Origin of the sequence: Acinetobacter sp. NS-4, assembly GCF_037402435.1 — a bacterium.
GTDB lineage: Bacteria > Pseudomonadota > Gammaproteobacteria > Pseudomonadales > Moraxellaceae > Acinetobacter.
The window spans coordinates 1-57,671 of sequence record NZ_JBBEUE010000016.1 but is presented as its reverse complement, the minus strand read 5'-3'; the positions used below and the strand labels follow the sequence as shown (position 1 = coordinate 57,671).

Annotated in this window: 51 protein-coding genes and 4 pseudogenes (1 of these 55 running past the window's edge); 31 read left to right on the top strand and 24 right to left on the bottom strand. The window is 42.0% G+C overall.

Going from position 1 to position 57,671, the window contains the following annotated elements:
* The 3 genes from WAE57_RS12415 to asd all read right to left on the bottom strand — a co-directional run.
* A protein-coding gene (locus WAE57_RS12415) for a hypothetical protein (protein ID WP_337710838.1) crosses the window boundary here: on the bottom strand, window positions 1-415 show its 5' end (the start). Its footprint begins 896 nt before the window's first position; only the first 415 of its 1,311 coding nucleotides appear in the window; it begins with the start codon at window positions 413-415; the stop codon falls past the left edge of the window.
* 70 nt (window positions 416-485) lie between these two features.
* A complete protein-coding gene (locus WAE57_RS12410; RefSeq protein WP_337710837.1) occupies window positions 486-1,916 on the bottom strand; it encodes a hypothetical protein in 1,431 nt (476 codons plus the stop codon).
* Between the two features lie 146 nt (window positions 1,917-2,062).
* Window positions 2,063-3,181, bottom strand: coding sequence for an aspartate-semialdehyde dehydrogenase (gene asd, locus WAE57_RS12405; RefSeq protein WP_337710836.1), 1,119 nt, complete (start codon window positions 3,179-3,181; stop codon window positions 2,063-2,065).
* Between the two features lie 189 nt (window positions 3,182-3,370).
* On the opposite strand from asd, the gene WAE57_RS12400 reads away from it, so the two are divergent.
* Entirely contained in the window at window positions 3,371-4,501 is a 1,131-nt protein-coding gene (locus WAE57_RS12400; RefSeq protein ID WP_337710835.1) for an endonuclease/exonuclease/phosphatase family protein, read from the top strand.
* Window positions 4,502-4,796: 295 nt separating this feature from the next.
* The gene (locus tag WAE57_RS12395; RefSeq protein WP_337710834.1) at window positions 4,797-5,114 is read left to right on the top strand and encodes a hypothetical protein; all 318 of its coding nucleotides are present in this window, start codon (window positions 4,797-4,799) and stop codon (window positions 5,112-5,114) included.
* A 125-nt stretch (window positions 5,115-5,239) separates the two neighbouring features.
* Here the strand turns inward: WAE57_RS12395 and WAE57_RS12390 are convergent, their stop codons facing one another.
* From WAE57_RS12390 to WAE57_RS12380, 3 genes are all read right to left on the bottom strand, one after another.
* Window positions 5,240-6,340 carry a glycosyltransferase family 4 protein gene (locus WAE57_RS12390; RefSeq protein WP_337710833.1) on the bottom strand — a complete coding sequence of 367 codons (1,101 nt, stop codon included), beginning with the start codon at window positions 6,338-6,340 and terminating at the stop codon, window positions 5,240-5,242.
* 217 nt (window positions 6,341-6,557) lie between these two features.
* Window positions 6,558-7,493 carry an LpxL/LpxP family Kdo(2)-lipid IV(A) lauroyl/palmitoleoyl acyltransferase gene (gene lpxL, locus WAE57_RS12385; RefSeq protein WP_337710832.1) on the bottom strand — a complete coding sequence of 312 codons (936 nt, stop codon included), beginning with the start codon at window positions 7,491-7,493 and terminating at the stop codon, window positions 6,558-6,560.
* 106 nt (window positions 7,494-7,599) lie between these two features.
* Entirely contained in the window at window positions 7,600-9,507 is a 1,908-nt protein-coding gene (locus WAE57_RS12380; RefSeq protein WP_337710831.1) for an ATP-binding cassette domain-containing protein, read from the bottom strand.
* Between the two features lie 33 nt (window positions 9,508-9,540).
* Here WAE57_RS12380 and WAE57_RS12375 point away from each other — a divergent pair, with 33 nt between their 5' ends.
* From WAE57_RS12375 to WAE57_RS12320, 12 genes and pseudogenes are all read left to right on the top strand, one after another.
* Window positions 9,541-9,786, top strand: coding sequence for a SlyX family protein (locus WAE57_RS12375; RefSeq protein ID WP_086173994.1), 246 nt, complete (start codon window positions 9,541-9,543; stop codon window positions 9,784-9,786).
* Between the two features lie 222 nt (window positions 9,787-10,008).
* A complete protein-coding gene (locus WAE57_RS12370; RefSeq protein ID WP_337710830.1) occupies window positions 10,009-11,007 on the top strand; it encodes a hypothetical protein in 999 nt (332 codons plus the stop codon).
* Between the two features lie 70 nt (window positions 11,008-11,077).
* Window positions 11,078-11,527 carry an ammonium transporter gene (locus WAE57_RS12365; RefSeq protein WP_086173992.1) on the top strand — a complete coding sequence of 150 codons (450 nt, stop codon included), beginning with the start codon at window positions 11,078-11,080 and terminating at the stop codon, window positions 11,525-11,527.
* A gap of 37 nt (window positions 11,528-11,564) precedes the next feature.
* Window positions 11,565-14,204: a type I DNA topoisomerase gene (gene topA, locus WAE57_RS12360; protein WP_337710829.1), complete on the top strand. Its 2,640-nt coding sequence runs from the start codon at window positions 11,565-11,567 to the stop codon at window positions 14,202-14,204.
* Window positions 14,205-14,508: 304 nt separating this feature from the next.
* Window positions 14,509-15,267, top strand: coding sequence for a hypothetical protein (locus tag WAE57_RS12355; protein WP_337710828.1), 759 nt, complete (start codon window positions 14,509-14,511; stop codon window positions 15,265-15,267).
* Window positions 15,268-15,399: 132 nt separating this feature from the next.
* Complete coding sequence (locus tag WAE57_RS12350) at window positions 15,400-15,972, top strand: HdeD family acid-resistance protein (RefSeq protein ID WP_337710827.1); 573 nt, start codon at window positions 15,400-15,402, stop codon at window positions 15,970-15,972.
* Between the two features lie 92 nt (window positions 15,973-16,064).
* Window positions 16,065-17,240 (top strand): glycerate kinase, encoded by a 1,176-nt coding sequence (locus tag WAE57_RS12345; RefSeq protein ID WP_337710826.1) that lies wholly within the window; start codon window positions 16,065-16,067, stop codon window positions 17,238-17,240.
* Window positions 17,241-17,456: 216 nt separating this feature from the next.
* On the top strand, window positions 17,457-19,448 hold the full coding sequence (locus tag WAE57_RS12340; RefSeq protein WP_337710825.1) for an ATP-dependent helicase: 1,992 nt from the start codon (window positions 17,457-17,459) through the stop codon (window positions 19,446-19,448).
* A 79-nt stretch (window positions 19,449-19,527) separates the two neighbouring features.
* The gene (locus tag WAE57_RS12335; RefSeq protein ID WP_166169179.1) at window positions 19,528-19,782 is read left to right on the top strand and encodes an RNA-binding protein; all 255 of its coding nucleotides are present in this window, start codon (window positions 19,528-19,530) and stop codon (window positions 19,780-19,782) included.
* 39 nt (window positions 19,783-19,821) lie between these two features.
* A pseudogene (locus WAE57_RS12330) lies at window positions 19,822-20,183 on the top strand (ASCH domain-containing protein).
* A gap of 73 nt (window positions 20,184-20,256) precedes the next feature.
* Window positions 20,257-20,760, top strand: coding sequence for a DUF6586 family protein (locus WAE57_RS12325; RefSeq protein ID WP_086195331.1), 504 nt, complete (start codon window positions 20,257-20,259; stop codon window positions 20,758-20,760).
* 107 nt (window positions 20,761-20,867) lie between these two features.
* Window positions 20,868-21,146: a hypothetical protein gene (locus tag WAE57_RS12320; RefSeq protein ID WP_237787827.1), complete on the top strand. Its 279-nt coding sequence runs from the start codon at window positions 20,868-20,870 to the stop codon at window positions 21,144-21,146.
* A 66-nt stretch (window positions 21,147-21,212) separates the two neighbouring features.
* On the opposite strand, the gene WAE57_RS12315 is transcribed toward WAE57_RS12320, so the two are convergent.
* The 4 genes from WAE57_RS12315 to WAE57_RS12300 form a co-directional block, all read right to left on the bottom strand.
* A complete protein-coding gene (locus tag WAE57_RS12315) occupies window positions 21,213-22,931 on the bottom strand; it encodes a cation:proton antiporter (protein ID WP_337710824.1) in 1,719 nt (572 codons plus the stop codon).
* 149 nt (window positions 22,932-23,080) lie between these two features.
* Window positions 23,081-23,236 carry a 50S ribosomal protein L33 gene (gene rpmG / locus WAE57_RS12310; RefSeq protein ID WP_001205031.1) on the bottom strand — a complete coding sequence of 52 codons (156 nt, stop codon included), beginning with the start codon at window positions 23,234-23,236 and terminating at the stop codon, window positions 23,081-23,083.
* Window positions 23,237-23,248: 12 nt separating this feature from the next.
* Window positions 23,249-23,485, bottom strand: a complete 237-nt coding sequence (rpmB, locus tag WAE57_RS12305; RefSeq protein ID WP_000048256.1) for a 50S ribosomal protein L28 — start codon at window positions 23,483-23,485, stop codon at window positions 23,249-23,251.
* A gap of 162 nt (window positions 23,486-23,647) precedes the next feature.
* A complete protein-coding gene (locus tag WAE57_RS12300; protein ID WP_237787829.1) occupies window positions 23,648-25,096 on the bottom strand; it encodes a coniferyl aldehyde dehydrogenase in 1,449 nt (482 codons plus the stop codon).
* A gap of 116 nt (window positions 25,097-25,212) precedes the next feature.
* Between WAE57_RS12300 and WAE57_RS12295 the strand changes: the two genes are divergently transcribed.
* The 5 genes from WAE57_RS12295 (at window position 25,213) to WAE57_RS12275 (ending at window position 28,910) form a co-directional block, all read left to right on the top strand.
* Window positions 25,213-25,914: a TetR/AcrR family transcriptional regulator gene (locus WAE57_RS12295; protein WP_237787830.1), complete on the top strand. Its 702-nt coding sequence runs from the start codon at window positions 25,213-25,215 to the stop codon at window positions 25,912-25,914.
* Between the two features lie 78 nt (window positions 25,915-25,992).
* Window positions 25,993-26,859, top strand: coding sequence for a formyltetrahydrofolate deformylase (gene purU, locus WAE57_RS12290; RefSeq protein ID WP_337710823.1), 867 nt, complete (start codon window positions 25,993-25,995; stop codon window positions 26,857-26,859).
* Window positions 26,860-27,070: 211 nt separating this feature from the next.
* Window positions 27,071-27,865 carry a TonB family protein gene (locus WAE57_RS12285; RefSeq protein ID WP_337710822.1) on the top strand — a complete coding sequence of 265 codons (795 nt, stop codon included), beginning with the start codon at window positions 27,071-27,073 and terminating at the stop codon, window positions 27,863-27,865.
* 20 nt (window positions 27,866-27,885) lie between these two features.
* Entirely contained in the window at window positions 27,886-28,506 is a 621-nt protein-coding gene (locus WAE57_RS12280; protein ID WP_237787833.1) for a MotA/TolQ/ExbB proton channel family protein, read from the top strand.
* Window positions 28,506-28,910, top strand: a complete 405-nt coding sequence (locus WAE57_RS12275; protein ID WP_086173977.1) for a biopolymer transporter ExbD — start codon at window positions 28,506-28,508, stop codon at window positions 28,908-28,910. The genes WAE57_RS12280 and WAE57_RS12275 overlap by 1 nt, the downstream gene beginning before the upstream one ends.
* A gap of 72 nt (window positions 28,911-28,982) precedes the next feature.
* Here WAE57_RS12275 and msrA read toward each other — a convergent pair whose 3' ends face one another.
* From msrA to thyA, 5 genes and pseudogenes are all read right to left on the bottom strand, one after another.
* Complete coding sequence (gene msrA / locus WAE57_RS12270) at window positions 28,983-29,507, bottom strand: peptide-methionine (S)-S-oxide reductase MsrA (RefSeq protein ID WP_337710821.1); 525 nt, start codon at window positions 29,505-29,507, stop codon at window positions 28,983-28,985.
* A gap of 115 nt (window positions 29,508-29,622) precedes the next feature.
* On the bottom strand, window positions 29,623-30,084 hold the full coding sequence (locus tag WAE57_RS12265; protein ID WP_237787834.1) for an META domain-containing protein: 462 nt from the start codon (window positions 30,082-30,084) through the stop codon (window positions 29,623-29,625).
* 108 nt (window positions 30,085-30,192) lie between these two features.
* Window positions 30,193-31,248 (bottom strand): DUF4105 domain-containing protein, encoded by a 1,056-nt coding sequence (locus tag WAE57_RS12260; protein WP_337710820.1) that lies wholly within the window; start codon window positions 31,246-31,248, stop codon window positions 30,193-30,195.
* Between the two features lie 28 nt (window positions 31,249-31,276).
* Complete coding sequence (locus WAE57_RS12255) at window positions 31,277-31,789, bottom strand: dihydrofolate reductase (protein ID WP_337710819.1); 513 nt, start codon at window positions 31,787-31,789, stop codon at window positions 31,277-31,279.
* Window positions 31,790-32,001: 212 nt separating this feature from the next.
* Window positions 32,002-32,286: pseudogene (gene thyA / locus WAE57_RS12250) on the bottom strand (thymidylate synthase); the annotation flags it as partial.
* A 591-nt stretch (window positions 32,287-32,877) separates the two neighbouring features.
* On the opposite strand from thyA, the gene WAE57_RS12245 reads away from it, so the two are divergent.
* From WAE57_RS12245 to WAE57_RS12225, 5 genes are all read left to right on the top strand, one after another.
* Window positions 32,878-33,675, top strand: coding sequence for a ChbG/HpnK family deacetylase (locus WAE57_RS12245; RefSeq protein WP_337710818.1), 798 nt, complete (start codon window positions 32,878-32,880; stop codon window positions 33,673-33,675).
* Entirely contained in the window at window positions 33,668-34,636 is a 969-nt protein-coding gene (locus WAE57_RS12240; RefSeq protein WP_337710817.1) for a glycosyltransferase family 2 protein, read from the top strand. Before WAE57_RS12245 ends, WAE57_RS12240 begins: the two co-directional genes overlap by 8 nt.
* A gap of 11 nt (window positions 34,637-34,647) precedes the next feature.
* On the top strand, window positions 34,648-35,034 hold the full coding sequence (locus WAE57_RS12235; RefSeq protein ID WP_337710816.1) for a GtrA family protein: 387 nt from the start codon (window positions 34,648-34,650) through the stop codon (window positions 35,032-35,034).
* Window positions 35,035-35,045: 11 nt separating this feature from the next.
* On the top strand, window positions 35,046-36,701 hold the full coding sequence (locus WAE57_RS12230; RefSeq protein WP_337710815.1) for a glycosyltransferase family 39 protein: 1,656 nt from the start codon (window positions 35,046-35,048) through the stop codon (window positions 36,699-36,701).
* Between the two features lie 297 nt (window positions 36,702-36,998).
* Window positions 36,999-37,511, top strand: coding sequence for a cytochrome b/b6 domain-containing protein (locus tag WAE57_RS12225; protein ID WP_237787841.1), 513 nt, complete (start codon window positions 36,999-37,001; stop codon window positions 37,509-37,511).
* 156 nt (window positions 37,512-37,667) lie between these two features.
* Here WAE57_RS12225 and WAE57_RS12220 read toward each other — a convergent pair.
* A pseudogene (locus tag WAE57_RS12220) lies at window positions 37,668-38,336 on the bottom strand (VIT family protein).
* A gap of 506 nt (window positions 38,337-38,842) precedes the next feature.
* On the opposite strand from WAE57_RS12220, the gene WAE57_RS12215 reads away from it, so the two are divergent.
* The gene (locus WAE57_RS12215; RefSeq protein WP_337710814.1) at window positions 38,843-39,694 is read left to right on the top strand and encodes a thymidylate synthase; all 852 of its coding nucleotides are present in this window, start codon (window positions 38,843-38,845) and stop codon (window positions 39,692-39,694) included.
* A gap of 789 nt (window positions 39,695-40,483) precedes the next feature.
* A complete protein-coding gene (locus WAE57_RS12210) occupies window positions 40,484-41,005 on the top strand; it encodes a CHAP domain-containing protein (protein WP_086173965.1) in 522 nt (173 codons plus the stop codon).
* Window positions 41,006-41,105: 100 nt separating this feature from the next.
* Here WAE57_RS12210 and WAE57_RS12205 read toward each other — a convergent pair whose 3' ends face one another.
* The 3 genes from WAE57_RS12205 to WAE57_RS12195 are packed head-to-tail and all read right to left on the bottom strand — an operon-like array spanning window position 41,106 to window position 45,849.
* Window positions 41,106-42,509, bottom strand: coding sequence for an efflux transporter outer membrane subunit (locus WAE57_RS12205; protein WP_337710813.1), 1,404 nt, complete (start codon window positions 42,507-42,509; stop codon window positions 41,106-41,108).
* 11 nt (window positions 42,510-42,520) lie between these two features.
* Window positions 42,521-44,503, bottom strand: a complete 1,983-nt coding sequence (locus WAE57_RS12200) for a MacB family efflux pump subunit (RefSeq protein ID WP_337710812.1) — start codon at window positions 44,501-44,503, stop codon at window positions 42,521-42,523.
* Between the two features lie 2 nt (window positions 44,504-44,505).
* Window positions 44,506-45,849, bottom strand: a complete 1,344-nt coding sequence (locus WAE57_RS12195; RefSeq protein ID WP_337710811.1) for a MacA family efflux pump subunit — start codon at window positions 45,847-45,849, stop codon at window positions 44,506-44,508.
* 580 nt (window positions 45,850-46,429) lie between these two features.
* Here WAE57_RS12195 and WAE57_RS12190 point away from each other — a divergent pair.
* Window positions 46,430-46,879 (top strand): bacteriohemerythrin, encoded by a 450-nt coding sequence (locus WAE57_RS12190; protein WP_086173961.1) that lies wholly within the window; start codon window positions 46,430-46,432, stop codon window positions 46,877-46,879.
* On the opposite strand, the gene holA is transcribed toward WAE57_RS12190, so the two are convergent.
* The 5 genes and pseudogenes from holA to WAE57_RS12165 all read right to left on the bottom strand — a co-directional run bounded on the left by holA (window position 46,876) and on the right by WAE57_RS12165 (window position 52,267).
* Window positions 46,876-47,871, bottom strand: a complete 996-nt coding sequence (gene holA, locus WAE57_RS12185; RefSeq protein ID WP_337710810.1) for a DNA polymerase III subunit delta — start codon at window positions 47,869-47,871, stop codon at window positions 46,876-46,878. The genes WAE57_RS12190 and holA overlap by 4 nt on opposite strands.
* A gap of 17 nt (window positions 47,872-47,888) precedes the next feature.
* Window positions 47,889-48,425, bottom strand: coding sequence for an LPS assembly lipoprotein LptE (gene lptE, locus WAE57_RS12180; RefSeq protein WP_237787848.1), 537 nt, complete (start codon window positions 48,423-48,425; stop codon window positions 47,889-47,891).
* Between the two features lie 218 nt (window positions 48,426-48,643).
* Window positions 48,644-51,265, bottom strand: a complete 2,622-nt coding sequence (gene leuS, locus WAE57_RS12175) for a leucine--tRNA ligase (protein WP_337710809.1) — start codon at window positions 51,263-51,265, stop codon at window positions 48,644-48,646.
* A 398-nt stretch (window positions 51,266-51,663) separates the two neighbouring features.
* Window positions 51,664-51,852 (bottom strand): annotated as a pseudogene (locus WAE57_RS12170) (DUF4124 domain-containing protein); the annotation flags it as partial.
* A 52-nt stretch (window positions 51,853-51,904) separates the two neighbouring features.
* Window positions 51,905-52,267, bottom strand: coding sequence for a DUF4124 domain-containing protein (locus WAE57_RS12165; protein WP_237787850.1), 363 nt, complete (start codon window positions 52,265-52,267; stop codon window positions 51,905-51,907).
* A 788-nt stretch (window positions 52,268-53,055) separates the two neighbouring features.
* Between WAE57_RS12165 and WAE57_RS12160 the strand changes: the two genes are divergently transcribed.
* The 4 genes from WAE57_RS12160 to WAE57_RS12145 all read left to right on the top strand — a co-directional run bounded on the left by WAE57_RS12160 (window position 53,056) and on the right by WAE57_RS12145 (window position 57,585).
* Window positions 53,056-54,783: an acetolactate synthase 3 large subunit gene (locus WAE57_RS12160; protein WP_337710808.1), complete on the top strand. Its 1,728-nt coding sequence runs from the start codon at window positions 53,056-53,058 to the stop codon at window positions 54,781-54,783.
* Entirely contained in the window at window positions 54,780-55,271 is a 492-nt protein-coding gene (gene ilvN / locus WAE57_RS12155) for an acetolactate synthase small subunit (RefSeq protein WP_086173954.1), read from the top strand. The genes WAE57_RS12160 and ilvN overlap by 4 nt, the downstream gene beginning before the upstream one ends.
* A gap of 109 nt (window positions 55,272-55,380) precedes the next feature.
* Window positions 55,381-56,397 (top strand): ketol-acid reductoisomerase, encoded by a 1,017-nt coding sequence (ilvC, locus tag WAE57_RS12150; RefSeq protein WP_086173953.1) that lies wholly within the window; start codon window positions 55,381-55,383, stop codon window positions 56,395-56,397.
* Between the two features lie 360 nt (window positions 56,398-56,757).
* Window positions 56,758-57,585, top strand: coding sequence for a hypothetical protein (locus WAE57_RS12145; protein WP_337710807.1), 828 nt, complete (start codon window positions 56,758-56,760; stop codon window positions 57,583-57,585).
* The last annotated feature ends 86 nt before the right edge of the window (window positions 57,586-57,671 follow it).

Genomic DNA, 57,671 nt, shown 5'->3' with positions numbered 1-57,671 from the left:
CAAGTGCTTGTTCTAGAAAATCATCCAGTTCTAATGAACGCAGGTGATTAATCAGCTGGCTAATTGCAAATTCGTCTTTCTGCAAGATGTGAATATCAAGCAACAGTAAATACAACTCATGCTGTGAATTGTCTTTGTTTAAAGCCTGGTTAATTTGTGCTTCAGCAGAGAAAAAATTGTTTTCTCGAATTAGCCCTTCAATTTTATTGCGTACATCAGCAGCTAAAGGAGTGGTTTTTTTCTTGGTAACAACCGAGTTTTCCACAATTTGAGTTTTTTGCGGTGACTTTTTGGTTGAAGTGACTTTCTTAGTTTTCGCTTTTGACGCTTCTTCTGCCTGTTTATTTGAGTCACGTTTTTTTAATACAAATGCGATCACTAATAACAATATAAACGGAATCACATAAAGCAGCATGTTGTTACCCCTTGCAGGATTGAGTCGTTATCAATGGAACCCATCCTAAAAAATCAAATTGTATAACACCTTAGTGTGTTGGCTTTTTCTCTGCTTGCTGTGCTTTCAATTGTTGTTGCAATTGAGCAAGACGAGTATTTAATAATTGAATTCTGTGATCCTTTTGACGCAGTGCCAAATCTAATTGTGTTACGTTTCTCTGTAATTTAACGGTTTTTTCACGCGATGTCATAACTTTTAATGACAACTCGTTTGAAGTTTGATTTTTTTCCGTGTTCCTTTTGGCAGAACCGCTGGCTGAATCTTGTTCTTTCTCTGCAACCAGGCTCATTTCTGCCTGATTCAAGCGATATTTGGTCTTTGCCGACTGCTTAGAAGGGTGGGATGGTGCTTTGGCTAAATGGGTAACTTTGGCTTTTTGCTCTTCTTTAGCATTGCCTGCGGTATTTAAATTCAAAGCCGCTCCACGGCGTAAACGGTTTACATCGCCTTGAATAAAGGCATGTTCGTTATTGGTTTTGATTTGTTTCATCACTTCGCCAATCGGACGATTTTGCTCAGTCGCCACGCGTGCTGCAATCGCCCAGAGCGATTCATTGGATTGCACTACATGCTTTGTGGTTTGTGCGGTAACAGCAGGATGAGGGGATGGAGTTGCTGCTGGTTTGGCTTTTACAGCAGCTTGCTGAGCCGGTTTTTCTGCACTTGTATTTGCCGCAAGCTGTTTAGAGCGGGATTCGGCATATTGTTTCGCTAATGGATCTGCAGAAAATGGGCTGTTACTGGTACTTTTGATCGGATTTTTTGTGCTGGCAGATTCGGGAGTTGCCGTTTTTTGTGCAGCTGCTGCAGCTTGATTGGGCTGTACTACAGTTTGAGCTGCAGGCATGGCCATAGATGAAACGACTGTCGGTACAGCTATGCCAGTATTTAAGCTTGGCGGAGCTGACTTTTGAAGCTTTAATGGTGCGTCAAAAGATGAAGCAGTGCTGGTTTGGGCTTGAGCAACCTGATATTGCCTGCTTTCAGGTAGCTGTAAAGCAATATCTTTTTCACTGACAATAGTGATTGGGGTTAAAGGTTTTTCATTGCCGGTAATTCGTGTCTGAGTATTTGCCGAGCTACGTTGCAGTGGTGTTTTAATATGCTGTAAACGTGTCGCGTTGCCTTCCTGAATTTTAATAATAATATTGAGTTCGGCTTCAGTTAAAGGGCGTGAAGAGGTAATGGTAATGACGCCATTCCCCGAGCTATCGCGACGGGTAAAGAAATTGAGATGGCCGGGAGGTTGATAGGCAACCCCTAAAGTTGCAATATCTTCTGCATTTGCCAGGCTGGCTTGTATTTGTGCCTGAGGAGCAGCATTACGAAAATTCATTTCGGCATACAGTAATTCACCTGGCGCAGATTGAATTTGAATAGGATCAATAGTAATCGCATGAATATTCTGCGAAGCAATAATGGCTAAAATGGCTATCTTTAATTTGTTATATACGGTCATCTTAATCTTTAGCTCGATTTTTTTATGGCATTGCGACGGTTATAGATTAACTAGCTGTTGAAGAATTGTAAAACAATAACATAAAGGATACATAAAAAAAGCCAATCAATTGAGACCGGCTTTTCTTTTTTTCTTGCATCTAGCAATTAAGCATTTTTGTAATCAATCAAAATACGTAACATACGGCGTAAAGGTTCCGCAGCACCCCATAGCAACTGGTCACCAACAGTGAACGCGCCAAGGTACTCTTTACCCATATTCAGTTTACGCAAACGGCCCACTGGAACAGACAGAGTACCTGTGACAGCCACAGGTGTCAGATCGGTCATCGATGCTTCGCGGGTGTTTGGAACGACTTTTGCCCAATCGTTTGCATTACGGATAATGTCTTCGATTTCATCAAGCGGTACATCTTTTTTCAATTTCAAGGTAATCGCTTGAGAATGGCAACGCATTGCACCAATACGAACACAGTGACCATCAATAGGTACAATCTGTTGATTGCCTAAAATCTTGTTGGTTTCAACCTGGCCTTTCCATTCTTCTTTCGACTGACCGCTTTCAAGCTGCTTGTCGATATATGGAATTAAAGAACCAGCTAAAGGCACACCGAAGTTTGCCGCAGGGAAACCTTCACCACGTTGTAGCGCTGCAATTTTAGAGTCGATGTCTAAAATCGGCGATTTGGGATCGTCTAACAAATCTTTAGTGTTGTTATACAAGTAGCCCATACCGTTGATCAGTTCACGCATGTTTTGCGCGCCCGCACCAGAAGCTGCCTGATACGTCATTGAAGTTGCCCATTCCACCAAGTTGTTTTGGAACAGACCGCCTAAGCCCATCAGCATCAATGAAACTGTGCAGTTACCACCAACGAAAGTTTTAGTACCATTCACCAAACCATCTTTGATGACATTCATGTTCACCGGGTCAAGCACGATAATGGCTTCATCAACCATACGCAAGGTAGATGCCGCATCAATCCAGTAACCATTCCAGCCTTCAGCTTTCAGTTTCGGGAAAACGTCAGTGGTGTAATCACCACCTTGACAGGTAATAATGACATCCATTTGCTTCAGACTGTTAATGTCTGTCGCATCCATAAGTGCTGGGGCGGTCTTACCGCCAAACGCAGGCGCTTCACCACCTGCATTACTGGTAGAAAAATAGAATGGCTCAAAATGAGCAAAATCATTCTCTTCAACCATACGTTGCATAAGGACGGAACCCACCATCCCGCGCCAACCGACCAGACCTACTTTCATGCCACTTCGCCTCGGTGCGTTAAAAAAAATCAAAAGGGATTCGAGTTTATCAAAAAGGGACGTGACTGCAAGTACTACATAATCAAAACATCAATATTATTGAGAGAAATCTCTTGTTTATGTTACATACAAAATTGATAAATTTTTTCAACTGCAGATCGAATTACCAAGATAAACAGAGTAAAGCTGATGATTTGGGTGGAAATAATTGCAGTTTTAGTGATATGGCTGACATTCTGGTCACTGATTCCACGGGATGAGTGGTGGATTCGAGGTGCTGATTTTCCACGGCTACAAATTCTGGTTTTAGGACTGATTGCCTTTGTTCTGCTGCTGGTCTGGGACCAACCCTGGAATTTAACACGGGAAATTATTTTTATCAGTTTGATTGCGGCACTGGCGTACCAGCTCAAAATGGTGCTGCCTTATACCTTTTTTTGGAAAAAGCAGGTCAAGCATGTTCGCAAACATCAGCTGAATCCTGACAAGCAAATCTCCCTGATCATTTCCAATGTACTGACGCCGAATAACCAATACCAGTTGCTGATTGAACAGATTCAAAAGCATCAGCCAGATTTGCTGTTAACTCTAGAATCAGATCGTGTCTGGCAAAAAGCACTTTCCGCGATTGAAAAAGATTATCCCTATCGGGTGCCTGTACCGTTAGATAATTTATACGGCATGCATCTGTATAGCCGTTTAGAGCTGAAAGATACCGAGGTCAAGTTCATTTTAAGTAATGAGATTCCCTCCATTCATACCACAGTCATTTTACGTTCAGGTCAACCGGTACAGCTTTATTGTCTGCATCCCAAACCACCAAGCCCCACTGAAGCGAAAGATTCAACGCTACGGGATGCGGAACTATTAATTGTGGGTGACCAGATCCAGGATCTGGATCAAAGCTGTATTGTGATGGGAGACTTGAATGATGTGGCTTGGTCGCGAACGACCAGACTGTTTCAGCGCATTAGTGGCTTGCTCGATCCACGGGTGGGGCGTCACTTTGTCAATACCTTCCATGCTGATTATCCCTTATTGCGTTGGTCACTGGATCATATTTTTCACAGTACCGATTTTGCCTTGGTTCACATGAAAAGGTTGCCTCATATCGGTTCAGACCATTTTCCGGTTTATGTAGTTTTACAAACTGGACGTGTGTTTGAACAGGTGCAAGAAGAACTGGAGCAAACGGATGCCGATGAACAGCAGGCACAAGAAACAATAAAAGAAGGTATTGAAAAAGCTGAAAAAGAAGAAAAACCAGTCACCGATGAAATTGCCCAGAGCTATAAAAATGCAATCAAGCAGGCAGATTAAATAATAGAAAAGTGTACGAAATGGCTTACATCGATTTAGGTCAATTGCGAATGTTTCTTTTTTATAAACTACCTTAATCTGGACTCATCAGCCAAGGAGCCGGGAAAGGAACATCCCATTATGGAAGATGAAACACATGGCTGATAGAAAGTCATCATGGATATGATGCAGCAATGGATAGCAATAACAGAATAAAAATAACATTTGAAAGCACAACCTCATGTACCCGAGTTTTGCAGGATGCAGAACTCGGGTCTATGCTTTTATATAACCTCTTGAAAATAAAATTTCAGTCATGTATTTATCAACATTTCAAGAACTTAAAATTTATGTCGTAAATTTTACTGAACTATCACGTGATGCTTTATATATTTATGCTGGGCTGGTGCTATTCTTTATCGTGGCGTTTTTCCACCATCGTCAGTTGAAGTCGAAGTGGGCGATTTTGACTGTGCTTATTGTTGCAATTGCTGCAGAGCTGTTGGATGCCCGTGATGATTTAATCAATTATGGGCTGTGGCGCATTGGTTCCAGTGTGCACGATATCATCAATACCATTTTCTGGCCGCTGCTCATTTGGCTCATGGCACGATTTCGGGTGTGGAAGGTTTAACACGTTATGGCTTTCGAAATATCAATGCCTGCCATTCTCATATATCCAATTTTTACGAAAATTTGCGTTTAATTTCGGTATTGCTAATAGCTTGTCTCCATTGAAAAATGACTCATTAATGAAGTCTATTTCAAAATTTGCTTATATAAGTGAAGCGTCTGATCACACATTTCTTTCAAGCTAAATATCGTCACTGGCTTAACCTCTTGAGGTTCATCCATATGATGCTTCACTGTATTGAAAAGCGCAGCTTGGTCATCTACCTCAATTAAGCCTTGTGGATAAAGCTTCGATAAAATCTCTGCCACACCGCCTCGGTTCCAGCCAATCACGGGCGTACCGACAGACAATGCTTCTAAAGCAGTGCGACCGAATGTTTCCGCCTGATTGGAAAGCGATAAAACCACATCACTAAACGCCAGCCACTCACGAATATCTGAACGGTGACCGACAAAAGTAATTTTTTCAGTAAGACCTTTGGCTTGAATGTTTTCCTGCATTTCTTTGAGGTAGGCCGCTTTTTTCGGGTCAGCGCCACCCACTACTACTGCATGTAAATTGGGATAGTGTTGCTGTAATTTTTCAACCAATCCAATCAGGGTTTCATGACCTTTTAAGCGGGTAATCCGTCCTGGAAGACAGACTAAAAACTTGTTTTCCAGTTCAGGAAAATCTTTAAAGGTTTGATTCATCCATTGCGCAGAAGGCTGATAACCATGCGGAAAAGCGGCAGGGTCTATGCCACGGTAAATCCGGACAATATCCTGTGTTGGGCAATTTTTGTAATTGTCAGTGATGTATTTCACCACGCTGTCAGATACGGCAATCACTTTTTCAGCTTGGGTCATGATCGCGCTATAACGGTTAATGGAATAGAAGCCATGCACGGTACTGATTAAATGTGGACGACGCGCAGCAGGAATGCCTTTTAAAGCAAAATGGGTCAGCCATGCAGGCACGCGGGAACGTACATGTACAATGTCGGGTTGGTGCTGTTCAATCAGCTGACGTAGCGGACGAATTTGCCATAAGCTAGAGAGGGCTTTTTTATGAATGGCTAGCGTCAAATGTGTTGAACCTTCCGCTTCAAGCTGGGCCACCAGCCGGCCACCATTCGACACCACCAAAGATTCATGACCTTCTGCAACCAAGGCACGGGCGATTTCTAAAGTACCGCGTTCTACGCCACCGCTATTCAGTTCAGGAAGAAGTTGCATCACTTTCATGGTTTTTTGCCTTTAGGGTTGTCGCAAAGCGGAGTTTTACCGTTTATTTATCCAATATTAGGAGTTTATTCTTTACTTTTGTTTCGGCAAAAGTAACAAAACCATCTGTTGGACTGACGATACATCCATGATATCGCAGTCCAACGGGCGACATCCTTGTCGCCTTTACACGATAGTAGATTCTGTGCGAGGTTTCCTAGTTATCTTAATTATCTTATTAATAGATTTTCTCAAAGCCTTCAGGGCGGGTTTTAAAGCGACGGTGGAACCACATATATTGGGTTGGGGCAATACGTAGCTGATTTTCAATAATCCGATTGACGCGTGTAGCATCATCCACTTCATCTTCGCTCGGCAGATTTTCTACGGGAGCTTCAATCAATACTTTATATCGGGGATTGGCAATATCACCATCACGATAGAAATACAGCGGAATTGCGGCAGCTTTAGTCATTTTAATCAAACGACGATGTGCGGTCATCGTTGCAGCAGGCACACCAAAAAAGGGTGCCATCACGCCTTGTTTTAGGCCATAGTCCTGGTCGGGACTGTACCAAATGGCACGGCCATTTTTTAAATGACGAATTAAACCACGCATATCATCATGATCAATCTGGTGGGTATAAATGGTGGCACGGCAGCGGTAAATCAGCATATCCAGCAGTGGATTATTCTGCGGACGATAGACCACATCCGGTTCGAAATACTGGGCGCAAAGGTAGCCACCAGCATCCAGCAAAGTAGAGTGAGTGCCTAGCAATAAAACCCCTTTGCCTTCGGCTTGTGCTTTTTGGAGATGTTCCAGACCTTCAATACTGACACGCCCCTTAAACCACTGTGGACAGTACCAAGCATTTAAAGTTTCAAAAATACCAATCATCTGGTCGACAAAAACCTGTCGGGCATTGTCCTGAACCTGTTCAGCTGACCATTCTGGAAAACAGAGTTCTAAATTTCGAATCGCAGTTTTACGGCGTGATTTCAGCTGATTGAAGGCAATATTACCAATAAAGGTTGCTAAGCGGTGCTGAATGGCCCACGGTAAAATCGCCAAAATCATCAGGAACACAATTCCAATCCAGATACCCCAATATTGAGGTAGCAGGAAAGACCATTGGAATTTTCCGGGTTGGTAATCTGGCGTTTTACTCATAGTGACCATTTTGAACAAAAGTTTTTTGCAAGTGTAACATGAAGTTATTTTTTAAATAAAAAAGCACCCATAAGGTTAATTACAGGTGCCCGTAGGATCAATCAGATCAATTGCCGTTAACAAGATTTTCTAATTCTTCCCAACGTTCTAATTTTTCCAGTAACAGCTCATCAATTTCAGTTAAGCGATTGGAAAGTTTCATGGCTTTGTCCGCATCATTTACAAACAAAGATCCATCTGCAAGTTGAGCATTAATTTCAGCTTGCTCTTTTTCCAGCGCTTCCATTTCAGCCGGCAGCTGCTCTAAAGCACGCTGATCTTTATAGCTGAGTTTCACTTTTTTCGGTGCTGCTGCGGCAGCCGCTGCTTCAGCTTTGGCCAAGGCTTTTTTCACATCACTTTTTTGATCAACAGCAGTTTGATCGGGACGTTGTTCCAGATAATCCTGATAACCACCGATGTATTCATCGATATTGCCTTTACCATCAAACACCCAAGTCGATGTGACCACATTGTCCATAAATGCACGGTCATGTGAGATTAAAAGTAATGTGCCGGTATAGCCACCGAGCATTTCTTCTAGTAGCTCAAGCGTCACCATATCCAGGTCGTTAGTTGGCTCATCCATCACGATTAAATTTGATGGTTTAAGTAAGAGTTTTGCCAATAGAATACGGTTACGTTCACCACCAGACAAGGCTTTTACTGGAGTACGCGCACGTTCAGGCGAGAACAGGAAATCTTGTAGATAGCTGTAGATATGACGACGGCCACCGTTGACATCGACAAAGTCCGAACCTTCAGACACGTTATCTTTAACCGATTTCTCTAAATCAAGTGCATTACGCAGTTGGTCGAAATAGGCAATTTCCAGCTGGGTTCCGGTTTTGACCGAACCACCGTGTTCAATTTCACCTAAAATAGCTTTGATTAGCGTGGTTTTACCGACCCCGTTATCACCAACCAGGCCAATACGGTCGCCACGAAGTACTAAAGCAGAGAAATCTTTGATGATTGGAGCATTGTCACCGAAGGTCACACTTAAGTGTTCGATATCGAACACCAATTTACCCGAACGGTTGGCATCTTGCGTTGCCATGCTGACTTTGCCTTGTTGCGAGCGACGTGCTTTTGATTCTTCACGCAATGCTTTTAATGCACGTACACGGCCTTCGTTACGGGTACGACGGGCTTTAATCCCTTGGCGAATCCAGACTTCTTCTTCCGCTAAACGTTTGTCGAATAAAGCATTCTGCTTTTCTTCCGCTTCCATTTGCTGAGCTTTAAGGTCAAGGTAACGTGAATAGTTGCCTTCAAAACTGCGCAATTGACCACGGTCCAACTCGACAATACGGGTAGCAATGCTGTCGACAAATGAACGGTCATGCGAAATAAATAATAAGGTTAAATTATTTTGATCGAGCAGGAATTTTTCCAGCCATTCAATGCTTTCAACGTCCAGATGGTTGGTCGGTTCGTCGAGTAGTAAAACATCGGGTTGCATCAGCAATGCACGAGCAAGCAGTACACGACGTTTACGACCACCAGATAAATCGGCTAAATCGGCATCCGGATCTAGACCCATTTTACTTAAAATGGAATTCACTTTATTTTCTAAAGCCCAGCCATCCAGCTGATCCATTTTATGTTGCAAGTGACCCATACGGTCGCAAGCTTCCATATCACCGAGTACACAGGCATTACTGGCTTCATGATATGCTTTTAATACTTCTGCGGCTTCACCTGCACCATCGGCGACAATGTCAGCGACTTTACCGGAATCCATCGGTACATCCTGAGCCAGCATGGAGATGGTGATACCATTTTGTAAAGAAACTTCACCACGGTCGGGTAGCAAGCTTCCCTCAATGAGTTTAAGTAAAGTAGACTTACCCTCACCGTTGCGGCCGATTAAACAGACTCGTTCACCGCGTTCCAAAGTGAAGTTCGCGCCGTCGAGCAGGGAAGGTCCACCAAACGCAAGTTGGACATCCCTTAAAGTAATATAGGCCATACTGTTTCCTGAAATCCCCAATGAGGACTTAAAATGACTAAACAAAAAAATCTTAATGATCAGGCGTCATTTTCCGCACCCATAGAAGATTTGCAAGTCCGAATTACATTTTTAGATGATTTAGTTGAACAATTAAATGAACAAGTGACGCGTCAACATATTGAAATTGAAGATTTAAAGAAACAAATGCGGTTATTGTATCAACGTGTGGAATCGGCAGATTTATCGGAAGGCATTGCTGCCTTTGACCCGATGACCAACCGGCCACCGCATTATTGAGCTCAATCAATCTGTGCATTAAAGCCCTGGTATATACCCGGGCTTTTTGTTTAAAGAAGGATTGAACTTTTTCTACTCTTTGACATTAGCCTTTAAAAGCAAGGCACTCAGGCTGAGTGAGGGTGTTGAATAAAAATTCAAAAGCACAAAAATATTTGACCTTTGCCATAGTTACCGTTCTAATGCACCGCATCTGCCTAGCTGAACTGTCTATTCGAAGATATGAATCATAAAGTCGTTCTTCTTGATCTTGAAAATAATATGCCGACTGCACAACTGTTGCGTAATATCATTCAACATTCTGCGGTGGTTTATCTATTTAATTGCCAAGGAAAATTTGAATATTCTCTTGAAGATTTAACTGAATTTTCAGGCTGGGTCAGCAGTGGGCAAGTGGTTATTCTGGAAACTGCGGAAGTAGAACATAAAGAGTTTGAATATGCGGTTGTGGTCGGGCAGCTGATGGCGCTGTTAGAAGAGGATACTTCTATTGAACTGATCTCGGCTATGCCAAGTAGTGAAATGCTGCTGGAAATGATGCAGTCTTCAAATCTGGATTGTAGCCTGATTCACATTCAGCCAGAAGAATCCTCGCAAAATGCAAAATATAAAATCCCCAGTACTGAAACCATCAGGCAAAAACCTGATTTGCTCTTGATTAAAAAATACTGTGATACTTTAGGGAAAATGAAGGGTAAACCGAATACGCTTGAGAAACTGAAAAACTCAATCAGCAACATTTTGCAGGTGGAGGATAATCAGGCACAGCAACTGACTGGTTTATTGATTAATCTCAAAATTGTGAAACGTTACGACGAGCAGATCAGCTTCCGTAAAAAACTGCTTAAACAATGGATGCAACTGGATTTAGATCAGGAGGCCTCTGTAGAAAAAGCACCCAACCTTTCCTCCATTTTGACGGATTTATCTGCTGAATCTTCCCAGCAGGACGAGTCAGCGCCGGCAAATAGTCTTTATCAGGCACAAAAAGAGTTATTTAAAAACTTTTCTAAAATTGATCCTGTTCAGGTGATTGTGGCGCAAAAATTACGCGAATTAAAATCCGATAAACCCAAAGACATTTATGCCTTGCGTGATTTACTGGAGCAGATGCTCCCTAAATCGGATGTGCGATTGTTACTTAAAGAATTGATTGAGAAGGGATATATTTACTGCAATGGCAGTGAAGTACTGTATAGTCATGAGATGTTCTTGAATTAATTTCATCGCTGTAACTTGCGTTTTATATTCAGCTTATGCAACTCTAATAAAGGAATAAAAAGGTTGTACTATGGAAAATACCGGAATTTGGATTACAGTCTTCATCGTACTTTTTGTGCTGGGCTCAATTTTTGGACTTCGTGTCAGTCCAAGAGAGAAAGCTTTAGGCTTGATGCGTGAAAGAGCGCGCAAGATGGCTTTGCATCCACGATTAGTTGCGGCTCCCGATTGGACTAAAATTCCAATGGCAACTGAGAACCGTGCCAGTATGGTTGCCTATTACAGTGTTTTAATTCCTGATGCCAGACTGCCACTGATGCGTGCACGTGTAGAAGATCAAAAGCTGAAACTTGTGCAGGGTGATGAGAAGTTTAACGATTTGCCCATTGCATTAAAGGGCATTTATGCTATTGATATGCAGGCAAACTGTGTAGGACTCTATTGGGATGAAGAATCAGACCTTCGAGCAACACAGTTAGAAGACATCAAAACATATTTACAGTCTCTGGCTGAATTTTAATTTATAGACCTCTTTAAAACAGGAATGATGGTTAACTATGGCGAACGCTCCTCGGTCAACATCCAAAAGCACCACAGCAAAATCACCGAGTGCTGCGAAAAAACGTGCCTTAGTGATTGTGGAATCGCCTGCAAAAGCGAAAACAATCAATAAATATCTAGGTTCTGATTACATCGTAAAATCATCGGTGGGTCATGTGCGTGACTTGCCGACAGGTGGATCTAAAAGTACAGAAAAAAAGCCTGTATCACGTGCCAAACTCAGCGATGAGCAAAAGGCTGAAAAAGCACAAACGGCTTTGGTTAATCGTATGGGGGTTGACCCTGAACACGATTGGAAAGCTCACTATGAAGTGCTTCCTGGCAAAGAACATGTGGTTGCTGAACTGAAAAAACTGGCATCGCAGGTCGATGAAGTCTATCTCGCAACGGATATGGACCGTGAAGGGGAAGCCATTGCCTGGCATTTAAAAGAAGTCATTGGTGGCGATGATTCACGTTACCAGCGTGTGGTGTTTAACGAAATTACCAAAAATGCCATTCAGGAAGCATTTAAACATCCCTCACGTCTAGATATCGACAAGGTTAATGCCCAACAAGCACGCCGTTTCCTCGACCGTGTTGTGGGTTTCATGATTTCGCCATTGCTATGGGAAAAGATTGCCCGTGGTTTGTCGGCAGGTCGAGTGCAATCGGTTGCAGTAAAATTGGTGGTAGAACGTGAACGTGAGATTCGCGCTTTTATTCCTGAAGAATATTGGCAGGTTTTTGCAGATACCAAATCTAAAAAAGATGACATTCGTTTAGAAGCAGTCAAACAAGGTGGCAAAACCTTAAAACTGCAAAATAAGGCACAAACGGATGCTTTATTAAAAGTCTTGAATGATGCCGAATATAAAGTATCGACGCGTGAAGACAAACCGACCAAGGTTAATCCAAGTGCACCTTATATCACATCAACCTTGCAACAGGCTGCAAGTACCCGTTTAGGTTTTTCTGTAAAGAAAACCATGACGATGGCACAGCGTTTGTATGAAGCAGGTTTTATTACTTATATGCGTACTGACTCAACATTCTTAAGTGATGATGCGGTCAATATGGTTCGTAATCACATTGAACTTGAGTTCGGTGAAAAGTACCTACCTGTCAAGCCAAACCGTTATGGTAATAAAGCAGGCGCGCAAGAAGCCCATGAAGCGATTCGTCCATCCAATGTTTCCCTTAAAGGGGATCAGTTGGTCGGTGTCGATCGTGATGCACAGCGCTTATATGATCTGATCTGGCGTCAGTTTGTTGCATGTCAGATGACACCGGCAGAATACCTGTCTTCCACCATTTTAGTTGATGCCAATGGCGTGGAACTTAAGGCTAAAGGTCGTACTTTAGTTTTTGACGGTTTTACCAAAGTTCGCGGTGCCAACAAAGCCGATGATGATATTCTGCTACCGGCAGTTAAAGTGGGTGAAGTACTTGAACTTGAGAAACTTGATCCATCTCAACATTTTACCAAGCCACCGGCACGTTTTACCGAAGCTTCATTGGTTAAAGAACTAGAGAAAAAAGGTATCGGTCGTCCATCAACTTATGCGGCTATTATTTCGACCATTCAAGATCGTGGTTATGTAAAGCTCGACAATCGTCGTCTGTATGCCGAGAAGATGGGTGAAATCGTGACGGATCGTCTCGATGAAAACTTTAACAATCTGATGAATTATGCTTTTACCGCGGATCTTGAAGGTCAGCTGGATAAAGTGGCTGATGGTCAGCGTAACTGGAAAGAATTGCTCGATAATTTCTACGGCGACTTTAAAAAACGCTTGACCAGGGCACAAGGTGAAAGCGGCATGCGCCGTAACCTGCCTGTAGAAGTGGAAGCCGTACATTGCCCTGAATGTTCACGTCCGATGCAGATTCGTACCGGAACAACAGGCGTGTTCCTGGGATGTTCGGGCTATAACTTGCCGCCTAAAGAACGTTGTAAAGGTACGCTGAATTTAACCCCGGTAGAATCTTTGGCAGCACTTTCTGATGATGATTCAGCAGAAACCGCAGACTTGATGTCGAAAAAACGTTGCCCGATTTGTGAAACGGCAATGGACAGCTATGTGATTGATGGCGGTCGTAAATTGCATATCTGTGGTAATAACCCGGATTGTACCGGTTTTGAACTCGAAGAAGGTGAGTTCAAAATTAAGGGATATGATGGCCCAACCATTCCATGCGATAAATGTGATGGTGAAATGCAGTTGAAGACCGGCCGTTTTGGACCTTACTTTGCCTGTACCAGCTGTGACAATACCCGTAAAGTGTTAAAGAGCGGTCAGCCTGCACCTCCACGTGTTGATCCAATTAAGATGGAACACTTGCGTTCTACCAAGCATGACGACTTCTTTGTCCTTCGTGATGGTGCGGCAGGTTTATTCCTGGCAGCCAGTAAATTCCCGAAAGTTCGTGAAACGCGTGCCCCTAAAGTTGCTGAACTGCGTACTGTGGCCGATCAGCTTGATCCAAAATATCAGTTTATTCTGCAAGCGCCCGATGTCGATCCTGAAGGTAATCCGACTTTGGTGAAATTCAGCCGTAAGAACCAGTCTCAATATATTGGTTCGGAAAATGCTGAAGGCAAGCAAACCAAGTGGAGCCTGGTATTCCAGGATGGGAAATGGGTTGAAGCTTAAGTTTTAAGTTCTGGAAAATGCTGACGAAGGTCGGCATTTTTTTATGTTCACAGCACGACGGGGGTCTTACTGTGAATAACTCAGATGGGAGGAGCTTGTATATTACTTTGGTTTCGCCCTGAGAAGCATTGCTTCGTAAGACCAAAGGCAGTGTCATCCACAGAACTCGCCAGTTACCGTCAGCTTTTTTCATCTTTCGCAGAACATTATATATTTTATAAAGGTCTGACTCGAACAGCTGTGGATGACGTCGGCGCATATCTAATTGGGAAAGTAGATATTTTTTAAAATAACGAGAAAAGAGATGTGGAAAAACATTCGGATACTGTGCTTGCTCATCGTGCTATTGATTGTTGCAGTCAATGCCTACCGTGATCAAAATCAGGACTGGTCGAAACCTATTATTGTTAAGTTGCATCCCATCAATGCAGATGGGCGGTCGGCAACTCAAAATTATATCCAATCACTTCATCTGGCGGAGTTGACTGGCGCTCAAGAATATTTACAGCAGATGTCGGCACAATATCGTGGACAACCGATTGCGCTGTATTTTCAACTGGGACGTGAGCTTAAGCGAGTACCTCCTAAAGTGCCTGAGCATGCAACACTGATTGATACCATTTTATGGAGTTTAAAATTCCGTTTTTATGCCTGGAAACAGCATGAAAGTGCTGACGGTTCACCCAGTGTGACCCTGTATTTAAATTATTATGATCCCGAACAGACTAAAGAATTAAAACATTCCACAGCCCTGCAAAAAGGCCGAATTGGATCGGTGAATTTATTTGCATCAAAAAAGCAGTCTGCACAAAACAAGATTGTACTGGTGCATGAGTTGTTACATGTCTTTGGTGCAAGTGATAAATATGATTTAGCGACAGGGCAGCCCATTTATCCGCTAGGTTATGCCTATCCGAATCAAAAGCCTTTATTTCCTCAAGCCAAAGCAGAGCTGATGGCGGGGCATATTCCGCTATCTGAACAAAAAAGCAAAATGCCCGATACTTTAGAGCAGACTTTAATCAACGAAATTACCGCAATCGAGCTGGGCTGGAAAAAATAGTATTGGGGATAATGTTGCTTTTATCCCCAGTTGAGCAGGTGGCTGTGGATAAAAATGCATCTAAACAACTGACTTTTGTGCTGAAATCAGATACAACTAAAAGTATTCCTAAACAAAAGACTTGAGAAAAACATGAAAACAGTAGGAAATGACTTAGTCCGACATCAGCTACATGAAAATCGAAAGTGGTATTTGGGTTTGGGTATTCTGCTCACACTGTTTGGCATTGTGCTGCTTGCCTCTTTGCCTTTTGCCACACTTTCTGTGGTGTTCCTGTTTGGCATATTGATGATGATTGGCGGTGTGCTGCACTTTATTGCAGCTTTTAAAATTTTTGAAGGTGGCGCTCGCTGGTTATGGGCATTGTTTGGTGTGCTGTATCTTGTTGCCGGATATTATGCCTTTAGCACGCCGGTAAAAACTGCCATTGTATTGACCAATTTGCTAGCGATTGTGCTAATTGTTGCGGGGGCCATCCGGGTGATGAGTGCCTTTATTTTTAAAGCCTATCAAGGTTGGGGATGGATATTATTTTCTGGCCTGCTGACCCTGATTACAGGCATCATTATTTTAATGTCACCGGATGCATCCTTCTGGGTGTTGGGTCTGTTCCTTGCTGTAGATATATTGTTCCAAGGAATTAACTATCTGACCTTGGCGTCTTATATTAAACGTGAATTACCGCCAAGTTCGGCAGATGTATAGCACTGAATTTGATACTAGAGCGCTTGATGCGCTCTTTTTTATTATTTATCCAGGTTGTATAAAAGATTTGTTCATTTCACTTGTTAAAGATTATGCCTAAAACCTTTGTGCTTGCTCCTGACTCATTTAAAGAAAGTATGACCGCTGAACAAGCTTGTCAGGCCATGCAAAGCGGCATCCAAAAAGTATTGCCAGATGCACGGTTTATTGAGGTGCCTATGGCGGATGGTGGCGAGGGTACTGTGGATGCTTTGATTGCTGCACAGGGCGGACAAAAGATTGAGTGTGAGGTGACTGGTCCATTAGCCTCACAAAAAATCCACACTTATTTCGGCCTTGTGGATGAGGGAAAAACAGCGATTATCGAAATGGCCAAAGCCAATGGCATCCATCTTTTAGAACCCGTTCAGCGTAATCCTTTGCTCACCACGACTTTGGGTACAGGGGAAATGATTAAGACAGCCCTGGATTTAGGCATATCCAAAATTATTATCGGTTTAGGCGGTAGTATCACCAATGATGCCGGTGCGGGCATGGCGCAGGCTTTGGATGCGAAATTTCTCGATGTCGCAGGATGCGATGTTGTTGTAGGTGGTGGTCAGCTTGACCAGATTAAAAAGATTGATCTTTCCTGTTTGGATGCGCGTTTAGCACAAACAGAAATCATCATTGCCAGTGATGTGAATAATCCTTTATGTGGTGCAAATGGTGCATCCTATGTTTTTGGCCCGCAGAAAGGGGCTACGCCTGAAATGGTGAAAATTCTGGATAATAACTTAAATCATTTTGCCGATATGATTGAGCAGCAACTTGGAATAGATTGCCGAGATATTGCGGGAGCAGGGGCGGCAGGTGGCTTAGGCTTTGGTTTGATGGTGTTTGCTGGTGCAAGCATTCATTCAGGTGTAGAACTTGTCATTGAACAGACCAAATTGGCAGAGAAAATTGCCCAAGCCGATTATGTATTGACCGGTGAAGGTAAAATTGATGATCAGACTAAATTTGGTAAAACGCCTTATGGTGTGGCACAGGTCGCGAAGCGATTGAATAAGCCTGTGATTGCTTTTGCGGGTATGCTTGGTGAGGGAATAGAAGAGCTTTATGAGGAAGGTTTTACTCAGATTATAGGGATTAATCCAACAGATTGTGACTTGGAGGATGCATTAAAAAATGCGGAAAGGCATTTGGAAACTACGGCAATGAACATTGCTTTAGAGATTATTAATAATTTGGATACAGCCCCATTTGGCGTACAGAAGACGGAATGATTTTTGTAGGCATTGCTTTACTTTTCAAGGATGAAAAGTAACAAAAATCCTTTGTTGAACTGATTCAACATCCATGTTTCACAGTTCAACAGGCGACATCCATGTCGCCTTTCCGGATGGCAGAATATAGGGATAGATTCAATTTTTAAGTAGATCAATCTCAGATTTATGGCCAGCTCTGTTAAACTATTCGTCTACCTAGCACGATGAGACACCATGAGTTTAGCCACCCTGATCAATGAATTAAACCCGCAACAAAAACAGGCTGCCACGACTGAATCAAAGCACAGTCTGGTACTTGCAGGGGCAGGTTGTGGCAAAACCAAAACCATTGTGGCTCGGGCAGCCTATCTGATCGATCAGGGTGTTCCAGCGAATCAGATTCAAATTTTGACCTTTACCCGTCGTTCCGCCAGTGAAATTGTGGCACGGGTCGAATTAGCTTTGGGCGAGCAGGCTAAAGGCTTGAGAGCTTCGACTTTTCATACTTTCTGCATGTATTTATTGCGCCGTATTCCTAAAGCCTTTGGTCTGGAACAGTTTTCGATTATTGATCGTGATGATCAGTTGATGATGTTCCGTTTAATTCGCGGTAAGGATGATAAAAAAAATCCCAATGCCTTGCCCAAGCCGCAGCAGCTGTGTGACTTGTATTCCTTTGCCCGCAATACCCGACAAAAGCTCAGCATTTCTTTAGAAAAACAGCATCCTGAATTTTTGGAATATAAAGATCAGATTGCTGAAATCATGAAAGAGTACGAGGCGCGAAAACGTGCACGCAGCTTTCTGGATTATGATGATATCTTGGCGGTAGTGGCTTCTGCACTGGCGCAGTCAGAGGGGCTCACCGATTATGTGGCCTCGATTTGCCAGCATATGCTGGTCGATGAAATGCAGGATACCAACCCCTTGCAATGGGCGCTGCTGGAACCTTTAAAGGATAAAGTCCATTTGTTCTGTGTCGGTGATGATGCCCAGTCCATTTACGGTTTTCGTGGTGCAGACTTTGAAAATATCCACCATTTCAAGGAACGCGTACCGGATGCGCAAATTTTTAAACTGGAACAGAATTACCGTTCTACTCAGGAAATTCTGGACTTGTCTAACTGGTTGCTGGATCAAAGCCCAATTCAGTATGACAAACGTCTGGATGCGCATCGTGGAGAGGGTATTAAACCCAAACTGCATATTTTCCCGAACGAGTTTGATGAAGCCAAGTGGATTGCCATCGATATCAAAGAACGGCATTTTCTGGAAGGCACGCCCTGGCATGATCATATGGTGCTGGTTCGTTCCAGTTTTGCCGCACGTCACATCGAAGCGGCCTTTATTCAGGCCAATGTACCGTACCGTTTTATTGGCGGCATGAAACTGCTGGAAACTGCGCATGTTAAAGACCTACTTAGTCTGTTGCGGGTGATTGCCAATCCGCTGGATGATATTGCCTGGATGCGTTTCCTGACCTTATGGAATGGTGTGGGCGATGTAGGAGCAAGCAAGCTGGCACAGCAGTTATTGCAGCAGCCCGATCAGGATCTGATTTTCGAGAAACTGGAAAAATTTGGCCGGATTCCTGAAAAAAACCTGCTAATCATGAAGCAGATGACTGTGTTAAAAGATCAGGTGCAGGCCTGTGTGACTTTGGGTATAGAAGCCCTGCTGGAGCAGCTGGAAGAAAATTACGCCAAGAAAGACTGGTCGAAACGCATGGGTGATTTTGATCTTGTCAAACAGCTGGCTACCAAACAGGATCAGTTGAGTGAATTTCTGGAAGAATATGTGCTCGATCCGGTATCGATCAGTGAAATTGAACGCCAGTCTGAAGATGATGTGGTCACCCTGATTACCATTCACTCGGCTAAGGGTACGGAACAGAAGATTTGCTATGTGGCCAATGTTTCTGCCGGACAATATCCGCATGCACGCGCACAAGGCAATTTTGACGATGTCGAAGAGGAACGCCGGGTCTTGTATGTGGCGTTAACCCGTGCCAAAAATGAACTGATTTTAACCAAGCAGAATCTGAATCTGTGGGCACGCGATCAGGTGGATGAACAGGGACGAAAAATTGAAAGTTATTTCTTTAATGATTTAACCCGCAACCTCTGTACCACTGAAACCCATTACAAACAGCGTCAGCAAACCGTGAAAAGTGCCTTAATTGAACGGCAATCGATTAATTTAGATTTTGGTATCGATCTCGATTAAACTATCCCGATATATTGAAGTGCAAAAAGTAAGTAGGCGAGTGCTTTTTGGTTTTTTTAGCCTATTTAAAGGTCATCAGATGAAAATTTTAGTTCGTAATTTAGAACGTACAGTGACAGAAGCCGAATTGCTTGAATTGTTTAAGCAATACGGCACAGTAGAGTCATGCACTTTGGTTTTAGATGCTGCAACCGGTAAATCCAAAGGCTTTGCTTTTGTAGAAATGCCGCATGGTCGTGAAGCAGTCAAAGCGATTAAGGGCTTAAATACTTTACGTTTGCATGGACAAGGTATTCGTGTCAAACAGGCTGAAGACAAGCCAGCAGCAGAATAAACAATAAAAGGAGCCTAGCTCCTTTTTTATGGATAAAAAATGCAACGGAATTTTGCTGCACTTTCAATAGTTACACCGGCTGGACAGAGCATTGTTCAAGGACAAAAGCGACTGGAAATACGCTCATGGCAACCCGAACAGTTACCCTTAAAAGATTTGGTAATTGTGGAAAATAAAAACTACCTGAACAAAGCAGGGGATGAAGAAGCAGGCATGGCTGTGGCAATTGTAGATATTAAAGCCGTTCTTCCCTAGCCTAAAGATGAAATTGAAGCGGCGAGCGCTACAACTAGGCAGCAGGATATTGGGCTTGGGAGATCAGCAATGTGCGTCCTATTGATCCGCCCATTGCAGTGCAGGCAAAGCGCAAAATCTATTTCATTGAAATGGATCATGCATAATTTTTATTGTGAATTGGACAAGATTAAGTTTAATCTTAGCGATGTAACTCACGCCAAAATTTAGGAAATCACCATGTCTCGTGTTGCGCGCTTTCATGCGGATCGTACCAATCAGAAACTGTATTTTGCACGTCTTGCATGTCAACAAGCGGAACAAACCGACCATATTCAGCAAGCTCAGGCCCATCGTGAAGCGGCGGTATTTCATTTGCATGGTGCAGTATTGGCATTTTTGCAGGAACTGGTTCGTTACTATCGGTTAAATGACTTTGCTCCGACCTTGAAATCGATTGAAGAACATATGGCAGAAAAAGGGCAGATTTCGCCTGAAGTGACTGTGATGCAGCAGTTGGCGAAACAGGGTTTTATTGCCGAGCTAAAACGTGCCTACCGTATGTGTCAATATGCACCGGAACCGAGTGCTCCAGAACCTGAAGATGAAACATCTTCCAACCTGATTATTAAAGTGACTCAAACGCCTCAAGCCTGGCTGCCGGATACCAAGATTCTTCGTGAATGGCATCGTGACCTGACCCAGTTAATTGACGGGTTTCGTAATGAGATGGTTGAATTTTAAACTTTAGCACCGGTACTCTTGAAGTTTCTGTCATCGACCTTATATAAATAGTCTAAGCAATGCAAAGCGCAACAGCCCTTTGCCACCATGTTGAACATGGAGGATATATGTCTATAGAACATTTGAAAGAATTATTTGGTAATCAAGAAGCGATTTTAGAACTTGTTCAACTTGAAGGTGGTGAGTTGGCATTGCGAAATGCAGGCTCTGAAAAAGAACCACTGGTCAAAATTCAGTTTAATGATGAAGTCAAAGCGTTACTTGGTGATCAAACGCCAGTGATTGCCCAGCATATGGTGCAAGCTGCCTTGTTTGCAATGATGGAAAAGCAGGTCAACGAATGGCAGGCCGAAATTGTTGATGAACAACCCCTGTATATGAGTTAACTCTCTGTAAATGTAAAAAAGCGCACCGATGTGCGCTTTTTTATGGGCGGTTCATTCACACATCAGTTAGTGGGTGGGCGCCTGATGATGAGCCAGCTGGATTTGATTTAAAATATGATTGGTCATATTTTTCGCCATTTCTTCTTTGGCAAAATAAACTTCACCAATATTTTCACGACGAATCACTTCAGCTTCCTCCTTGCTTTCGGCACAAACCAACACCTGAATCTGTGAATTCAATGTTTTGGCAATGTCGACAATTTTATGAATATCCAAAATATCCATTGGAGAAAGCACCAGAAGGCGCGCATGTTGTATATGCGCCTGAATGAGTACACCGGCTTCGGTCGCATGTCCCGATACCGCCGCAATGCCTTTGGCACGTAAACTTTCAACGATCTCACGATTTTCTTCGGCAATCACCACTTTAATATCTTGCTTCATTAAAGCTTTGGTAATGCGACGACCGACTTCACCATGACCGACAATCACCACTTGGTCACGTAAGTACTCTTGAGAAACCTCATCGGGCAACATGGACAGCGGGTCACCACTACGTTCAAGCAGGCGCGCCAAATGCGAGCGTTCACGAATCCAGTTTTGTACCGGTTCAATGGCAGAGAAGATGAATGAATTGAGCGTAATCGAGATGAGTGCACCGGCTAAAATCAGGTTTTGTCCCTCTAAAGACAATAGATGTAGTGAAACTCCTAAGGTTGCCAAAATAAAGGAAAACTCACCAATTTGTGCAAGGCTTGCACCGACTGTTAAAGCGGTATTAATTGGATAACGGAAGAACAGCACCAATGCCATCGCGGCAATGGTCTTGCCAATCATGATAATGGCCACCACGGCAAGCACATGCCAGGGTTGCTGCACTAAAATCATCGGATCAAAAAGCATTCCCACTGACACAAAGAATAAGATGGAGAAAATTTCACGTAAAGGTAAGGTTTCTTCTTCTGCTCGGTGGCTGAAATCGGATTCTTTCACCACCATCCCGGCAAAGAATGCCCCCAGTGCCATGGAAACCCCAAATATTTTATAGGCACCAAAGGCAATGGAGACTGCAGCTGCCACTACGGTTAGGGTAAACAGCTCACGTGATCCCAAGCGTGCCACGACCTGCATAATCCATGGCACCAGACGTTTGCCAACAATCAGCATAAAGGCAATAAAGCCCGCCACTTTTAATAACGTGACAGCTAAAGTCATCCAGATATTGGCATTGGGGTCTGAGCCGGCAATTGCTGTTCCCCCCAGTAAAACGGCTGTAGCAGGAAGCAGTACCAAGGCTAGTACCATGACTAGATCTTCAACCAATAACCAGCCTACGGCAATTTTACCATTCACAGAATTGATCAGACCTCGGTCTCCCAAGGCTTTAAGTAGGACCACCGTACTGGCACAGGACAGGCTTAGACCAAAAACCAGTGCCGAGCCAAAGTTCCAGCCCCATATCATGGAAACGCCTATGCCCAGTAAGGAGGCTACTGCAATTTGCAGCACTGCACCTGGTAAGGCAATACGCCGTACCTGCATCAGGTCGCTTAGGGAAAAGTGCATCCCGACACCAAACATCAGGAACATGACCCCAAGTTCAGCCAGCTGGTTGGCAAGGTGAATATCGCCCACAATACCTGGTGTATTCGGGCTAATCACAATACCCGCAACTAAATAGCCAATCAGGGGAGGAAGACGAATACGTGCAGCAATATAGCCAAAAATAAGCGCCAGTCCAAAGCCAACGGCTAATAATATGATGAGATCTACGTCATGAGGCACTAAAAACTCCTTAAGCTTGAGCCAAAGTTAAGGGTAAAAAAGAATAAGCACAAAAAATGCCAAAAAAGAATGCCTAGAAGTGTAACAAGCCGAATAAAAAAAATGCAAAAAAAACGACCCAGAGGGCCGCTTTTTTTAAGAAGTCAAAATTATTTAATTTTAGCTTCTTTGAAGATTACGTGTTGACGGATTTTTGGATCAAATTTTTTGATTTCCATTTTTTCCGGCATAGTACGTTTGTTCTTAGTCGTAGTATAGAAATAACCTGTACCAGCTGAAGAAACTAGACGAATTTTATCACGCATTGTACTGACTCCTTAGATCTTTTGACCTTGAGCACGAAGATCAGCAACAACCTTTTCAATGCCCAATTTGTCGATAATACGCATACCTTTTGTGGTTAAACGAAGACGTACGAAACGTTTTTCGCTTTCTAACCAGAAACGGTGGTGATGCAGGTTCGGCTCGAACCGGCGTTTGGTTTTGTTATTGGCGTGCGAGACGTTGTTGCCAACGACTGGACGCTTGCCGGTAACTTGGCAAACCTTAGACATGGTGAACTCCATTGCTAGACAGCACCGATTGTGCGGCTAGTCATTAAAAGTAAACGGATGAAATCATTCAAGGGGCGTTTTATACCAAAAATACGCTTAAAAGACAAGCGAATTTAAGAAAAACGTGGCATGATCAGGTGTGATAGATCATGCCTTGATCAGTTATCGAAGAAGGGTCTTCGAAATTAGTTTGTGAATCGGCTTATTAAACGGTGGGAGAATGAATTTTAAGCTATACAGCTTTGGATTAGACATCACTGACCGTTCATGCGACAAACTGAAGAAACCTTCTGGACCATGATATTTGCCCATTCCTGAAGCACCGACTCCACCAAAAGGTAAGTCATCCTGTGCTACATGGGTCAACACCATATTCTGCCCGAAATGCCCTGAATGAGTATGCTGTGCGACATAGTCGGCACGAGCTTGATCAAAGTCGAAATAGTATAATGCAAGAGGACGAGGACGGCTATTAATAAAGTCAATAACATCGTCAATTTGATCATATTCTAGAATAGGAAGGATTGGGCCAAAGATCTCTTCCTTCATAATGCGCATTTCAGTCGTAACGCCAGTCACTAGAGTCGGTGCAATTTTCCGAACTTTGCTTAAATCTTCATGTGCCGGATTTAACTCAATAATTTTAGCGCCTTGCGTGCGTGCATCTTCCAGATAACCTTGCAGGCGGTTGTATTGTTTGTCATTAATAATGGAAGTGTAATCCTGATTATATTGAATACTTGGATACATTTCTTCTACGCAGGCTTTAAAATGGTCAATAAATTCGGCAGTTCTTCCTTTAGGCAGAAACATATAGTCAGGAGCCACACAGGTCTGACCTGAATTCCAGAGTTTACCCGCAGCCAGACGCTGTGCCACATCTTCTAAATCAATAGAAGGATGAACTAGTACCGGTGATTTGCCACCCAGCTCTAAAATTACCGGCACCAAGTTTTCTGAAGCTGCTGCCATGACCGTTTTACCAATTTCGGTTGAACCGGTAAAAATAATTTTATCGAAGGCCAAATGGCTAAACGCATCGGAAACTGGGCCGCCCCCATTGATAACAGCCACAAGTTCAGTTGGAAATGCTTCGCCTAATGCTTTTTCCAGCGCACGGCCAAAATGGCTGGAAGCACTGGAGATCTTGATCATGGCATGGTTGCCGGCCGCAATTGCACAAATTAATGGACCAACCGACAACAATAAAGGATAGTTCCATGGGGCAATAATACCGACTACACCCAAGGGTTGATATTGAACCCAGGCTTTTGCCGGCTGATGGATAATTCCAACATGACGTTTCGATGGTTTCATCCAATTGGTCAAATGCTTGCTATAATACTTAATCTGTTCAAGACAGGTGAGTAATTCACCGATTTTGGTTTCGCTAATAGAACGGTTACCATAGTCTTGATTAATTGCTTCGGCAAATTGATCTTGATATTTAACTAAGATACGCTTTAGACGTGCTAAACGATCAATCCGTTCTTTTGCCGATGGTAAGGGATAACGTAGATAGGCATGCTTTTGCTGTGCTAGCACGTCGTGTAAGTGCTGAATATTAAACGAATGTGGTGTCATTGAAGTTGTTTTTGTCTGACTGTTCATGACCTGCTACCATTAAATAAAAAGCGATTAATTTAATTTTTAGAGTAAAAGCTCTAAATAGTCAAGTTACTTTATGTGTTAGCTCGCTAACCTATTGAATGAATGGTTACTTTAGGATGTCTCACTCCAAAACGGTGAAAACCAAAGAACGTATTTTGCAACTCAGCTTACAGTTATTTAATGAGCGCGGTGAGCGTTCAGTAACAACCAATCATATTGCAGCTGAACTAAATATGAGTCCGGGTAATTTGTATTACCATTTTCGCAATAAAAACGAAATTATCAAAGAGTTGATGGAGCAGTACCAAAGCGAAACTTTGGAGATGCTGGCTCTGCCTGATGATCGTGCGCTCGATGCCAATGATAAAATTCGCTATTTTCAGGTGCTGAGTAGCCAGCTTTGGGCCTATCGCTTTTTGCATCGTGATGTTTATCATCTAGTTGAAAATAATGAAGATTTCAGGAAAATGTATCCACGCTTTGCCGGACAGGTGATGCAGCAGGGGCAAAAAATCTATAAAGCTTTCGTGAATGCGGGCTTAATGGAAATGACAGATTCAGAAATTGAAGCCCTGATTATTAACTTGTGGATTGTTTTGACCAACTGGACCAACTTCCTGTACATGTCGGGTCATATTACCGATTCGAACCATCTGGAAGAAAAATGGGTGTGGCAGGCATTGCGTCAAATGGTATTTCTGGAAGGGGCTTACCTGCGTGGTGAAAGCCGTCAAACCTATGAACATTTACTTGAAACGCTCGGCCCTTCAGAGCTTTTTGAAAGTTTATCGTCCAGTAAAAAACATGATGCAGGCTAGCCTATTTAGAAAGCCTAAAAAAAGCGTTAGAATACTCGGCTTGTTTTTCAATTTAACTGATTAGTGATATTAACCAACATGAATATGTCCACTGCTAACACGGCACGTTTACTGATTACTTGTGAAGATAAACCAGGTATCGTGCAAGCTGTTTCGAGCTTTTTGTATCATCAGGGAGCAAATATTACCGCACTTGATCAATACGCGACTGAAGCTCAGGGCGGACGTTATTTCATGCGTGTTGAATTTGAACTGGAAAATTTGCAAAGTCGTAAAGAAAGTTTAACTCAGACTTTTGCCACCAATGTAGCAGAACGCTATAACATGCACTGGCGTTTGGCACTGGTCAGTGATGTGAAAAAAGTCGGGATTCTGGTTTCTAAAGTGGATCATGCCTTGCTTGAGCTGTTATGGCGTCATGCGCGTGGCGGTTTACCATGTGAAATTACCAAAGTGGTTTCAAACCATGACACCTTGCGTGAAGCGGTAGAAAACTTTGGTATTCCATTTGAAGTGGTGCCGGTGAATAAAGAAAATAAACGTGAAGCTTATGCCAAAATTGATGAAATCATGCAGGGCAACGATTTACTGATTCTTGCGCGTTATATGCAGATTTTGGACGAAGAATTCGTGCAAAAGTGGGAAATGAAAATCATCAATATCCACCATTCATTCTTGCCAGCCTTTGTCGGTGCCAATCCCTATAAACAGGCCTATGACAAAGGGGTGAAACTGATTGGTGCAACAGCACATTATGTGACTGCTGACCTCGATCAGGGCCCGATCATTGAACAGGATGTAGAACGTGTCAATCACGATTTTACCGTAGAGCAGTTGCGTGAACTCGGACAAGATGTGGAGCGAAATGTTTTGGCTCGTGCAGTAAGATGGCATCTTGAAGATCGTATTATTGTCGATGGCAATAAAACCGTTGTTTTCCAATAAGTATTGTTATAACTATCAATTTAAAAGGCATGTTTTAGGCATGCCTTTTTTGTTTTTGATTCAAAAAACTCATCAAAACTGGCATTTTAATAGTTGCAAATGAAAACACTTCTCATTTATTATTGGCGTGCTTTTAATTGTACTAACCGATGAGCCTGATTGCTTAAGTCTTAATTGATCAACAATCGCTTAAATTAGGTAACTGATTTTAATGAGTCAATCTTCCGCTCTAAATATGCAAACTCCCAATCCGATGAAAAAGAAAATTATTACGGCGCTTATTGCTGTTGTGGTCGGTCACATGGGTGTGTTGTGGGCGGTCGGACAAATAAAAACACCAGAATTGAAGCCGATTGAAAAAGAACCCTTAAAAGTCCGCTTCGTTAAAATTCAACAACCACCTAAACCTATTCTACCTAAGCCGAAAGCTGAACCTAAAAAAGAGCAGCCGAAGCCGAAGCCGGTGAAGGAAGTTAAAATTGTCGAAAAACAGCTTCCGCCACCGCCGAAAAAGGTAGAAAAGGTTCAACAGGTTAAAAAGGCAGAAACAGCAAAACCGGTGATCAAACCGGTTGAAGCACCGCCTAAACCTACAGTAACAACAACAGTTTCTGAAACCAGAGTGGTGAAACCTGCACCGGTAACTCCACCACCCGTACCGGTTACACCGCCGGCGCCAGTCGCACCACCATCGCCACCTGCACCGCCAGCTCCGAAAAATGTTGTGATTGGTTCAGGCGTGGAATGGAGCCGTTCGCCGAAGCCGTCCTATAGCAACAGCGATTTGGAAGGTCAAACGCGTACTGCCATGGTTTATATTGAAGCGAATGAAAAAGGGGTGATTACCTCGGCGCGCATGGTAAGTTCGACGGGTGTTCCTGCTTTAGATGAAAAGATTTTACGCTCAGTGCGTAGTTCCAAATTCAAACCGTACAAAGAAAATGGCGTGGCTTATCCAATCAAGGCTAACCTGCCATTAAAATTGACCTTGAATCCACGCGGCTAACATTTATTAGGAGTTCGAGTATGAACTTTTCAGTTTATTGGCAACATGCTGATGCAGTGAGTAAAACACTGTATTTCGTGTTATTGGCAATGTCGATTGCGACATGGACCATTTTCGTCTTACGTGTAATGGGGACTCGCCAACTGAAGCAACAGGCTTATGCTCAACTTTCTCAGGCCTTAAGCAAGTTAAAAGCAAAATTTGCGCCTTTAAATTTTGAGCAACGTAAAGCCGTAGCAGAACAGGCTTTGTTGCGTCAAATTTCAGCTGAAAAAGCCCATGCAGAAAAAGGCGTGGCAGTGCTGGGTACTATTGCTTCACTGGCACCTTTTGTGGGTTTGTTTGGTACGGTTTGGGGTATTTTTCACGCGCTGGTTGCGGTAGGTAAGAGCGGTCAGGCAGGCTTGGCTCAAGTAGCAACACCAGTAGGTGAAGCCTTGATTATGACCGGTCTGGGTTTGGCGGTAGCGATTCCTGCAGTATTGGCTTATAACATTTGTACCCGTGTGAACCGTGGTTTGTCACATGAGCTACAAGACCAGGCACACAGTTTGTTGATTGATACCATGTTGCAACAAGACAGTTCAGCTCAGGTAGCATCTAAAGCAACAACAAATAATTTGGTTGGAGGTCAAGCTTAATGGGCTTTCAATTGGGCGAAGACAACGATGTAGGTATGAATGAGATGAACCTCATTCCACTGATCGATATTATGTTGGTATTGATGATCATCTTCCTGGTGACAGCAACCGTTGCTAACCCATCAATTCCATTAACCTTGCCAAAAACCACGGCGGAAATTACCGAACCGCCACCGAAGGCCATCACCATCAGTATTAATGCCAAGGGTGAAGTGGCCTGGAATGATCAGGTGATTAGCCTTGAAGAACTGCAAACCCGTTTTAATGAAGCAGGGCAGGCGGAACGTAAACCAACCGTTCAACTTCGTGCAGATAAAGAATCACGCTATGACACCGTTGCACAAGTGATGTCACGTGCGAGCGAAGCCGGGCTCAGTGATATTGCCTTTATGAGTGATAACTAATTTGTGTCTAGTCTTAAAAAAGCGACCTTGAGGGTCGCTTTTTTTATGTTTGATCGCAGCTGAAAAGAGCATTTATTCAGATTTAAGCAAGTCTTGGAACTTGCTGCGTAATTTCATTAATTTCGGTGGAATGGCGAAGTTACAGTAGCCTTGTGCAGGATTTCGGGCAAAGAAATTTTGATGATATTCTTCCGCCGGGTAGAACTTCGGTGCAGGGCTGAGTTCAGTCACAATATTCAGGCCTTCAGCTTTTAAATGCTCAATCGCTTGCTCTGCCTGCTGTTGTTGCTCATTGTTAAAATAATAAATCACGGAACGGTATTGGGTGCCAATATCATTACCTTGACGGTTGAGTGTGGTTGGATCATGCGTGGCAAAAAACACATCCAAAAGTTGGGCAAAGCTGATTTGGGTTTCGTCATAATCAATCAAAATGACTTCTGCATGGTGGGTGTCGCCACGACAAATATCATCATAACTTGGGTGTTCTGTATGGCCGCCGGCGTAACCGCTGACCACTTTTTCCACCCCTTTTAGCTGTAAAAATATGGCTTCGACACACCAGAAGCATCCACCACCCAATAAGGCCTGTTGCATAACTTTATCCTGTATTTGTTTATTGTTTTTAATATAGGGGCTTTCTATGAAGCTAAAATGTATTTAAACATTTTAAACACAAAAGCCTGAGCTTTCAGGCTTTTATTTGAACGATTTAACGTGGTTGTACCGGACTGGTAAATTGCAGTACTACATTGCCGTGACGATCAAGCAGTTTAAGGGTTTTGCCAAAAACCTGATAGTTGGCGACTTTTGCCAAAGCTGCATTAAATTGTTCAGACAGGTTGTTATTGTCCAGACAGGCCATTTTGGTGCCTGCTATTTGACTGAGTACCAGGGTATCTCGACCCGCTTCATAGCTGCCCATAATACGGTTACAACCATCGATACCACTGATCCGTTTGCTTGCTGCATCAAATTGTAAGCTTGGAATATTACGGGCGGTTGCTACTGTCTTGATTTCAGTATTGCCAATATAGGTGACAATCCAGGTACGATTTTGTAGTTGCACCAAGTTCGCCGCCTCAATATTAGAAGCGGCATTTGGTGTGGTTTGACAAGCTGTCAAAGCAATTGCAGCGCCCAGTATGCCTACAGCAAAGAATTTTTTTAACATATTGGATTCTCATTCTTGATTTAATCTATGGTCTATATAAACAAAAAAACAGTCTTTTCACTAGGGTTAAATCTATGTTTTATCTATTTTTACTTTTTTAAATTCAGCTCATTTGTCCGGTATTGGTTTGGGTACGCCCTGACGAATCAGGGTCGAATACTGGCTACTGGAAAGATGTTTCAAATGGCTCACGCGCGGGTTGATATAAGCAATGTCGTACGACTGTTTCATGCTTAAGTCATGTGAAATGGCGTTCAAGTCATAAAGATAATTGGGTAAATAGCCTGAAGCCAGCAGGCGGTAATCTGTGGGTAAAGGTCTTTTAGATATCGCCCGGATCATGTCAAACACCAGCGTGGTACAATTACTGGTCAGGCTGTTATACCATTTCGGCTGGTGGTTTAATTCATTGGCTTTACGCAGATATTCTTCAAACAGGGCACGTATTTCGCTTTTCGTCATATTCACCGGGAAGAAATAGACGTGTTCGCCACGAATATTGCTGCGGGTATAGATCAGGTCCTTTTCATCTGCCGCAATCAGGCTGAGTTCGTATTTTCTAAAAAAACCGCCATAGGTGGAAAATTCTTCATTTTTTTGTTTACGAATTTCAATCGAAAAGGTCAGGGGTTTGCTATTGGCAAAATCAAAGCTGACTAGGGTATGGGCAATCCGTGGCCCCATCCAATATGAAGTAATGATATTGACACCGGTGATCTGGTTTAAATCAAAATGCCGAGTTTCCCAGCGCTCATCATAACTGCCATCAGCATGCCAGTTAAAATGACGCACGTTGTGTAAGGTCACTTGATCGCCATGCTGCTGATAAGTCAGCACTTGGGCAACTTCAGGATTCCAGTCACGATCCTGCCTGGCTTCCAGAGCAAAATACCAGAATAAGCCGATGAGAAAAAACACAACATAGATCAGGACATCAGTTTGACGGTTAAACCAATGCTGGCTGATATAGATGCCGAGAATGCTCAAAGCAAAGGCAATCCAGATTCCAATCAATACGCGGGTCATTAACCAGCCAAGCGGTTCCTGAAACCACAAGGCCAGACACAGCCAAATAGAGGACATAATAACGAAAAGACTGAACACGGTATGGAATAGCACCATGCCCAAAGCAAGAAGGAATTCTCTTGTTCCAATATTATGCATATTTGACTGTTATCTATAATTATTGCCTTTATTTTCGGTAAGTTGCGAACTCAAAAGCAATCCCAGTTTTGTCGTCAATATGTTGTTCTGAAGCGACCTTTTTAAATTCAGCCGGAATTTCCGGGTAGTAGGCATCACCTTGAACATTCAGTTCAACGTGGGTGAGTTCTAAGCAGTCTGCAATATCCATGGTCTGCTTAAAGATTTCTCCACCACCAATCACAAAGATCGCATCAGGTTTTTCTGAGGCTTTGACATCGGCTACTGCTTGAGATAAAGCATCTTCAATCGAGTGGGCAACTTTAGCGCCTTCAAATGACCAGTCATTGTCCCGGGTAATGACCCAGTTAACACGTTTCGGCAAAGTGCGACCCATAGACTCTAAGGTCTTACGTCCCATGACCACCACACCGCCTTGGGTAATTTCTTTAAAGTGCTTAAGGTCAGCAGAAATATGCCACGGCAAGTCATTATCTTTACCAATGCAGCGTTGCTGATCCATGGCTACAACATGCACAATTTCTAAATTCTGGAAGGTCATTTATTTAATCCTTGTGAATAATCCCAAAATCCTTTCTACAATTTTCCCCTTTAGTAAAGGAGGGAAGAGGGATTTAAAAGTTTTGATTTTTAATTCCTTCTCTTGCGCCATATATGGCTCAGGGAGGAGGTTAGGAGGAGGGTACTAATCTCTCCCCTTGTGAAACAGTGTTTCTCCTCTCCTAAGAGGAGAGGGAACTCTAAAAAGGAAAATTAAACCGCAACTGGTGCCTTAATTGCAGGATGTGATTCGTAACCAACAATTTTAATATATTCAAATTTAAAATCGAAGATGTCTTGGATTTCAGGATTTAGCTTTAATTGGCAAAGTACCATCGGCTCACGGCTGAGCTGCAATTTGGCCTGTTCAAAGTGGTTAGCATACAAATATGTATCACCTCTAGCCCAGACAAAATCGCCCACACCTAAACCGCAGACTTGCGCAATCATATGCGTGAGCAGCGCGTAGCTGGCAATATTAAATGGAACGCCTAGAAACCTTATACCCCCAAGTTTCTACACATTATGCTTGGATAAATAGGCAATTAATACCGTATGCTAAATGTGCATTTTTTATTTTGCACAATTAGTCTATCCAAAACATTGTTAAAAAGAGCCTAAACTAAATTATACCTACAATCTACACACAGCCGGTTGCTTTCTAAGAAGCTTATTATAGATATATCTAACACACTTAACCAATCCTGTAGTTCTATAAATAGAATCCTAAGTTCTTTCCAGAGTACACGACCTTACTAGATGCAACCGGTTTCTAATAAGGGAAAAAGTATCCTGAAATACACTCATGACTTTATAGGATTTAGAAACATCTAAAAGTTATTCAGCTAAATTGAATATGCTAATGATTTGATTATGAATAGGTAACATTAAAAAGTTACCTTTATTTGATTGAGATATGACCTTTTATCACAATAGGGAACTTTCTCTTTTTTAACCTCAATGTCATATCAAGTTGAGACTAATTCACTTAAGCTCTAATTAAGTTTATTCCTTAATAATCATCCAATAAGAAATTAGATAAAACCCCTCTCTTTTGATTCGGACAATCTAACCTAGAAGTCATTATTTATGCCTACAGTCTGCTTTTGTGCTGATGATTTTGCTATGAATCCCCAAATTGATCAGGCAATTTTCCAGTTAATTGAACGGGGTTCCTTACAGGCAGCCTCCTGCATGACACAATCACCTTTGTGGGCAAATGAGGCATTAAAATTAAAACAATATGCGACAACGATTGATATTGGCTTACATTTAAATTTGACTCATGTCTTTGATGCTCAAACCTTTAGTTATCCGCTTGCGCAACTCATGCTGCGTGCATGGTCCCATCAGCTCGACAAAACATTAATCCGAAAAAGCATTCAGCAGCAATGGGATCATTTTGTTGAAGTCCTAGGACAGCAACCACACTTTGTTGATGGCCATCAGCATGTCCATCAGTTTCCGGTCATACGAGAAATCCTGATTGACTTCTTAAAAGAGCAGCGGTTTAAAGGCTGGATTCGTAGTCTGAGTCACACAGTCAATATTGCCCCCTATCAATTCAAAAGTCAGTTGTTGCAAATGTTAGGAGCAAAGCGTTTAACACGATTATGCCAAGAAGCAAATTTTGCCCAAAATGAACAGTTCGCCGGTATCTATGATTTTTCCATTACCCATTATCCAAATCTATGCCAGCAATGGTTCAGTCACGCTGAACATCAGTTACTGATTATGTGTCATCCGTCTATTGGAATTCCAGATACTCCGGATTCGATTTATAATGCACGCATACAAGAATATAATTATTTAACTTCAGAACAATTTTTTCACGACTGTACTAACAACAATATAAAACTTGGTCGTATTGGTGGATATAATGTCTAATTTTAATCCTTTTTTATGCTGCGTTGTTCCTGCTCACAATGAAGCAGAAAACCTGAAAAATTTTATTCCAGCATTATCTAAAATGCTTAAACAAGAAAATATTTGCTTTGAAATCATTGTTATAGATGATGGTAGTAAAGATAGCACTATTGAAGTATTACAAGGCCTGCAGAAAGACTATCCTTTACGTGTGCTAGAGTTTTCCCGTAACTTCGGTAAAGAAGCTGCTTTATATGCTGGTCTAGATCATGTTGATGCTGATCTGGCACTCTTGATTGATGCCGATTTCCAGCATCCGATCAATGTGATCCCGACCATGTTGAGCTTATGGAAAGAAGGTTATGAGATGGTTTATGGCATCCGTAACCGGGAAACCGAGTCCTGGCTAAAAAAATTATTCACCCATATTTACTACAAAATTCTCAATGCCAGCTCTACATTAAATATCCCGGAAAATGCTGGTGATTTTAGATTGCTCGATGCCAAGGTAGTGCATGCCATCCGTGACTTGCCTGAACGTAATTTGTATATGAAAGGCCTTTATGCCTGGGTGGGTTTTAAAAGTATCGGCATTTTGTTTACCGAAAAAGAACGCCAATGCGGTCGGTCGAGTTTCAATTTTAAATCTCTGCTCAATCTTGCCATTTCAGGTTTAACGGCCTTTTCTGACTTACCGTTAAGGATCTGCATTTATTTAGGCATCCTTCTGGGTATTTTCTCTTTTAGCTATGGCTGCTGGATTACAGTACAAACCCTATTCGAGGGAGCCAAAGTACCTGGTTGGGCAACGCTAGCCGCTGGTTTAGCCTTTTTGGGGGCAATCCAACTGATTTTTATTGGTATTTTAGGGGAATACATCAGCCGAATTTATTCAGAGGTCAAAGCCCGACCCAAATATATTATTGCTGCTGAACATTCAAAAAACAGACAGGCTGTGCCTGAAACAGAATCAAAATCATAAAGCCTTAAGTTATGTTATCCACCCACTTATTTTTTCAATTTCTGCGTTTTGGAATCATTGGTTTACTGGCCGCTTTGACCCATTATGCCTTGGCAATGCTGCTTATTCATCAACAGATGAACATTGCAGTGGCGAACTTATTGGGTTTTTTGAGCGCATTCTGGGTGAGTTATTTTGGCCACCGCATCTTTACCTTTAATGTCGTCCAGATTTCACACCGCCAGACGCTGCCAAAATTTATTATTGTGGCAGTTACTGGCTTTGTTTTTAATGAAACGATGCTCATCGCGTTGCATCATTTCACGCCTTATCCGATTTCAATTTTACTGATTATCACAATTATCGTTACTGCCTTATTTACTTTTTTTCTTAACCGGATCTTTGCATTTAAACCTTAGGGAATTCCGCTATGAAGCCACTTTTCCGTTCATCAAAATTAATGCTGTGGTGCATCAGCATCTGGTTGATCGCTTGTGCCGGCATTCGTTATTTTTCCCTTCCGGATGAAGGCCGTTATGGTGATATCAGCCGGGCTATGCTGCAATCTGGTGACTGGTTAGTGCCTCGTCTTAATGGTCTGCCTTTTATGCATAAACCACCATTGTTGCACTGGATCAGCAGTGTGTTGATGGAAATTTTTGGAGTACATGTCTGGGTACTCCGCCTTGTACCTACACTGGCCGGGATCATGATGCTCGTTGGCTTGTTCTGGTTTCTAAAAAAACACTGTAATGAACGGATTGCCCAACTTAGTGTAGTGATCTTGGCTACCAGCCTGCTTTTTTTCGGCAGCAGCCAGTATGTTAATCATGATCTGTTGCTTGCTTGCTGGATCAGCATCACTATTCTATGTTTTGCCGACTTTACTCTTTCAGGAGAAAAGTCAGTTCTGTGGATGGGATATGTGGCGTGTGCTTTAGGTTTTTTAACCAAAGGACTGATTGGTATTTTAATTCCGGGAATGGTTATTCTGCTCTGGGTTCTCGCAAGCAAACAATGGAAAAAAATTCCTTCTCTGCTTAACCCCATCGGTTTAATTATTTTCTGTGTGATTGCGCTGCCTTGGGTTTATCTGATGCATTTAAAATACCCGGCCTTTTTGCAGTATTTTTTCATCGACCAGCAATTCAGCCGCTTTAGCTCGGATCAGTTTAATAACAAGCTGCCTTGGCCATTTTATTTATTCTGCTTGTTGATCAGCTTTTTACCCTGGTTCTTTGTTTCACAATTTAAATTCTCAAAACAGGATTTCAGCCAATCACTCGGTCCAAGTATTTTAACCTTAATGCTGATCTGGTTTGTTTCTGTGACGACCTTTTTTTCAATTCCTCCATCAAAACTTGCAGGTTATATTCTGCCAGCAACGCCTCCCTTGGCGGTGTTCATCGCCATCATGGTGGATCGAGTCCTGACCAGTAACAAAATAAACCGTTTTCAAACCTGGGCAACGCCTGTTTTGGTTCTTGTTGTAGGTGTAGCTTTTATTAGCTTACCTTTTACCGCAAGGCCGAAAAATCTACTCTATGTCAATATTACCGCACTCTATAGTTTGGGAACTGGAATTCTTATATTCAGTATTCTGCTCATTTTTTATTATCTCAAACAGCGAATTTCCTATTTTTCGCTCATGTTCAGTATGGCAATAATGCTCTGTATGAGCGTGAGTCTTGGGGTCAGAATTCTTGATGTTCAAAATAATGCTAATCAGGTTTCTTTCCAGAAAAATATTACGGCAAATATGCCAATTGTGTTTTATCACAACTATTTTTATGATGTTCCATTCCTTCTCAATCTACAAAAACCTGTTTATTTGGTGGATGACTGGGAGAATGCCAGCCAGGACAGTAGTTCAGAACAACTCAAGGATGGCCTGATTTTTGAACCCGAACGTAGGCAATACCTGTGGTCCGATTCCATCCTGGATCAAAAAATCAAATCTGGAGAAGCCCTTGTCGTGCTGGCTCGCAGCAACTCCTTTAACCCTCATTATGCGAATGTTCAAGTTTTACATTATCGCAATTATGATGTGTATTTTTTTAATAATATCGGTCTAGTACAAAAATAAGACCAAGCCTGCATTTGCAGGCTTTCCTCGATCCAATGTCTGAAATAACATTTATGAGCTGCCTATTAAAAATAAATCTTCGTGCCCAAAATTTCTAAGCGTTTGGCAATGTCTTTTTAAGACTATAGCAGTACCCTTTATAGGCTAGAAATGAGGTATGTTGAAATTACAAAAGATCTTCAATTTGGGAGATGATATGCAGCCAACTTGGGCTACCATTACTTTACTAGACAAATTTTATCTATTCTTTTTTCATCGGTTCAGTTTTATTTAAATATTTAAAATTCAGGAAAAAATATGAACAATAATTATCCTAAACCTATGATAATAATGCACTGGATTACCTTTGTTTTAGTTGTAATTGTATATTTGACGAGTGGAGATCCAACAAGAACAGGCTTGCAGGGCCAGATTCATGTTATAGGCGGAATTTCAATATTTATTCTATTTTTCGTGAGATTGAGTTTTGTTTTTCTCTATAAAAGAAATATTCCTCAAAATGAGATCATTAATTCGTATCAAATAAAATTATTTAAAATTGTCAGATTTACGCTTTACTTAAGTTTATGTGTCGTTCCAATAGCGGGCTGGCTTGCATTATCGAGTTTTACTGATAATTTCAAAGTTTTATCTTTTAATTTGCCACTTTTGAGCAGTGTTAGAGAGGTTAAATATATTGGTCAGATACATCAATTTTTAGGTAACTTCTTTATTACAGTCGTAGGTTTACATGCTTGTGCTGCATTAATCCACCATTTTATTTTCAAAGATAATGTATTAAAAAGTATGCTTTTTAAAAAAATGAAATGATTTAGATCTATAACTATAAAAAATAGGCATATTGTTCACCCAGAACAACATGCTTTATCGATATAAAGCATGTCAGACAGGTCAAATATTACTATAGACTTATTATCTATACTCCTCATAGAAGTGGGAATATTTGGATCATATAAAAAAGGTATCTTATGCCACCGCAACATTAAATAATGATCCGATCCAAGCACTGAATAACATGGCGATAATTCCCCAAATCATCACCCGAATCGAACCTCTCCAAATACTTGCACCGCCAGCATAACTGGCCAAGGCACCCATAATTCCGAGACTTAATACCCCAATCAGCATGACGCCTTTCTTTAAGTATTGCTCCGGCAGCAGCATAATGGAAATTAAAGGAAAGAGTGAACTGATTGTAAATGCAGTGGCTGAAGAGAATGCAGCACGAAAGGGCTGGGCAGAAGTACGATCTGAAATACCAATTTCATCACGCGCATGGGTATCTAAAGCATTGTGTATAGTCAGTTGCTACGCGACTTCTTGCGCTAAAGCGGGTTGTAATCCACGCTGTATGTAAATATTTTTTAGCTCATTTAATTCATGTTCAGGATGGCGTTGCAGTTCACGTTATTCCATCTGCAGATCATTCTTTTCAATGTCTTGCAGAGATTTAACCGAAATATATTCACCCGCAGCCATCGATGCAGCTCCAGAGATCAATCCGGCGACACAGGTCACCAGTAGGGTATGGGTAGATGCTCCACTGGCCGCGATTCCCACCACGAGACTGGTGACTGAAATAATCCCGTCATTTGCCCCCAGCACAGCTGCACGCAACCATCCCGCACGTTCGATGTAATGTTTTTCAAGATGCTAAGAATGGCGCACAAGGTATATCCTTTTTTGTTATCAGGATGATTATAATAAATTTATTTCTTAGATTAGCATTTGTAGAGATTGTTATTGGCTCATTTCAAAAATCGTGTTTAACAAGAGGGAAAATAGTTAATAGCTCAGCGCCCTACAGCACGAGTACATGTAAGAAATAAAAGGCTTTTATCATAACCTCGATTAGCATAGGCCTTTGTCTTTAATGCTTCAGCGATTGTTTGTTGATACAGCAGGGATACACGCTTGGACTGCTCCCCGTATACTGAATAAGCCTTATCAATAGATTTGTGAAATAAAGCTCTTAAACTCTATAATACTGAATGACCTCATCAGGGAAAAAATGTGTTGTGGCCACACATCACTAGAAAAATTGCCTGATGGGAAAAAATTTAGCTCAAATTAACTTGGTAGGCACTCTAAAAAGGGTAACTGCCAGATCAGTTTTGAGTTAGTGCAATTAAGGTGGTTGAATGAAACAATATCTAGATTTGTGTCAACGCATAGTTGATGAAGGCGTATGGGTTGAAAATGAACGAACTGGAAAGCGTTGTTTAACCGTTATTAATGCTGATTTGGAATATAACGTAGGAGCTAATGAATTTCCTTTAGTGACTACCCGAAAAAGTTATTGGAAAGCAGCTATTGCAGAGTTGTTAGGGTATCTACGTGGGTATGATAATGCAGCTCAGTTTCGCGCTATTGGCTGTAATACCTGGAATGCCAATGCCAACGATAATGAAGCCTGGTTAGCTAATCCTCATCGTAAAGGTGAAGATGATATGGGCCGAGTATATGGTGTACAAGGACGTCATTGGCATAACTCGGCAGGAGAAGAATTCGATCAGCTTCGTAAAATCTATGATGATTTGCGTAATGGTATTGATGACCGAGGTGAAATTCTAACATTCTACAATCCAGGCGAGTTTCACATGGGATGTTTACGCCCTTGTATGCATACCCACACGTTTTCTTTGGTGGGGGATACGCTTTACTTAACTTCATCGCAGCGTTCATGTGATGTGCCATTAGGTCAAAATTTTAATCAAATTCAAGTTTTTACTTTGCTAGCTCTAATGGCTCAAATTACCGGACATAAGGCTGGAAAGGCTTATCATAAGATCGTAAATGCACATATTTATGAAGATCAATTAGAACTCATGCGCGATGTACAATTAAAACGTGAACCGTATCCTGCACCGAAACTTCATATCAATCCTAATATTAAGAGTCTTGAAGATATTGAAACATGGGTGACATTAGATGACTTTGAAGTTGAAGGTTATCAGTATCATGAAGCAATTGCTTATCCATTTTCAGTATAAATAAATATTTTCGAATAAGAAGGGAGTTTCTTTTTAATGAGGATTCGAAACTTTCATCAAAATGGAACACTTTCTTATTTTTTAACTTAATGTCTAAGCTGATCTGAACTAATACCCCTTTGTTCCAATAATTTTTTTAACCGTTCGATCTCCTGGTTAGCGTCAAAAAGCGACTTTTGGTCTGTTTCATATAACGTCTTATAATAATCTCGCGATTTTCTCATTTTTTGAAATCGCTTATCTGAATGCTGAAAAAAACGCTTCATATCTTGGTATTGATTAAACCAGTCGATAACCTCGTTTTGAGTTTGTTATTAAGGATCAAGCTTCTGTTGAATCAGCAGGGTTTAAAAATTATCAGAATAAAAAAAAGTGAAATGTTTATGTCCAGTCTTTCTGAGCATGCATCACAAATGCTGTGTCGCAATCGCTATAAAATGTTCCAAATGTATTGCTGATGCTGAATTGAATTCAACGTATTTTAACAAAGCATTGAAAATGTAGCGTATGTTTTATTTTTTCATTTGCTCCCTTCAAGCATATCAATGTATGGATGAAAGACGCTAAACCCCAAGACAGTATATTGCTGATTAAGTGAGCATAAATTAAATTTATAGATTTCTGTATTTATAAAAGTTAACAAAAATTAATCATTTAACTCGATTTTAAGGGGGCTGTTCATATTTGATTACATTTATTAGATGAAAAATCACATTTTAGGAGTTACTATCTTGCCGTCGAAATGAATGAAAAGCCGGTCGTTGAAGGCTTAGGAGTGTTTGGTAAAGAATGGCTTATGATCATAATGTAAACATGAGTGAAGTACATGCTCCTGTTCAGGCAAACATCATAATTCGTTCCCAATCGGGTAGAAATTCTAAAAAATCTAAAGAATTTCAGACTGTCGAAGCAACACAAAAAAATAATATGCTTGCCAAAAGTGGACAGCGAATTGATATTAATAAATTTACTGATTTCTTGCAGGGCGTTTCTTCCAATAGCAGTTCAAAAAAGTGTGCCAAAAGTATCAGGCTTGCTTTGGAATCAGCCGGTGCAAGATTTCAAAGTCATCCCGTCGCGGCGGCAGACTGGGGAAATACGTTGATGAACATTGGTTATCGACAAATTAATCCTAAGTTCGATGCCCCGAAAGAAGGTGATATTTATATTATTGATCGAACCGGCAAACATATGTATGGACATATTGCAGGATTTAACGGCAAGCAATGGGTATCTGACTTTAAGCAAAGAAGTTATGATGTTTATAATGAAAAAGGCCTGACCTATAAATATTACCGCCCGAGTTTTTAACTTTTAAAAAGTTAAAAATAGCCAAACAGAAAAGTTCAGCAGGAATTTTTCTGATAAAAAAAGATGCCACTTGGGCATCTTTTTTTATTTCACTTTTAACTTAAGGCAATGGCTTGATTGGGCTACCGCCTAAAGACTGCATCAAGGTGACATAAGCATTGTATTGGCTCTGTTTGGTTTGAACCAAAGACAAACGTGCATTACGTGTGGTTTCCTGAGCATCGAGCAGATTTTTCAGGGCGATGGCACCGTTACGGTAGCGTACTTCAGTCAAACGTTCAGTTTTCTCGGCAAGCTGCATATTGCGTTCTTGCAAAGCCACCTGTTTGTTTAACTCGGTACGGGCCGATAGTGCATTTTCAACATCGGCAAAGGCCTGATAAAGACTTTGACGATACTGGATAATCGCTTTTTCATAATCCAGGTCACTAATCGCCAAATCTTTTTTCATGTCGTTATATTGCAAGAACGGCAGGCTGAGATTTGTACCTAGGGTTAAAACTGGGTTTTGCAACAGGTTGGTTAACGATGTGCTGGAAGAACCCAGGTTTCCGGTCAAATTAATCGAAGGGTAATAACTGGCTTTGGTGGCATCTTTATTGGCAAGTGCCTTGCGTAAACGTAGTTCACTGGCTTGCAAGTCTGGACGACGTGACAACAGGTCTGCCGGTAAGCCGGCTGAAATTGCCGGTAAGGCAATACGCGGTAAACGCTGCGGCTCAGTAATATTGAGTTGTTGCACCGGTTGCTGCATCAAAACAGCTAAAGCCGTTCTGGTTTCTACTTTTTGCTGTTCTATCTGGCTTAAGGTCGCTCTTTGGCTTTGCACCGACTGTTCAGCTGAAGTTAAGTCCAGACCGGAAACTGCACCGGCACGGTATTGGGTACGAACCAACTCAAAGGTTTTTTGCGTACTCGCCAGGTTTTGCTGGGCAATTTGATAACGTTCATTCAGATAACCCAACTGCCAATATAAATTTGCCGTAGTGGCAATCAGACTTTGTGCAGTAGCTTGCAAGTCCTGTTCGGTGGCTAAGGCTTCCCATCTGCTGGCTTCAGTTTGTCGAGCCAGTTTCCCGAACAAGTCCAGTTCATAGCTTACGCCACCACTTACAGACAGACCGCGTGAAGCATCATCACCAGAATTCAGGTCAATACTATGTCCTGCCGAAACGCTGGAACTGACCCGTGGGCCTTGCTGGTTTTTTGCCAAACCAGCCTGTAAACGTGCCTGCTGCAAGTTAATCCCGGCAACCGCCAAATCGGTATTGCTGGTTAAAACCTGATTGACCAATTGATTTAGCTGCGCATCGCCAAACAATGTCCACCATTGATCAGCATAGACATCGGCATGCACTTGCTGACTCATGGCTTTGCTGTTATGGAAACTGCCTGGAATATTCACGGCAGGCTGTTCATACGGGGTTTTCACCACCGCAGCACAACCGACCAGTGATCCACTCAGCATCAGGGCAGTGGCAAGTTGGGTAAAATTGATTTGCATTTTATCTATCCTTATTCGCGAGAAAGTGCATCCACAGGGTTAAGCTGTGCTGCATTACGGGCAGGGATAAAACCGAAGATAATCCCGATCATGCTTGAACATACAAAGGCAGCCACAATGGAAGTGGTTGAATAGGCCATCTGGAAGGTACCTCCTGCAAAATGGCTAATCAGCTGCCCAATACCTAAGGATAAAAGCACCCCCAAGATGCCCCCTAAAATACAGACCAGTACCGCCTCAATCAGGAACTGTTGCAAGATGTCACTTTGACGGGCACCGACGGCCATACGCACCCCAATTTCCTGAGTACGTTCAGTCACCGATACCAGCATGATATTCATCACCCCGATACCCCCAACAATCAATGAAATCACCGCAATTGCAGAAACCAGTAAGGTCATGGTTTGTGTGGTTTGCTGGATGGTCTCACGAATACTGTCGGCATTTTGGGTAAACACATCCTGTGCGCCGTGGCGTTGTACCAGCAAATTCAGAATGGCATTTTCAGCTGCTGCACTCGGGTATTCATCTTTGATACGCACGATGATGCTGCGTACATTGGCCTGACCCAACATGCGGCTCATCACGGTCGAGTAGGGTAGGTAAACATTCAGGCTGTCAGAATTACCCATCATCGATTTTTGTGCTTCAATCACGCCAATGATACGACTGGGAACACTACCGAGCAGAATGACCTGACCCACAGGATTGGTGCCATCGCTAAAGAATGTTTTTTGGGTATTGTTGTCAATCACCACATCTTGGGTACGTTCAGTCACGCCTTCTTTGTCAAAAGGCTGTCCAGACTGAAAGTTCATGCCTTTGACATAGAAGAAGTCTTCACTGACGCCATTCACTGTAGCAGAGGCTTCGGTATCTTTAAAACGTGCAGTAATGTTATTGGTGACAGAAGGGCTGACCCCATCAACATAGGGTTGCTCAGCGAGTGCATCGGCATCCGCAGGAACCAGAGTTTTTACCTGTGCCGTTTTGGAATTATCACCAAAGCCACGGCCTTGATAAACGGTAATGGTGTTGGTTCCAAGACTGCTGATATTTTCCAGAATCTGCTTTTGTGAACCATTGCCCAGTGCCACCACAGAAACCACCGAAGCAATCCCGATAATAATCCCGAGCATGGTCAGGAAGGTGCGCATACGGTGTGCATTCATGGCCAGCAAGGCCATATGGAAGGCTTCACCTAACCGGTCTGCAGCCGAGCGCCAGGACGGCGTTTTTTTCTGTACACTGTGTTGTAAATTTTGTTTTTCTAAAACTTCATCTGTGGCAACTTCAGGCACATTCGGTTTATCTGAAATAATGTTGCCGTCACTAATTTCGATAATACGCGAAGCATTTTTTGCAACGTTGTGATCGTGGGTCACGAGAATAATGGTATGACCTTTGGCATTCAGCTCACGTAAAATACGCATCACCTCAATACCACTATTTTTATCCAATGCACCGGTCGGTTCATCGGCTAGGATCACATCGCCACCGTTCATCAAGGCACGGGCAATCGAAACACGCTGTTGCTGACCACCGGACAACTGACTGGGACGGTTTTGGGTTTTTTCAGCCAATCCCAGATCTGTAAGCAGTTGGGTCGAGCGTTGTTGACGGGCGGAAGTATCTACCCCGGCATAAATGGCCGGAACTTCAACGTTACCTGCCGCAGTTAAATCACCCAATAAATGATAGCGCTGGAAAATGAAACCAAAGTATTCACGGCGCAGTTGTGCCAGTTCATCTGCTTCTAATTTGCGGGTTTCACGTCCTTTAACCTGATAGCTCCCTGAGGTTGGTTGATCCAGACATCCCAAAATATTCATCAGGGTGGATTTTCCCGAACCGGACTGCCCGACAATGGCCACCAGTTCTCCCGGGTAAATCTCAAGATTAATGCCCTTTAAAATCTGAATGGTGCTTTCCCCAGCGGGGAATTCACGAGTCAGATCTGTGACCTTGAGCAAAGGTTGTTGATCTTGACTCATGATTACATTCTCACTGGACCTGCACCACCACCTACACGGTTACTGCGTTTGGCAGCATCATTTGAGGTATCGGAAGCATCTGCAATCACTACTTTCTCACCTTGTTTCAAGCCTTTGATGACTTGGGCGGTAACACGGTTATTCAAACCCACCAGTACCGGCTGCGGTTTTGCAGAACCATCGGCCTGAACCACGCGCACCATCGACATAGATGCTTTGCCTTGTTCAATCAGTGATTTTTCTTCTGCAGAAAGTTCCAGGCGTTTAGGGCGTTCAGTTTTGGCTTGATCGGTATCGGCTGGCTTTTGTTGTTTTGCTTGGTCTGCATTACGATCAGCACGTTTGCCTTGAGGGCGGTTTGAACTTTGCAAAGCTGCTGCAGGTACAGTTAATACATTTTTTGCTTCAGCCAAGACTATATATACTTGCGCAGTCATATCAATACGCAGTTTGCCATCTTCATTGGGTACATCAAACAGGGCGTTGTAATACACAGCCGTGTTTGAAGACGAAGTGGATGAGTTATTGCTTTCTGTATTGATAGAGTTCGGTGCCGGTTCTACCTGGCGTAGTTTGGCATAATGTTTTTTGTCGCTATTGCCCAAGGTGGTGAAATACACGGTTTGACCTTCTTCAACTTTCATCACATCAGCTTCCGAAATTTCAGCTTTAATCGTCATGTTGTCGAGTTTGGCCAGTTTGACAATGGTCGGTGCGCTTTGGTTGGCGTTTACGGTTTGACCTTCCTCGGTCACAATCGCCACAATAGTGCCATCCATAGGTGCAACAATCTGGGTATAGCCCAAATCTTCTTTTGCTGTGGCCAAGGTTAAACGAGATTGTTCAATTTGCGCATTAATCGCCAAAATGTCAGCTTGTGCTGTTTTGTAGCTCGCCAATGCGGACTCGAGTTCAGCACGTGATGTCGCATCTTGGGCATACATGGCTTGCTGACGTTGATATTCAGCTTGAACTTTTGCTAAGTTGGCTTGTTTGACTGCCAGTTGAGCCTGCTGGTTTTTAATGCTCGCTTCAGCCGTTTTCAGGCCATTTTCCTGACGAATCGAATCAATTCGGGCAATCAGTTGACCTTGTTTCACTTGGTCGCCCAATTTCACATACATCTTTTTGACCTGTCCAGATACCTGTGCACCGACGCTGACCATTTTGGTCGCTTCAAGTACACCAGTTGCAAGCACCGAATCTTCAATGTCACCGCGGCTGACTTCACTGCTGATGTATTGCGGTGCTTGCTCTTTCGGTTTCAGAAACAACCAGGCTGTGACTGCAATAGCAAGAATACAGACCACCGCAACAACTATTTTGGACGGTTTTATTTTTGGCATAGTGAGCTGATAAATGAGGAAAATTAGACCAATTATAAAAGTTAAATAAGGATAAAACGTGAACTTTTTAAAAAGAAATGAGAATTATTTTCTTTTTGGAGATCTCTTGGAAAAGTCACTAAAGATATTATAGGTTAATGTTGAAGCAGCTTTTTAGAGAGTGATTTTTAAATGATGGGCACTGGATTAAATTTCAATTCAATCAGTTTTCTGAAAGGTGATTTTCCGTCTGACTGTTGAGTTTCGCAGAATTGCTGTGGTGAGAATGTATTTTTGCCAACTGATCTTAGTCATCTAGACAGATTATATTTTAGTCGAATGATGCTAGATTTATTTAATGATTTTTATTTGAATAATTTTTTATGTTCGACATTTTTATTTGTTTTTTATTTTACCGCCCTGAGTTTCGAACTGGTACACATAATTTTAAAAATCTTTGTTTTATCTCTAGATTTAAATAAAAAAAGTTTGTATTATTAAATCCATAAAATAATTATGGGTTTAATAATAAGAGCATTAATCCCCATAATTATGCGAAAAAGATCATAACTTTAATATGAAAATTTGTAAGGGGTAAGTGATGGAATGGAATGAAACTTATAATATTGGGATTGATGTGATTGATAATCAGCATCGTCAGATATTGGATTACATTAATGCGTTGGAAAAAATTAGAGGGAGTGGGGATCGCAACCAGATCAAGGAAGTCCTGGATGATTTGATTGATTATACCCAATCGCATTTTAGCTTTGAAGAAAACCTGCTTGAGCAGGTACGTTATCAGTATTTGCCTTCTCATAGAGGTATACATGAATTATTTGTTAAACGGCTAAATGATTATCGTCATAAATTTGACAAGGGAGAGTCGGTTGAAAATGATTTATATCGACTATTGTCAAAGTGGTTGATTAATCATATCCAGCATGATGATCAAGACTATGTGGATGCAGTGCGTGACAATATGCTGCACTATCTGCGTACACAGGAACAAAAGAAAGGTAAAAGCTGGTTTTCGCGCTTTTTTAGTTAAGCATTTGATTCAAATAAGTTTTGACCGCACATGCTACTGATGGCTTGTAGGATCAGATGTTCGGGATTCTCGTCCCCCAAACCTTTAATGGATGCATCAATGCGCAACAACAGGGATGGCCAAGTCAGGAAACAGTTTGGATTGAGCCGTCTTAAGGCCTGTTGATATTGACTGACTTTATTTTTCCAGATTCCAAGTTGCAAGGCATTTTGCGGCTGTTCAAACAATTGCATCAGTAAACGCATTTCTTTACTGATGCTCCACAAAATCAGGCTCATCGGCTCGCCAGAAGCAATCAGATACTGGAAAATTTTAATTGCCTGAGCCAGGTTGCCGGCTAGCAGGGCATCATTTAAATCGTAAGTAGTATAGCGAGATTGATCTTGTAAGCATGAATACAAATGATCAATCTGGATCACGTCTACGTCGGCAAAAGTATCGCTGACGCGCATTAAACTGTTTTTGGCTGCCAGCAGGTTGTGCTCATGGTGTTGTTCCAGCCAAGCCCAAGCATCATTGGCCAGTTTAATCCCAAGCTTTTCTGCCTCAATGCTTAAAATCCGTTGCCGGTCTTGCGGATAATTGGCCGTGAGCGGAACAGTGACACCATTGGCATCCACCACCTGGAAAAAACTGGATTTTAGGCTGCTGCTGTCCTGTTTGGGCATCACCACCAATAGCAGGTTCTGCTCATTGTGCTGGATATAGCTTTTCAGTTGCTTGATGCTGTTGGCATCGGGCTTGATATTGCCATGCACTTCAACTGCAAGTTGAGTAGAAAATAATGACAGGCTATTTAAAGCATTAAAGACATTTTTCCAGTCACTGACATTGCTAACGTCATAACGCTGACGTTCAATTTCCTGTTTGTGCCAGCTTTGACGAAAAGCATCCAGTAAATTCTGTTCAAGCAAAGGTTCTTGACCATACATAATCCAGGCACCACGAGCTTCATCAACACGTTTTAGGGCTTGGGGATAGTCAAGTTTCATAGCACTGTTATCTATATTTAAGGTTGTGTGGTTGAGTTGGCCGGTTTGGTGACCACTTTCGGTAGGCGGTTGGATGAAATCTGACGCACAATTTGCTGTGCCACATCATCAACAATCACCTGATTAAGATATTTTTGTTCTTGGTCATCAGTGTTTACAGTGGCCACATCATATTGATAGCTGCGTGAAGCGGTAATGGTGCGCGGTTCAGTCACCGGATTACCCTGTGCATCTTCAATACGGAAAGTCACCGTTAAGCGCAGTAAGGTTTCTACCAATTTACCGTTTAACTCATGACGTTGTGGTGTGTAATCCAGTACACGCAACACGTAGGCATCAGAACTATCGCTGAGCTGAATGCCTGTGGCACCTAAATAAATTGCAAGTTTTTCATATAAGTCTTCTGTATTATTCGGCAAGACCAATTTCATTTTAGAATAAGCCACAGGAGCAGTTGTCGGATTGGTGCCTTTTAAATGGAAGCCACAACCCACTAAGCCTGCACTTAGACCACAAGTTAAAACAATTGCTGCTAAACGTTTGCCCAAATGCATGCGTTATCCTCTGTATTGTTCTTTAAAGAAAAAGGAAGATTGAAATATTTAGTGATTGTATGTGCAAAGCCCGTTGGCTGGCAACGGGCTTTGTTTGGGTTTTGTTTTTAATTCCTAATGAAAAGTTCCTTCTCCCTCTGGGAGAAGGTTAGGATGAGGGTTGAAATTTACCTCTCCCTAACCCTCTCTTGAAAGGAGAGGGGATTTTTCAAATTTAATTAAACCACCAAGTTCACTAATTTATTCGGTACCACAATTTCTTTCTTGGTTGGACCAGTCAAGAATTGTTGAACTTCAGGTAGTGCTTTTGCTTGAGCCAAGATCTCATCTTTCGATGCATCTACAGAGACTTCAAGTTTGCCACGAAGTTTGCCGTTGACTTGTACCACGATAGTTTGAGTATTACGGGTTAACGCAGATTCATCCACAGCAGGGAATAAAGCATTTGTTAATTCGATACCAAACTCAGCCAATAGGGTTTGGCTTAAGTGCGGTGCAAACGGAGCAAGCAAAGTAAGCAGGGTAGTGATGGATTCACGTGCGACAGCAACATCGTTGTCATCTTTTGCTTCAAACTTGTTATTGGCATTTAAAAGTTCCATCAACGCAGCAATAGCCGTGTTAAATGCATGACGACGTTCGATGTCATCACCCACTTTCTGGATGGTTTCATGCGTTTTACGACGTAAGTCCTGCGCAGCTGTTGAAAGTTTTGCTGCATCAAATGCAGTTGCAGCATTGCCTTGTTCAAGGAAGCTTGTAGCTAAACGCCATACACGTTTCAAGAAGCGGTTTGCACCTTCAACGCCTGCGTCAGACCATTCAAGTGATTGATCTGGTGGTGCCGCAAACATCATGAATACACGTGCGGTATCTGCGCCGTATTGGTCAATAATCGCTTGCGGGTCGATACCGTTGTTCTTCGATTTCGACATTTTCTCTTGACCGCCCACCACAACTTCTTGACCATCGCCGGTGTATTTTGCAGAAAGCACACGGCCTTTTTCGTCTTTTTCAAGTTCGATGTCAGCAGGGTTAAACCAGGTTTTCTTGCCTGAATCCGCTTCACGGTAGAAAGTATCTGCCAGCACCATACCTTGGGTGAGCAAGTTGGTGAATGGTTCATTACCTTGTACCACGCCTTCATCACGCATCAATTTGTGGAAGAAGCGCGCGTATAACAAGTGCAGAATCGCGTGTTCAACACCACCAATATATTGATTTACTGGAAGCCAGGTTTGAGCTGCTTCCGGTTTAACCATGCCGCCAGTGAAGTCTGGAGATGCATAACGTGCATAGTACCAAGAAGATTCTACAAAGGTATCCAAGGTATCTGTTTCACGACGTGCATCACCGCCACAGCATGGACATTTAGTCTCGAAAAATTCAGGCATTTTGTTGAGTGGGTTACCAGAACCGTCTGGCACAACGTCAGTGGGTAGAATCACTGGAAGCTGTTCTTCAGGTACAGTGACCTGACCACATTTTTCACAGTTGATCATTGGGATTGGACAACCCCAGTAACGCTGACGAGAAACCCCCCAGTCACGTAAACGGAACTGAACTTTGGTATTGGCAAGTTTTTGTGGTTCTAATTTTGCAATAAATGCATCAAAAGCACCCTGGAAGTCTAAACCGTCAAATTCGCCTGAATTGACCAGTTTACCTTCTTTAGAACCGTACCATTCCTGCCATTGGGTTGAATCAAAGTCTGCATCGTCTGCACCTTTGGCATCAATCACTTGCTTGATGGTCAAACCGTATTTGTTGGCAAATTCGAAGTCACGTTCATCGTGTGAAGGCACTGCCATCACCGCACCTGAACCGTAAGACATCAATACATAGTTGGCAATCCAGACCGGAACAGCTTCACCTGTTACAGGGTGTTTAACTGAAAGGCCAGTCGCCATACCTTTTTTCTCGGCAGTGGCAAGATCGGCTTCTGCAACAGAACCCATACGGCATTCTTCAATAAATGCTTTTAATTCAGGATTGGTTTCAGCCGCTTTAAGCGCCATTGGATGTTCAGCAGCAACCGCAACATAAGTCACACCCATCAAGGTGTCACCACGAGTGGTATATACTGTTAAATCATCGGCATAGATTTCTGGATTTGCTGAAGGGAAGGTAATTTCCATCCCTTGTGAGCGACCAATCCAGTTGCGTTGCATGGTCAAGACTTGTTGTGGCCAGCCGTCTTTTAAGGTGTCTAAATCGTCTAATAATTCTTGCGCATAGTCGGTAATGCGGAAGTAGTACATTGGAATATCACGTTTTTCCACCAATGCACCTGAACGCCAGCCGCGACCATTTTCAACCTGTTCATTTGCTAAAACGGTTTGATCCACCGGATCCCAGTTTACGGTTGATAGTTTACGGTAGATCAGGCCTTTTTTATAAAGCTGAACAAATAACCATTGTTCCCAGTGGTAATATTCAGGGGTACAGGTCGCAAATTCACGATCCCAATCTACTGAAAGACCTAATTTTTTTAATTGATTACGCATGTAATCAATGTTTTCAAAAGTCCACTTTGCCGGTGCCACTTTATGTGCAATCGCAGCATTTTCCGCAGGCAGACCGAACGCATCCCAACCCATAGGTTGCAGCACAGTTTCACCTTTTAAGCGGTGGAAACGGCTGATTACGTCACCAATGGTATAGTTACGCACATGACCCATATGCAGTTTGCCACTTGGGTAAGGGAACATCGAGAGGATATAACGACGTGGACCTTCTACAGTGTCGGCAACTTTAAAGGCTTTGCGAGTTTCCCAGTCTTGTTGGACCGTTGGTTCAATCGCACTGGCTTGATATTCAGGGTCAATGTGAGTAGTCATAAACGTATATAAGAACAATGGTTAAAAAGTTTGTTGCACAGCATAGCGCAAATTGCTATGCAATGTCAGTTTCCAGATCAGGATTTTATCTTCCTGGTCATTAGAAATGGAACTTTGGAGAATCTCATTTAATGAGGTGATGCTTTTGAATTCGCGCGTTTCTCTTTCTTTTGCAAATAAGCTGATTCTATCGATGAGCGGATGTCTTGTTCTGTTGCGCTGCCAAACATATTGGCATATGGATCTTGTTTTAACGTTTGTTGGTTTTTTTGGAGCTGCTGTTTCACTTGAATTTCAATTGCAGCTCGTTCTGCTGCTGTTAATTCAATTTTAGCTGTTGTGGGAAATGAATAATGATTTTGTATTTGTTCTTTGGACTCTGGTACTTTTTTAGATTGTTCAGTTTTATTTTGATAGGTTGATACTGAGCCAAGTCTCTTGGCATTTTTCGGCGGAGGTGTGGTGGTGTAGTGCGTTGAACCATTTGCATCTACCCATTTATAAAAATTTTGAGCATGAATACATGCTGAGGCGAATAATATTATGCTCAATACTAGATAATTGAATAAAAAGGAAAAAATATTCATTTATTGAACATGGCGAGTGATGGCAAGCAGCTGCCACCACTTCTTTCTTATTTTATTCAGCGCGCTGAGCAGCTGAAACGGATGGCGATTTTTTCATAGGGGTGCTCGGGGCTTCAGCCGCATTTGCCGCCGCTAGTCCTGCATTTACATGATTTTGCGCCTCTTTTTCCGCTGCTGCATTCTGTGCTTCTTTATCCGCATTTGCATGCGCCGCGTGACTAGCAGAACCTGCCGCGCCATAAGTATCCACTTTACCTTTCTTCTTTGCAGATTTTGGTGGTGGTGTGGTGGTGTAATGGGTAGACCCTTTGGCATCCACCCATTTGTAATATTCTTTAGCAAAACTTGTGGTTGAACTTAAACTTAAGATTAAGCCAGTCGCTATAAATCCAATTTTGATGCAAGATGATGCCATAATAATCAAGTCCTTATTGTCATAATCAGTTGGATAGAGTGGGGGGAATAGAACTCCTGATTGCCTGAGTATTTTATATGATCTTGATGGTTTTGCAGAAAAAAAAGATAAACTGTCCCAAAATGCAGACAAGTGAATGGTATTTATTGAGGACTACCATTAGAGGAAGAGATTTAATCAGCAAAAGTTTCTCTTTTATCGACGGTTGTCGCGTTCATTTAGTACAAAAATGTATCAGAAAATACAATTAGAACTTAGAAAATAGATTTAAATTAATAAAAACATGTTTCAATAAAATAAATATTCATTCCATTTTATTATATTTTTTATACTTATTTTTCATGAAATTTTTTTATTATTTATTTGAAATATATAAATATTTTAAATTTTAATGATTATTCTGCGAACAGTTTTAAACAAAACAACCCAATAAAAAGTGAATTATTCGAAAATAATGTATAAAAAGCTAATTTTTAAACTTGACTTTAATACTCGAAACCACAAAAATGCTGCTTTAGTTTTATATGCCTTAGATCGATCACCCTTCGAATAAGTGCCTTTTAGCAATGGACTTCTTCTCTAGCCGAGAAGCTGAACAAAGCCAACAAAATATGTTTATCCCAACATGTTTTAGACCTCATATTGCTCAAACAGCAACCAGGTCAGATTTTTTTCTTATTGCTATGAAAACTATGAAATTTGTGTGCTATAACAGAGCAGACAGTTAATGAATTAATCACCACAAATGCCCTCCATTTGTGCGTGAAAAAAGATTAGGGTGAATCACGTTGGAACTTTTATCTGGTGGTGAAATGCTTGTTCGCGCATTGGCGGACGAAGGCGTTGAGCATTTATTTGGATACCCAGGCGGCGCAGTACTACATATTTACGATGCGCTCTTTCAACAAGACAAAATCAATCATTACCTCGTACGTCATGAACAAGCTGCCGGTCATATGGCAGATGCTTATTCGCGTGTAACAGGTAAAACTGGTGTGGTACTTGTCACATCAGGTCCCGGTGCGACAAATACCGTAACTCCAATTGCAACGGCTTATATGGACTCAATCCCAATGGTGATTTTGTCTGGTCAGGTTGCAAGCCATCTCATTGGTGAGGATGCGTTCCAAGAAACCGATATGGTCGGTATTTCTCGTCCAATCGTAAAACACAGTTTCCAAGTGCGTCATGCCAGCGAAATTCCTGCGATTATTAAAAAGGCATTTTATATTGCATCTTCAGGCCGTCCAGGTCCTGTGGTTGTCGATATTCCTAAAGATGCGACCAACCCAGCAGAAAAATTTGCTTACGAATATCCTGAAAAAGTGAAGATGCGTTCGTATCAGCCACCACACCGTGGTCACTCAGGTCAAATTCGTAAAGCGATTGATGAATTGATTAGTGCAAAACGTCCAGTGATTTATTCTGGCGGTGGCGTGGTACAGGGTAATGCTTCAGCATTATTGACTGAACTGGCTCATTTATTGGGCTATCCAGTAACCAATACTTTGATGGGCTTGGGTGCATTCCCGGGTAATGACCCTCAATTTGTCGGTATGTTGGGTATGCATGGTACTTATGAAGCCAACATGACCATGCATAATGCAGACTTAATTCTCTGTGTAGGTGCGCGTTTTGATGACCGCGTAACCAATAATCCGGCAAAATTCTGTCCAAATGCCAAAGTCATTCATATTGATATTGATCCGGCAACGATTTCTAAAACCATCATGGCGCACATTCCAATTGTGGGTGCGGTAGAACCTGTATTGCAAGAGATGTTGGTTCAGTTGAAACAAATGAATGTTTCTAAGCCAAATCCTGAAGATATTGCAGCATGGTGGAAGCAAATTGATGAGTGGCGTGCAGCGCACGGCTTAAAAGTTGTGGCACCGACTGATGGCACAATGAAGCCACAGCAAGTCGTTGCAGCTTTAGATAAAATCACCAATAGCCAAGCGATCATTACTTCCGACGTAGGTCAACACCAGATGTTTGGTGCGTTGTATTACAAATACACACGTCCACGTCAATGGATCAACTCAGGTGGTCTAGGTACCATGGGTGTAGGCTTGCCATATGCAATGGCTGCGAAACTCGCGTTCCCGGATCAGCAAGTAGTGTGTATTACTGGTGAAGCGTCGATTCAGATGTGTATCCAAGAGCTTTCTACTTGTAAGCAATACGGCTTGAACGTAAAAATCTTGTGCTTGAACAACCGTGCCTTGGGTATGGTGAAACAGTGGCAGGATATGAACTACGAAGGCCGTCATTCAAGCTCTTATGTTGAATCATTGCCTGACTTTGCCAAGTTAATGGAAGCTTATGGTCATGTCGGCATTCAAATTGACCATGCCGATGAGCTTGAATCCAAGCTTGAAGAAGCCATGGCAATCAATGATAAATGCGTATTTATTAACGTAATGGTTGACCGTAGCGAGCATGTATATCCAATGCTGGTTGCAGGTCAGTCTATGCAAGATATGTGGTTAGGAAAAGGGGAGCGCACTCAATGAGACATATTATCTCTGTTCTCGTAGAAAACGAAGCTGGCGCGCTTTCTCGTTTGGTAGGTTTATTTTCTCAACGTAATTATAATATTGAGACTTTGAACGTTGCGCCAACCGAAGATCCAACCATGTCGCGTTTGACCCTGACCACTTATGGTGATGATCATAAAATTGAACAAATCACCAAACAGCTCAACAAACTGGTTGAAGTGGTTAAAGTGGTTGATTTGTCTGAAGGTGCGCATATTGAGCGCGAATTGATGCTGATTAAAGTGAAATCACTTGGATCGGCACGTGCTGAAATTAAACGCACTGCAGACATTTTTCGCGCGCAAATTGTGGATGTAACACCAACCACATACACGATCCAGATTGCTGGAACCACTGAAAAACTGGATGGTTTCATTGATGCGCTTGCAGAAAATACCATTCTTGAAGTGGTACGTTCTGGCGTATCAGGCATCGCACGTGGCGAAAAAGTTTTAACAATCTAATTTTTTAACATATTCTACTCATCGTACAGATGAGTATCCAAGTCAGTGAATACCAATAACATCATTGACTTGGATAAAAGGAAACATAAGCATTTAAGCGGAGACAGCAATGCAAATTTTTTATGATAAAGACTGTGACTTATCTATCATCCAAGGTAAAAAAGTAGCGATCATCGGTTACGGTTCACAAGGTCACGCACATGCGCTTAACCTTAAAGACTCTGGCGTTGACGTAACTGTAGGCTTACGTGCTAACTCTACTTCTTGGAAAAAAGCTGAGAATTCAGGTCTTAAAGTTGCTGAAGTTCCTGCTGCTGTAGCACAAGCTGACGTAGTAATGATCTTGACTCCGGACGAATTCCAATCTCAACTTTACCGTGACGTAATTGAGCCAAATATCAAGCAAGGTGCGACTTTAGCATTTGCTCACGGTTTCTCAATTCTTTACAACCAAGTTGTGCCACGTGCTGACTTAGACGTAATCATGGTTGCACCTAAAGCACCAGGTCACACAGTACGTTCTGAATACCAACGTGGTTCAGGTGTTCCTGACTTAATCGCCATTCACCAAGATGCTTCTGGTAACGCACGTAACGTAGCACTTTCTTATGCTTCAGGCGTAGGTGGCGGCCGTACAGGTATTATCGAGACTTCATTCCGTGAAGAAACTGAAACTGACCTTTTTGGTGAGCAAGCAGTTCTTTGTGGTGGTGCAGTTGAATTGGTTAAAATGGGCTTCGAAACTTTGGTTGAAGCGGGTTATGCTCCAGAAATGGCGTATTTCGAATGTCTACACGAACTTAAATTGATCGTTGACTTGATGTTTGAAGGCGGTATCGCTGACATGAACTATTCAGTATCTAACAATGCTGAATATGGCGAATACGTAACGGGTACTGAAGTAATCAACGAACAGTCTCGTGAAGCAATGCGTAATGCGCTTAAACGTATTCAGTCTGGTGAATACGCGAAGATGTTCATCCAAGAAGGTGCATTGAACTACCCATCTATGACTGCACGTCGTCGTCAAAATGCGGCTCACGGTATCGAAGTAACTGGTAACAAGTTACGTGCAATGATGCCTTGGATTCAAGCGAACAAGATTGTAGACAAAGAAAAGAACTAAGTTCTAATTTCTAAGTCAAAAAGCCCTTGTTTTATAACAGGGGCTTTTTTTATACAAAGTTGTGCTTTCCTTTCTTGCACATCGTTCAAAGCAGTGCTTTGAATTCGCTCATACCTTGGATCCAAGTAAACAAAATCGTAGATAAAGAGAAAAACTAATTTCTCGAATCAATTGATTTGATTTGAAAAACCCACTCTTTTTGATTGGGTTTTTTTATTGATTAAGATATTTTTAGTTTTTTGAAGAGGATTGGTCTCTTACCAATTCGCAACAAAACATCAGGTATAGAGATAGATTAGAGGTGATTTTAAGTGTGATAGAGTAGACATAATTTATTTTATTGTTGAGTGTGGCTGAACAATGAAAACTCAGATCCTACTATGTCTTACAACTTTATCGCTTTCCTACTTGAGTTATGCAGAAACAGTTCCTGCATCAGCTACTGAGAACCTGAAACCTTTCACAAATGTCCGTGTTTCTATGCAACGAATGCTACGTTCAAACGATGGACGCTATTTTCTTGATTTATATGCAGGGATCTGGAATCCGCACGGAACGCTTCATGATTTGAGTGATCAAAAAACGATTGCCTTTAAGGGTTTGCAAAAAGGCGATCAGCTTAACCTTAAGTCGGTAAGTGTAAATGGTGAGCAGGCAACATCTGAACAATATCAATTAAATGGAAACTTAAATGCAAATACTGGAGATATGCCAGCAGTTTTCAGTGCAGCAAATAATAATGAAAATACTCTAATACAATTTGAACCTGCATTTTCAGCCGTAGAAAAGCCGCTATTTATATTTAAATTTTATGGTGTGGAAAATGCTCAACAACCTTATGGAAAGGCTTTAAAACAAGTGCAGGTATTGAATAAAACCACCAATCAAGTGGTGCAGAGTCTGACAGGTTTTACCGCTTATCCTAAGAGTATTGGCTATATGGATATTAATTTTGATGGCTATTACGACATCGTGTTGTCAGATACTTCAAATGATCGCAAAGTTGAAGATAAGCGTTTTATTTACTGGATGTATAATCCTAAAACCCATCAATTTCAGCGTTCACCGCAATTGGAAAATATTACTGGATTTCCAGCAATTCATGGAGAAAAACAGCAAATTGATTTTGGGGATGGTCAGGTCTATCAGGTAAAAAGTGGCTTATTGAATCGAGTTGAAGACAACTGATGAGGTATTATAAAAATGATTTTTTTAATAATAGGTTTTAGGGCGTGTCCTCATTTGAAGAATTGGTTTTAAATACTTAAAATCCT

Excerpts from the sequence above, each read along its gene's own strand:
- WAE57_RS12410 (WP_337710837.1), bottom strand. The coding sequence starts at position 1,916 with ATGACCGTATATAACAAATTAAAGATAGCCATTTTAGCCATTATTGCT.
- asd (WP_337710836.1), bottom strand. The coding sequence starts at position 3,181 with ATGAAAGTAGGTCTGGTCGGTTGGCGCGGGATGGTGGGTTCCGTCCTT.
- WAE57_RS12400 (WP_337710835.1), top strand. The coding sequence starts at position 3,371 with ATGATTTGGGTGGAAATAATTGCAGTTTTAGTGATATGGCTGACATTC.
- WAE57_RS12395 (WP_337710834.1), top strand. The coding sequence starts at position 4,797 with ATGTATTTATCAACATTTCAAGAACTTAAAATTTATGTCGTAAATTTT.
- WAE57_RS12390 (WP_337710833.1), bottom strand. The coding sequence starts at position 6,340 with ATGAAAGTGATGCAACTTCTTCCTGAACTGAATAGCGGTGGCGTAGAA.
- lpxL (WP_337710832.1), bottom strand. The coding sequence starts at position 7,493 with ATGAGTAAAACGCCAGATTACCAACCCGGAAAATTCCAATGGTCTTTC.
- WAE57_RS12380 (WP_337710831.1), bottom strand. The coding sequence starts at position 9,507 with ATGGCCTATATTACTTTAAGGGATGTCCAACTTGCGTTTGGTGGACCT.
- WAE57_RS12375 (WP_086173994.1), top strand. The coding sequence starts at position 9,541 with ATGACTAAACAAAAAAATCTTAATGATCAGGCGTCATTTTCCGCACCC.
- WAE57_RS12370 (WP_337710830.1), top strand. The coding sequence starts at position 10,009 with ATGAATCATAAAGTCGTTCTTCTTGATCTTGAAAATAATATGCCGACT.
- WAE57_RS12365 (WP_086173992.1), top strand. The coding sequence starts at position 11,078 with ATGGAAAATACCGGAATTTGGATTACAGTCTTCATCGTACTTTTTGTG.
- topA (WP_337710829.1), top strand. The coding sequence starts at position 11,565 with ATGGCGAACGCTCCTCGGTCAACATCCAAAAGCACCACAGCAAAATCA.
- WAE57_RS12355 (WP_337710828.1), top strand. The coding sequence starts at position 14,509 with ATGTGGAAAAACATTCGGATACTGTGCTTGCTCATCGTGCTATTGATT.
- WAE57_RS12350 (WP_337710827.1), top strand. The coding sequence starts at position 15,400 with ATGAAAACAGTAGGAAATGACTTAGTCCGACATCAGCTACATGAAAAT.
- WAE57_RS12345 (WP_337710826.1), top strand. The coding sequence starts at position 16,065 with ATGCCTAAAACCTTTGTGCTTGCTCCTGACTCATTTAAAGAAAGTATG.
- WAE57_RS12340 (WP_337710825.1), top strand. The coding sequence starts at position 17,457 with ATGAGTTTAGCCACCCTGATCAATGAATTAAACCCGCAACAAAAACAG.
- WAE57_RS12335 (WP_166169179.1), top strand. The coding sequence starts at position 19,528 with ATGAAAATTTTAGTTCGTAATTTAGAACGTACAGTGACAGAAGCCGAA.
- WAE57_RS12325 (WP_086195331.1), top strand. The coding sequence starts at position 20,257 with ATGTCTCGTGTTGCGCGCTTTCATGCGGATCGTACCAATCAGAAACTG.
- WAE57_RS12320 (WP_237787827.1), top strand. The coding sequence starts at position 20,868 with ATGTCTATAGAACATTTGAAAGAATTATTTGGTAATCAAGAAGCGATT.
- rpmG (WP_001205031.1), bottom strand. The coding sequence starts at position 23,236 with ATGCGTGATAAAATTCGTCTAGTTTCTTCAGCTGGTACAGGTTATTTC.
- rpmB (WP_000048256.1), bottom strand. The coding sequence starts at position 23,485 with ATGTCTAAGGTTTGCCAAGTTACCGGCAAGCGTCCAGTCGTTGGCAAC.
- WAE57_RS12300 (WP_237787829.1), bottom strand. The coding sequence starts at position 25,096 with ATGAACAGTCAGACAAAAACAACTTCAATGACACCACATTCGTTTAAT.
- WAE57_RS12295 (WP_237787830.1), top strand. The coding sequence starts at position 25,213 with ATGTCTCACTCCAAAACGGTGAAAACCAAAGAACGTATTTTGCAACTC.
- purU (WP_337710823.1), top strand. The coding sequence starts at position 25,993 with ATGAATATGTCCACTGCTAACACGGCACGTTTACTGATTACTTGTGAA.
- WAE57_RS12285 (WP_337710822.1), top strand. The coding sequence starts at position 27,071 with ATGAGTCAATCTTCCGCTCTAAATATGCAAACTCCCAATCCGATGAAA.
- WAE57_RS12280 (WP_237787833.1), top strand. The coding sequence starts at position 27,886 with ATGAACTTTTCAGTTTATTGGCAACATGCTGATGCAGTGAGTAAAACA.
- WAE57_RS12275 (WP_086173977.1), top strand. The coding sequence starts at position 28,506 with ATGGGCTTTCAATTGGGCGAAGACAACGATGTAGGTATGAATGAGATG.
- msrA (WP_337710821.1), bottom strand. The coding sequence starts at position 29,507 with ATGCAACAGGCCTTATTGGGTGGTGGATGCTTCTGGTGTGTCGAAGCC.
- WAE57_RS12265 (WP_237787834.1), bottom strand. The coding sequence starts at position 30,084 with ATGTTAAAAAAATTCTTTGCTGTAGGCATACTGGGCGCTGCAATTGCT.
- WAE57_RS12260 (WP_337710820.1), bottom strand. The coding sequence starts at position 31,248 with ATGCATAATATTGGAACAAGAGAATTCCTTCTTGCTTTGGGCATGGTG.
- WAE57_RS12255 (WP_337710819.1), bottom strand. The coding sequence starts at position 31,789 with ATGACCTTCCAGAATTTAGAAATTGTGCATGTTGTAGCCATGGATCAG.
- WAE57_RS12245 (WP_337710818.1), top strand. The coding sequence starts at position 32,878 with ATGCCTACAGTCTGCTTTTGTGCTGATGATTTTGCTATGAATCCCCAA.
- WAE57_RS12240 (WP_337710817.1), top strand. The coding sequence starts at position 33,668 with ATGTCTAATTTTAATCCTTTTTTATGCTGCGTTGTTCCTGCTCACAAT.
- WAE57_RS12235 (WP_337710816.1), top strand. The coding sequence starts at position 34,648 with ATGTTATCCACCCACTTATTTTTTCAATTTCTGCGTTTTGGAATCATT.
- WAE57_RS12230 (WP_337710815.1), top strand. The coding sequence starts at position 35,046 with ATGAAGCCACTTTTCCGTTCATCAAAATTAATGCTGTGGTGCATCAGC.
- WAE57_RS12225 (WP_237787841.1), top strand. The coding sequence starts at position 36,999 with ATGAACAATAATTATCCTAAACCTATGATAATAATGCACTGGATTACC.
- WAE57_RS12215 (WP_337710814.1), top strand. The coding sequence starts at position 38,843 with ATGAAACAATATCTAGATTTGTGTCAACGCATAGTTGATGAAGGCGTA.
- WAE57_RS12210 (WP_086173965.1), top strand. The coding sequence starts at position 40,484 with ATGGCTTATGATCATAATGTAAACATGAGTGAAGTACATGCTCCTGTT.
- WAE57_RS12205 (WP_337710813.1), bottom strand. The coding sequence starts at position 42,509 with ATGCAAATCAATTTTACCCAACTTGCCACTGCCCTGATGCTGAGTGGA.
- WAE57_RS12200 (WP_337710812.1), bottom strand. The coding sequence starts at position 44,503 with ATGAGTCAAGATCAACAACCTTTGCTCAAGGTCACAGATCTGACTCGT.
- WAE57_RS12195 (WP_337710811.1), bottom strand. The coding sequence starts at position 45,849 with ATGCCAAAAATAAAACCGTCCAAAATAGTTGTTGCGGTGGTCTGTATT.
- WAE57_RS12190 (WP_086173961.1), top strand. The coding sequence starts at position 46,430 with ATGGAATGGAATGAAACTTATAATATTGGGATTGATGTGATTGATAAT.
- holA (WP_337710810.1), bottom strand. The coding sequence starts at position 47,871 with ATGAAACTTGACTATCCCCAAGCCCTAAAACGTGTTGATGAAGCTCGT.
- lptE (WP_237787848.1), bottom strand. The coding sequence starts at position 48,425 with ATGCATTTGGGCAAACGTTTAGCAGCAATTGTTTTAACTTGTGGTCTA.
- leuS (WP_337710809.1), bottom strand. The coding sequence starts at position 51,265 with ATGACTACTCACATTGACCCTGAATATCAAGCCAGTGCGATTGAACCA.
- WAE57_RS12165 (WP_237787850.1), bottom strand. The coding sequence starts at position 52,267 with ATGGCATCATCTTGCATCAAAATTGGATTTATAGCGACTGGCTTAATC.
- ilvN (WP_086173954.1), top strand. The coding sequence starts at position 54,780 with ATGAGACATATTATCTCTGTTCTCGTAGAAAACGAAGCTGGCGCGCTT.
- ilvC (WP_086173953.1), top strand. The coding sequence starts at position 55,381 with ATGCAAATTTTTTATGATAAAGACTGTGACTTATCTATCATCCAAGGT.
- WAE57_RS12145 (WP_337710807.1), top strand. The coding sequence starts at position 56,758 with ATGAAAACTCAGATCCTACTATGTCTTACAACTTTATCGCTTTCCTAC.